At 62.0% G+C, this 54,119-nt stretch carries 48 protein-coding genes and 1 pseudogene (1 of these 49 cut by a window edge); 24 read left to right on the forward strand and 25 right to left on the reverse strand.

What is annotated here, in order from left to right; all coding sequences use genetic code 11:
* The 4 genes from M2400_RS22270 to M2400_RS22285 all read left to right on the forward strand — a co-directional run.
* Positions 1-277, forward strand: partial view of a hypothetical protein gene (locus tag M2400_RS22270; protein WP_177042582.1) — the 3' portion only. Its footprint begins 71 nt before the window's first position; only the last 277 of its 348 coding nucleotides appear in the window; its start codon lies beyond the left edge, outside the window; the stop codon is at positions 275-277.
* A 96-nt stretch (positions 278-373) separates the two neighbouring features.
* The gene (locus M2400_RS22275; protein ID WP_259198981.1) at positions 374-1,612 is read left to right on the forward strand and encodes a TolC family protein; all 1,239 of its coding nucleotides are present in this window, start codon (positions 374-376) and stop codon (positions 1,610-1,612) included.
* Positions 1,605-2,873 (forward strand): efflux RND transporter periplasmic adaptor subunit, encoded by a 1,269-nt coding sequence (locus M2400_RS22280; RefSeq protein ID WP_259198980.1) that lies wholly within the window; start codon positions 1,605-1,607, stop codon positions 2,871-2,873. Before M2400_RS22275 ends, M2400_RS22280 begins: the two co-directional genes overlap by 8 nt.
* Positions 2,870-5,983: an efflux RND transporter permease subunit gene (locus tag M2400_RS22285; RefSeq protein WP_259198979.1), complete on the forward strand. Its 3,114-nt coding sequence runs from the start codon at positions 2,870-2,872 to the stop codon at positions 5,981-5,983. The genes M2400_RS22280 and M2400_RS22285 overlap by 4 nt, the downstream gene beginning before the upstream one ends.
* Before the next feature lie 136 nt (positions 5,984-6,119).
* Here M2400_RS22285 and M2400_RS22290 read toward each other — a convergent pair whose 3' ends face one another.
* A complete protein-coding gene (locus tag M2400_RS22290) occupies positions 6,120-7,235 on the reverse strand; it encodes a Gfo/Idh/MocA family protein (protein ID WP_259198978.1) in 1,116 nt (371 codons plus the stop codon).
* 429 nt (positions 7,236-7,664) lie between these two features.
* Here M2400_RS22290 and M2400_RS22295 point away from each other — a divergent pair, with 429 nt between their 5' ends.
* The 5 genes from M2400_RS22295 to M2400_RS22315 all read left to right on the forward strand — a co-directional run bounded on the left by M2400_RS22295 (position 7,665) and on the right by M2400_RS22315 (position 13,009).
* Entirely contained in the window at positions 7,665-8,705 is a 1,041-nt protein-coding gene (locus M2400_RS22295) for a YCF48-related protein (RefSeq protein WP_256352032.1), read from the forward strand.
* Positions 8,706-8,720: 15 nt separating this feature from the next.
* Positions 8,721-11,096 (forward strand): RND family transporter, encoded by a 2,376-nt coding sequence (locus M2400_RS22300; RefSeq protein WP_259198889.1) that lies wholly within the window; start codon positions 8,721-8,723, stop codon positions 11,094-11,096.
* 118 nt (positions 11,097-11,214) lie between these two features.
* Positions 11,215-11,511: a DUF5629 family protein gene (locus tag M2400_RS22305; RefSeq protein WP_010172342.1), complete on the forward strand. Its 297-nt coding sequence runs from the start codon at positions 11,215-11,217 to the stop codon at positions 11,509-11,511.
* Positions 11,498-12,673, forward strand: a complete 1,176-nt coding sequence (locus M2400_RS22310) for a lactonase family protein (protein WP_177042574.1) — start codon at positions 11,498-11,500, stop codon at positions 12,671-12,673. Before M2400_RS22305 ends, M2400_RS22310 begins: the two co-directional genes overlap by 14 nt.
* A 156-nt stretch (positions 12,674-12,829) precedes the next feature.
* A complete protein-coding gene (locus M2400_RS22315) occupies positions 12,830-13,009 on the forward strand; it encodes a hypothetical protein (protein ID WP_259198890.1) in 180 nt (59 codons plus the stop codon).
* A 136-nt stretch (positions 13,010-13,145) separates the two neighbouring features.
* Here M2400_RS22315 and M2400_RS22320 read toward each other — a convergent pair whose 3' ends face one another.
* The 4 genes from M2400_RS22320 to yegQ form a co-directional block, all read right to left on the reverse strand.
* On the reverse strand, positions 13,146-13,739 hold the full coding sequence (locus M2400_RS22320) for a glutathione S-transferase (protein ID WP_259198891.1): 594 nt from the start codon (positions 13,737-13,739) through the stop codon (positions 13,146-13,148).
* Complete coding sequence (locus tag M2400_RS22325; RefSeq protein WP_259198892.1) at positions 13,736-17,374, reverse strand: AAA family ATPase; 3,639 nt, start codon at positions 17,372-17,374, stop codon at positions 13,736-13,738. The genes M2400_RS22320 and M2400_RS22325 overlap by 4 nt, the downstream gene beginning before the upstream one ends.
* The gene (locus M2400_RS22330) at positions 17,371-18,612 is read right to left on the reverse strand and encodes an exonuclease SbcCD subunit D C-terminal domain-containing protein (RefSeq protein WP_259198893.1); all 1,242 of its coding nucleotides are present in this window, start codon (positions 18,610-18,612) and stop codon (positions 17,371-17,373) included. Before M2400_RS22330 ends, M2400_RS22325 begins: the two co-directional genes overlap by 4 nt.
* A 380-nt stretch (positions 18,613-18,992) precedes the next feature.
* Entirely contained in the window at positions 18,993-20,312 is a 1,320-nt protein-coding gene (gene yegQ, locus M2400_RS22335; RefSeq protein ID WP_259198894.1) for a tRNA 5-hydroxyuridine modification protein YegQ, read from the reverse strand.
* A 149-nt stretch (positions 20,313-20,461) separates the two neighbouring features.
* Between yegQ and M2400_RS22340 the strand changes: the two genes are divergently transcribed.
* Positions 20,462-21,523 carry an AI-2E family transporter gene (locus M2400_RS22340; RefSeq protein ID WP_259198895.1) on the forward strand — a complete coding sequence of 354 codons (1,062 nt, stop codon included), beginning with the start codon at positions 20,462-20,464 and terminating at the stop codon, positions 21,521-21,523.
* Here the strand turns inward: M2400_RS22340 and M2400_RS22345 are convergent.
* The 3 genes from M2400_RS22345 to M2400_RS22355 all read right to left on the reverse strand — a co-directional run bounded on the left by M2400_RS22345 (position 21,520) and on the right by M2400_RS22355 (position 22,580).
* A complete protein-coding gene (locus M2400_RS22345) occupies positions 21,520-21,699 on the reverse strand; it encodes a hypothetical protein (protein WP_134868689.1) in 180 nt (59 codons plus the stop codon). The genes M2400_RS22340 and M2400_RS22345 overlap by 4 nt on opposite strands.
* Positions 21,700-21,799: 100 nt before the next feature.
* Positions 21,800-21,994 (reverse strand): hypothetical protein, encoded by a 195-nt coding sequence (locus M2400_RS22350; RefSeq protein ID WP_003211226.1) that lies wholly within the window; start codon positions 21,992-21,994, stop codon positions 21,800-21,802.
* 232 nt (positions 21,995-22,226) lie between these two features.
* Positions 22,227-22,580, reverse strand: a complete 354-nt coding sequence (locus M2400_RS22355; RefSeq protein WP_010172321.1) for a hypothetical protein — start codon at positions 22,578-22,580, stop codon at positions 22,227-22,229.
* Positions 22,581-22,821: 241 nt separating this feature from the next.
* Between M2400_RS22355 and M2400_RS22360 the strand changes: the two genes are divergently transcribed.
* Positions 22,822-23,640: a shikimate 5-dehydrogenase gene (locus M2400_RS22360; protein WP_259198896.1), complete on the forward strand. Its 819-nt coding sequence runs from the start codon at positions 22,822-22,824 to the stop codon at positions 23,638-23,640.
* Positions 23,641-23,862: 222 nt separating this feature from the next.
* Here M2400_RS22360 and M2400_RS22365 read toward each other — a convergent pair whose 3' ends face one another.
* Complete coding sequence (locus tag M2400_RS22365) at positions 23,863-24,510, reverse strand: YceH family protein (protein ID WP_259198897.1); 648 nt, start codon at positions 24,508-24,510, stop codon at positions 23,863-23,865.
* A 126-nt stretch (positions 24,511-24,636) separates the two neighbouring features.
* On the opposite strand from M2400_RS22365, the gene M2400_RS22370 reads away from it, so the two are divergent.
* On the forward strand, positions 24,637-25,146 hold the full coding sequence (locus M2400_RS22370; RefSeq protein ID WP_088423220.1) for a DUF1993 family protein: 510 nt from the start codon (positions 24,637-24,639) through the stop codon (positions 25,144-25,146).
* A 72-nt stretch (positions 25,147-25,218) separates the two neighbouring features.
* On the opposite strand, the gene sstT is transcribed toward M2400_RS22370, so the two are convergent.
* On the reverse strand, positions 25,219-26,439 hold the full coding sequence (gene sstT, locus M2400_RS22375; RefSeq protein ID WP_259198898.1) for a serine/threonine transporter SstT: 1,221 nt from the start codon (positions 26,437-26,439) through the stop codon (positions 25,219-25,221).
* A gap of 217 nt (positions 26,440-26,656) precedes the next feature.
* On the opposite strand from sstT, the gene M2400_RS22380 reads away from it, so the two are divergent.
* A complete protein-coding gene (locus M2400_RS22380; protein WP_259198899.1) occupies positions 26,657-27,811 on the forward strand; it encodes an MFS transporter in 1,155 nt (384 codons plus the stop codon).
* Positions 27,812-27,815: 4 nt separating this feature from the next.
* Here the strand turns inward: M2400_RS22380 and nhaR are convergent, their stop codons facing one another.
* Positions 27,816-28,718: a transcriptional activator NhaR gene (nhaR, locus tag M2400_RS22385; RefSeq protein ID WP_177042563.1), complete on the reverse strand. Its 903-nt coding sequence runs from the start codon at positions 28,716-28,718 to the stop codon at positions 27,816-27,818.
* A gap of 134 nt (positions 28,719-28,852) precedes the next feature.
* Between nhaR and M2400_RS22390 the strand changes: the two genes are divergently transcribed.
* From M2400_RS22390 to mnmH, 4 genes are all read left to right on the forward strand, one after another.
* The gene (locus tag M2400_RS22390; protein ID WP_259198900.1) at positions 28,853-29,116 is read left to right on the forward strand and encodes a hypothetical protein; all 264 of its coding nucleotides are present in this window, start codon (positions 28,853-28,855) and stop codon (positions 29,114-29,116) included.
* A 28-nt stretch (positions 29,117-29,144) separates the two neighbouring features.
* Positions 29,145-29,891 carry a TerC family protein gene (locus M2400_RS22395; RefSeq protein WP_010172304.1) on the forward strand — a complete coding sequence of 249 codons (747 nt, stop codon included), beginning with the start codon at positions 29,145-29,147 and terminating at the stop codon, positions 29,889-29,891.
* An 84-nt stretch (positions 29,892-29,975) separates the two neighbouring features.
* Positions 29,976-31,010, forward strand: coding sequence for a selenide, water dikinase SelD (selD, locus tag M2400_RS22400; RefSeq protein ID WP_177076891.1), 1,035 nt, complete (start codon positions 29,976-29,978; stop codon positions 31,008-31,010).
* Entirely contained in the window at positions 31,010-32,113 is a 1,104-nt protein-coding gene (mnmH, locus tag M2400_RS22405) for a tRNA 2-selenouridine(34) synthase MnmH (protein WP_259198901.1), read from the forward strand. The genes selD and mnmH overlap by 1 nt, the downstream gene beginning before the upstream one ends.
* A gap of 120 nt (positions 32,114-32,233) precedes the next feature.
* Here mnmH and M2400_RS22410 read toward each other — a convergent pair whose 3' ends face one another.
* The gene (locus tag M2400_RS22410) at positions 32,234-33,289 is read right to left on the reverse strand and encodes a permease (RefSeq protein WP_177042559.1); all 1,056 of its coding nucleotides are present in this window, start codon (positions 33,287-33,289) and stop codon (positions 32,234-32,236) included.
* 50 nt (positions 33,290-33,339) lie between these two features.
* Positions 33,340-34,041 (reverse strand): histidine phosphatase family protein, encoded by a 702-nt coding sequence (locus M2400_RS22415; protein ID WP_177120198.1) that lies wholly within the window; start codon positions 34,039-34,041, stop codon positions 33,340-33,342.
* Positions 34,042-34,269: 228 nt separating this feature from the next.
* On the opposite strand from M2400_RS22415, the gene M2400_RS22420 reads away from it, so the two are divergent.
* Both M2400_RS22420 and M2400_RS22425 read left to right on the forward strand, forming a co-directional pair.
* Entirely contained in the window at positions 34,270-34,968 is a 699-nt protein-coding gene (locus M2400_RS22420) for a glutathione S-transferase N-terminal domain-containing protein (protein WP_010172284.1), read from the forward strand.
* 8 nt (positions 34,969-34,976) lie between these two features.
* On the forward strand, positions 34,977-35,819 hold the full coding sequence (locus tag M2400_RS22425) for a PhzF family phenazine biosynthesis protein (RefSeq protein WP_177076897.1): 843 nt from the start codon (positions 34,977-34,979) through the stop codon (positions 35,817-35,819).
* Here M2400_RS22425 and M2400_RS22430 read toward each other — a convergent pair.
* On the reverse strand, positions 35,816-36,436 hold the full coding sequence (locus M2400_RS22430) for a LysE family translocator (RefSeq protein ID WP_177076899.1): 621 nt from the start codon (positions 36,434-36,436) through the stop codon (positions 35,816-35,818). The two genes, M2400_RS22425 and M2400_RS22430, sit on opposite strands and share 4 nt — an antisense overlap.
* A gap of 163 nt (positions 36,437-36,599) precedes the next feature.
* Here M2400_RS22430 and hemB point away from each other — a divergent pair, with 163 nt between their 5' ends.
* Positions 36,600-37,574, forward strand: a complete 975-nt coding sequence (gene hemB / locus M2400_RS22435) for a porphobilinogen synthase (RefSeq protein ID WP_177042555.1) — start codon at positions 36,600-36,602, stop codon at positions 37,572-37,574.
* A gap of 128 nt (positions 37,575-37,702) precedes the next feature.
* Here hemB and M2400_RS22440 read toward each other — a convergent pair.
* Positions 37,703-38,179 (reverse strand): annotated as a pseudogene (locus M2400_RS22440) (LysE family translocator); the annotation flags it as partial.
* A gap of 136 nt (positions 38,180-38,315) precedes the next feature.
* On the opposite strand from M2400_RS22440, the gene M2400_RS22445 reads away from it, so the two are divergent.
* Both M2400_RS22445 and M2400_RS22450 read left to right on the forward strand, forming a co-directional pair.
* Positions 38,316-39,401 (forward strand): DUF1615 domain-containing protein, encoded by a 1,086-nt coding sequence (locus tag M2400_RS22445; RefSeq protein ID WP_259198902.1) that lies wholly within the window; start codon positions 38,316-38,318, stop codon positions 39,399-39,401.
* Between the two features lie 92 nt (positions 39,402-39,493).
* Positions 39,494-39,913: a PaaI family thioesterase gene (locus M2400_RS22450; protein ID WP_177076906.1), complete on the forward strand. Its 420-nt coding sequence runs from the start codon at positions 39,494-39,496 to the stop codon at positions 39,911-39,913.
* Positions 39,914-39,973: 60 nt separating this feature from the next.
* Here M2400_RS22450 and M2400_RS22455 read toward each other — a convergent pair whose 3' ends face one another.
* The 3 genes from M2400_RS22455 to M2400_RS22465 are packed head-to-tail and all read right to left on the reverse strand — an operon-like array spanning position 39,974 to position 42,556.
* On the reverse strand, positions 39,974-41,155 hold the full coding sequence (locus M2400_RS22455; RefSeq protein ID WP_177120201.1) for an acetyl-CoA C-acetyltransferase: 1,182 nt from the start codon (positions 41,153-41,155) through the stop codon (positions 39,974-39,976).
* An 11-nt stretch (positions 41,156-41,166) separates the two neighbouring features.
* On the reverse strand, positions 41,167-41,826 hold the full coding sequence (locus M2400_RS22460; protein ID WP_003211625.1) for a CoA transferase subunit B: 660 nt from the start codon (positions 41,824-41,826) through the stop codon (positions 41,167-41,169).
* A 31-nt stretch (positions 41,827-41,857) separates the two neighbouring features.
* Entirely contained in the window at positions 41,858-42,556 is a 699-nt protein-coding gene (locus M2400_RS22465) for a CoA transferase subunit A (RefSeq protein ID WP_063031241.1), read from the reverse strand.
* Positions 42,557-42,689: 133 nt separating this feature from the next.
* Between M2400_RS22465 and M2400_RS22470 the strand changes: the two genes are divergently transcribed.
* A complete protein-coding gene (locus M2400_RS22470; RefSeq protein WP_177042550.1) occupies positions 42,690-43,598 on the forward strand; it encodes a LysR family transcriptional regulator in 909 nt (302 codons plus the stop codon).
* A 63-nt stretch (positions 43,599-43,661) separates the two neighbouring features.
* On the opposite strand, the gene M2400_RS22475 is transcribed toward M2400_RS22470, so the two are convergent.
* The 6 genes from M2400_RS22475 to M2400_RS22500 all read right to left on the reverse strand — a co-directional run bounded on the left by M2400_RS22475 (position 43,662) and on the right by M2400_RS22500 (position 51,663).
* Positions 43,662-43,991 carry a hypothetical protein gene (locus M2400_RS22475; RefSeq protein ID WP_102369380.1) on the reverse strand — a complete coding sequence of 110 codons (330 nt, stop codon included), beginning with the start codon at positions 43,989-43,991 and terminating at the stop codon, positions 43,662-43,664.
* Positions 43,992-44,619: 628 nt separating this feature from the next.
* Complete coding sequence (locus M2400_RS22480) at positions 44,620-45,468, reverse strand: NAD-dependent protein deacetylase (RefSeq protein ID WP_259198903.1); 849 nt, start codon at positions 45,466-45,468, stop codon at positions 44,620-44,622.
* Between the two features lie 14 nt (positions 45,469-45,482).
* On the reverse strand, positions 45,483-45,923 hold the full coding sequence (locus tag M2400_RS22485) for a CBS domain-containing protein (RefSeq protein ID WP_177042548.1): 441 nt from the start codon (positions 45,921-45,923) through the stop codon (positions 45,483-45,485).
* A 134-nt stretch (positions 45,924-46,057) separates the two neighbouring features.
* Positions 46,058-48,007 (reverse strand): DNA topoisomerase III, encoded by a 1,950-nt coding sequence (locus M2400_RS22490; RefSeq protein ID WP_259198904.1) that lies wholly within the window; start codon positions 48,005-48,007, stop codon positions 46,058-46,060.
* A 232-nt stretch (positions 48,008-48,239) separates the two neighbouring features.
* On the reverse strand, positions 48,240-49,862 hold the full coding sequence (locus M2400_RS22495; protein WP_177042546.1) for an MFS transporter: 1,623 nt from the start codon (positions 49,860-49,862) through the stop codon (positions 48,240-48,242).
* A gap of 157 nt (positions 49,863-50,019) precedes the next feature.
* Positions 50,020-51,663 carry a GMC family oxidoreductase gene (locus M2400_RS22500; protein WP_259198905.1) on the reverse strand — a complete coding sequence of 548 codons (1,644 nt, stop codon included), beginning with the start codon at positions 51,661-51,663 and terminating at the stop codon, positions 50,020-50,022.
* A gap of 130 nt (positions 51,664-51,793) precedes the next feature.
* Here M2400_RS22500 and M2400_RS22505 point away from each other — a divergent pair, with 130 nt between their 5' ends.
* On the forward strand, positions 51,794-52,684 hold the full coding sequence (locus M2400_RS22505) for a LysR family transcriptional regulator (RefSeq protein ID WP_177120203.1): 891 nt from the start codon (positions 51,794-51,796) through the stop codon (positions 52,682-52,684).
* Positions 52,685-52,823: 139 nt separating this feature from the next.
* Here the strand turns inward: M2400_RS22505 and M2400_RS22510 are convergent, their stop codons facing one another.
* Positions 52,824-53,921: a DNA alkylation repair protein gene (locus M2400_RS22510; RefSeq protein WP_259198906.1), complete on the reverse strand. Its 1,098-nt coding sequence runs from the start codon at positions 53,919-53,921 to the stop codon at positions 52,824-52,826.
* Between the last annotated feature and the right edge of the window lie 198 nt (positions 53,922-54,119).

Genomic DNA, 54,119 nt, shown 5'->3' on the forward strand with positions numbered 1-54,119 from the left:
CGTGCCGTCGAGCAGCGAGCCGTGCCCGATGCAGATGTCCGATATGCAGATGATGAGCGACATGTCTGCGGACTGTTGCGCGGACGGTGCGGGCCACGCCGATCACGGCAAGAGCTGCAAGCCCGGACAGGAATGCAAGACTGGCGGCATGCTGCAGCTGTCGATGCCCGTGCTCAAGTCACCCGTTGCTGGCTCCCATCCGGTGGTTGCCGGCCTGGGGTCTGATTTCATCCCCGACCGCACGCCGTCCGGCGTCTGGCGTCCGCCCCGTACCTGAATCCTGTTGCACCTGAAGACTCGTCCCCGACCCGGGATGGCCTTGCTGTGGGCCGCGTAAAGCGGAGTGCAGCGCAACAGAACAGGAAACTTCAAGATGAATTCCCTATGCGTGCGTGCCCTGGTGGTGGGCGTGCTGGCGTGGCCGACGCTGGCGTCTGCGCTGACCCTGGATGAGGCCCTGCGCCTGGCGCAAAACAACGCGCCGTCGCTGGCGGCCGAATCCGCTAAATTGCAGGCTGCTGGCCAGGCGGCGATACCGGCAGGTGAGTTGCCGGACCCGAAACTGGTGGTGGGCCTGCAGAACTTCCCCATTGGCGGGCCCAATCGCGGCACGCTGTATGGCGATGACATGACCGAGCAGATGATCGGCATCCAGCAGCAAGTGCCCAGCCGCGACAAGCGCAAGGCGCGCGTGGAGTTGGCCTCGGCCAGCGTGGACACGGCGGCCGCCGAAGGCCGCATCGAGCGCCTGAACGTGCGCCAGGCCACCGCCCAGGCGTGGATTCGCGCCTATGCGGTGGAGCGCAAAGAGGCCCTGTTCAAGGACTTCTATCAGCAGAATCGCCTGCTGCAAGACACCGTGCGTGCGCAGTTGGCCGGTGGGCGTGGGCAGCCTTCCGACACGGTGATCCCCAAACAGGAAGCCGCCGACCTTGCTGGGCGCGAGGACGAACTGATCCAGCAACGCGCCCAGGCCCGCGCTGCCCTCAAGCGCTGGATCGGCCCGGCCGCCAGCGAAGCCCCCAGCGGCCAGTTGCCGAACTGGACAATCGACACCCATGGCTTCACCCACAACCTGCACCAGCACCCGGAACTGCAAGCCTTTGTGCCGCGTACCCGCGAGGCCGAAGCCCGGCTGAACGAGGCCAGGGCGCAGAAGACTTCGGACTGGAGTTGGGAGGTGGACTATCAGCACCGTGGCCGTGAATACGGTGACATGGTCAGCCTGCAATTGACCTTCGATCTGCCGATCTTCCCCGGTCGCCGGCAGAACCCCGGCATCGCCGCCAAGCAGGCTCAACTCGACCAGCTGGACGCCGAGCGCGAAGCCAAGACCCGCGAACACACCCAGGAACTTGAAGACGACCTGGCTACCTACCAGCGCCTGGACCGCGCCGTGCAGCGCAGCCAGGACAGCCTTGTGCCGCTGGCCGAGGAGAAGGTTGCCCTGAGCCTGGCGGGTTACCGCGCGGGCAAGGGCGACCTGATGAACGTGGTCAGCGCCCGCCGTGAGTGGGTCGAGGCGCGCTTCAAACAGATTGATGCCATTGAGCAGCGCGCCCTGACCGGCGCCCAGCTGTATTTCGCTTACGGGGAACCCGCCAATGAATAACCGAATCGTGAACATGGCGCTGTTGGGCGGCGTCCTGCTGCTGGGCCTGGGGGGCGGCTACTGGCTGGCGCAGAAACCGGCCATGGCCGGGGCGATGCAGGCGCCGCAGGAGAAAAAGGCGTTGTACTGGTACGACCCGATGTACCCGCAGCAGAAATTCGACAAGCCGGGCAAGTCGCCCTTTATGGACATGCAACTGGTGCCGCGATATGGCGGCGAGCAGGGCGCAGCGGCGGACACTGCGGCGATTCGCATCGATTCGAGCCTGACCCAGAACATCGGCGTACGCCTGGCGAGTGTCAGCCGCGGCGTGTTGGCGTCGAGTCTTGAACTGTCGGGAATCCTCGCCTTCAACGACCGCGATGTGGCGGTGGTGCAGGCCCGGGCTGCGGGTTTTGTCGAGCGGGTTTACGCCCGTGCGCCGGGTGATGTGCTCAAGGCCGATGCGCCCCTGGCCGACATTCTGGTGCCGGAATGGGCCGCCGCTCAGGAAGAATTCCTTGCCCTGCGCCACAGCGACGCCGGCCTGTTGGCCGCCGCCCGCCAGCGCCTGCGCCTGAGCGGCATGCCCGCCGGGGTGATCGCGCAAATGGAGCGCAGCGGCCGGGTGCAATCGGTGATGACCATTACCAGCCCGCTGGCCGGCGCGTTGCAAACGCTGGACGTGCGCGAGGGCATGACCGTCGCGCCGGGCCAGACCCTGGCGCGGGTCAATGGCCTGGGCAGCGTGTGGCTGCAAGTCGCCGTGCCTGAAGCCCAGGGCGCTGCGTTGGCGGTTGGGCAAACCGTCGAGAGCCGGTTTGTTGGTTTGCCGGGGCAGGCATTCAGCGGCACCGTCAGCGCGATTCTGCCGGCCACCGCCATGGACAGCCGCACCGTGCAGGTCCGGGTCGAGCTGCCCAACCCTGATGGCCGGTTGCGGCCCGGCATGACCGCTCAGGTGCGCCTGGCCCAATCCACCGGCCAGTCGGTGCTGTTGTTGCCGAGCGAAGCGCTGATTCGCACCGGCAAACGCGTGCTGGTGATGGTGGCCGAGGTGGGCGGACGTTATCGCCCGGTAGAAGTGCAGGTGGGTGCGGAAAACCAGGACCAGACCGTGATCGTCGCAGGCTTGCAGGAAGGCCAGCAGGTGGTCGCCTCGGGTCAATTTCTGCTGGACTCTGAAGCAAGTTTGAAGGGAATCACCACTCAATCGTCCGACGGTTTTTCAAATGAGGGGGCCATGGACGGCATGAGCATGCAACCGGGAGCCCGACCATGATCGCCCTGTTGATTCGTTGGTCGGTGGCCAACCGCTTTTTGGTTTTGCTGGCGACTTTATTCGTCACCGCATGGGGCTTGTGGTCGATCCAGAACACGCCGGTGGACGCCCTGCCGGACCTGTCGGATGTGCAGGTGATCATCCGCACGCCGTACCCGGGCCAGGCGCCGCAGATTGTCGAGAACCAGGTCACGTACCCGATGACCACCACCATGCTCTCGGTGCCGGGGGCGAAGACCGTACGCGGCTTTTCGTTCTTCGGCGACAGCTACGTCTACGTGCTGTTTGACGAAGGCACCGACCTGTATTGGGCACGCTCGCGGGTGCTGGAATACCTGAGCCAGCTGCAGGCGCGCTTGCCGGCGTCGGCCAAGCCGGCGCTGGGCCCGGACGCCACCGGTGTCGGCTGGATCTACCAGTACGCCCTGGTGGACCGCACCGGCAAACATGACCTGGCGCAGTTGCGCTCGTTGCAGGACTGGTTCCTCAAGTTCGAACTCAAGACCCTGCCCAACGTCGCCGAAGTGGCGACCATTGGCGGCCAGGTCAAGCAATACCAGGTGCAGATCGATCCCCTGGCCCTGGCCAGTCGCGGTATCACCCAGGCGCAAGTGGTGGAGGCCATCGGCAAGGCCAACCAGGAAGCCGGCGGCTCGGTGCTGAACATGGGCGAGTCGGAATACATGGTGCGCGCCTCCGGCTACCTGAAGACCCTGGAGGACTTTCGCGCGATCCCCCTGCGGCTCGACGCCAACAACGTGCCGGTGACCCTCGGTGATGTGGCGACAATCCAGCTGGGCCCGGACATGCGCCGGGGCATCAGCGAGCTGGATGGCGAAGGCGAGGCGGTGGGCGGGGTGGTGATCCTGCGCAGCGGCAAGAACGCCCGCGAGGCCATCGCGGCGGTGAAGAGCAAGCTGGAACAACTGAAAACCAGCCTGCCGCCCGGCGTGGAAATCGTCACCACCTACGATCGCAGCAAACTGATCGACCGCGCCGTGGACAACCTCAGCCACAAGCTGCTGGAGGAGTTCCTGGTGGTGGCACTGGTGTGCGGGATCTTCCTGTGGCACCTGCGCTCGTCCCTGGTGGCGATCATCTCGTTGCCGGTGGGGGTGTTGATTGCCTTTATCGTGATGCGCTTCCAGGGCATCAACGCCAACATCATGTCCCTGGGCGGGATTGCGATTGCCATCGGCGCGATGGTGGATGGCGCGGTAGTAATGATCGAGAACGCCCACAAGAAAATCGAAGCCTGGCACCACGCGCACCCGAACCAGGAATTGAAGGGGGAGGAACACTGGAAGGTCATCACCGACGCGGCGGTGGAGGTGGGGCCGGCGCTGTTTTTCTGCCTGCTGATCATCACCTTGTCGTTTATCCCGGTGTTCACCCTGCAAGCCCAGGAAGGCCGCTTGTTCGGGCCGCTGGCCTACACCAAGACCTACGCCATGGCCGCGGCGGCGGGGTTGTCGGTGACCTTGATCCCGGTGCTGATGGGGTACTGGATTCGCGGGCGCATCCCCGACGAGCAACGCAACCCGCTCAATCGCGGCCTGATCAAGCTCTATCAGCCGGCGCTCGAGTCCGTGCTGCGCTGGCCGCGCATGACCTTGCTGGTGGCGCTGTTGATGGTCGCCAGTGCACTGTGGCCGGTGTCGCACCTGGGGGGTGAATTCCTGCCGCCGCTGGATGAAGGCGACCTGCTGTACATGCCTTCGGCGCTGCCGGGGTTGTCAACGCAAACCGCGGGCGCGTTGTTGCAGCGTACCGACCGCTTGATCAAGAGCGTGCCGGAAGTTGCCCATGTGTTCGGCAAGGCCGGCCGCGCGGAAACCGCCACCGACCCGGCGCCGCTGGAAATGTTCGAAACCACCATCGAGTTCAAGCCGCGAGACCAATGGCGCCCGGGCATGACCCCGGAAAAACTGGTGAAGGAACTCGACCGGGTGGTGCAGGTGCCGGGCTTGACCAACATCTGGATCCCGCCGATCCGCAACCGCATCGACATGCTCGCCACCGGCGTCAAAAGCCCGATAGGCGTGAAGGTGGCGGGCACCAGCCTGATGCAGATCGACGCCGTGACCCAGGCCGTGGAAAAGGTCGCCAAAACGGTGCCCGGCGTCAGCTCGGCCTTGGCCGAACGCCTGACCGGCGGGCGCTACATCGACGTGGACATCGACCGCCCGGCGGCTGCACGCTATGGCCTGAACATCACCGATGTGCAGTCCATCGTTTCCGGGGCGATTGGCGGTGAAAACATTGGCGAGACCGTCGAAGGCCTGGCGCGGTTTCCCATCAACCTGCGCTACCCGAAAGAATGGCGCGACTCGGTGAGCGCCTTGGGCAACCTGCCGATCTACACGCCTTCGGGCAGCCAGATCACCCTGGGTACCGTGGCCAAAATAAAGGTCACTGAAGGCCCGCCGATGCTCAAGAGCGAAAACGCCCGACCTTCCGGCTGGGTGTACATCGACGTGCGCGACCGCGACCTGGCGTCGGTCGTGAAGGATCTGCGTGAGGCAATCAACCGGAACGTGCAACTTCAGCCGGGCATGAGCCTCAGCTATTCGGGGCAGTTCGAGTTCCTGGAGCGGGCCAATGAACGCCTGAAACTGGTCGTGCCGGCGACCCTGCTGATCATTTTCGTGCTGCTGTACCTGACGTTCCGCCGGGTGGATGAGGCGCTGCTGATCCTCGCCACGTTGCCGTTCGCGCTGACCGGCGGGGTCTGGTTGTTGTACTGGCTGGGCTTCAACCTGTCGGTGGCTACGGGCGTGGGCTTTATTGCGTTGGCGGGGGTATCGGCCGAGTTCGGCGTCATCATGCTGCTGTATTTGAAAAACGCCTGGGCCGAGCGCCAGGGAGGAGGGGACCAGGCCTTGCTGGAAGCCATCACCGAAGGCGCCGTATTGCGCGTACGCCCCAAGGCGATGACCGTGGCCGTGATCATCGCCGGCTTGTTGCCGATCCTGCTGGGCGGCGGCACCGGCAGCGAAGTCATGAGCCGGATTGCCGCGCCCATGATCGGTGGCATGCTCACCGCACCGCTGCTCTCCCTGTTCGTCATCCCGGCGGCGTACCGCCTGATGCGCAAACCTCAAAGCTGACAAAAATCAAATGTAGTAGCTGGCTTCTGTGGGAGCTGGCTTGCCTGCGATAGCGGTGTAACAGTCAGCGAATATGCTGGCTGACACACCGCTATCGCGGGCAAGCCCGGCTCCCACATTTGATCTCCTCTATCCTTTAAACCTCACTCAGCCTGACCCACCGCTCCTCCCGAGCCGCCACCCGAATTGCCGCCGCCAACCGCTCCACCTCCCAAGCCGCCGCAAAATCCGTCCCATCACTGCCTTTGCCAGCCAACGCCATCACCAGCTCATGCACCTCCAGCGTCTTCAACTCGTTGTACCCCAACTGATGCCCCGGCGCCGGACTGAACGCCGCATACCCCGCAAGCGCAGGCCCCGCCAGCAACCGTTGAAACCCCTCCTGCCCGACCCGGAACAGCTGCAATTCATTCAACCGCTCCTGATCAAACAACAACGTGCCCCGCGTGCCACTGATCTCAAAGCTCAGGTGATTCTTATACCCATGCTTCAGCCAACTGCTGCTCACCGTCCCCCGCGCACCGTTGGCAAACCGCAACAACGCATGCACCTGATCATCCACCGCAATCTCCCGCAGCGTCTCACTCCCGGCAGTGGCAGGCCGCTGCCCGTGCACCGTCTGCGTATCGGCACACACACTTACGACATCCCCCACCAAATAGCGCGCCATGGACAGCAAATGACTGCCCAGGTCCGCCAAGGCCCCACCGGCATGCCCCACCTCACAGCGCCACGACCAGGGCGACGCTGCATCCGCCATGAAATCCTCGCTGAATTCCCCTTGGAAACTGATGATCTCTCCCAACTCACCGCTGTCGATCAACTGCTGGGCCAGGCCAATCATCGGGTTGTGCTGATAGTTGTAACCCACCCGGGTCACCACCCCGGCCTTGCTCGCCGCATCGCGCATGGCCGCCGCCTGTTCCAGGCTCACCGCCAGCGGCTTCTCGCAATACACCGCCTTGCCTGCCGCCAGCGCAGCCATGGCCATCGGATAGTGCAAATGGTTGGGTGTGGTGATGGCGACGACATCCACCTTGGGGTCGTCGATCAACTGCTGCCAGTCGCCATGTGCCTGGGCAAATCCCCAGTCGCTGGCGCAGCGCTTGGCGCGTTCGGTATCGGCATCGGCCAGGGCGGCCAGGGTAAGCTTCACCGGCAGCTCGAACACCGCCCGCGCGTTATTGAACGCCAGGGCGTGGGCACGCCCCATAAAGCCTGTGCCAATCAGGCCGATTCCGAGTTCGCGCATAGCCAGGTACCTTCGAATTATTGTTGTGAGAAAGCTATTTATGGAATAAATATTCTCAACATTCAATAGATAGAATAAAAATTCATTCTCGGGACGAACAATGCACCCCGTGGCGAGGGAGCTTGCTCCCGCTGGAGTGCGAAGCGCTCCCAGGATTTTGGGGCCGCTGCGCAGCCCAGCGGGAGCAAGCTCCCTCGCCACAGCAAGCTCCCTCGCCACGATCACCGCTACTGATAGCATTACATTCAGCACCGGCTTAACCCCTTCCAGTTAACAAAACATAACGTAGCGCCGATTGTCAGACGATTCCAAAGCCCGCTAGGATGGCCCAGCTTGCCCAAGGCGCTCTAGATTGCAGGTTTCAGGGCTCCTCACGGCAAGACGACCTAACAATAATAAATGGGAGAAAGGTCTATGAGTGAGCCTGTCATGGGTGTGGTGTTTTTCCGCCCGAAGGCCACGCGCAGGGTCGCATTGCTGGCCACAGCGCTCTCGTTGCTGGGGGCTGTCGCGTTGTCGACAGCGGCCCACGCCGCCACTGAAACCCCCGCCGCAGCGGTGTTTGCCATTGATTCCCCCAAGGCCGCCAAAAGCCTGATGATCGACGTGGTGCACGCAGGCAAACGCCTGGTCGCCGTCGGTGATCGCGGGCACATTCTCTATTCCGACGACCAGGGCGCCACCTGGACCCAGGCCAAAGTCCCCACCCGGCAACTGCTGACGGCCGTGTTTTTCGCCGACGACCAACACGGCTGGGCCGTGGGCCATGACGCACAGATCCTCGCCAGCACCGATGGCGGCGTGACCTGGACCCAGCAATTCCAGGACCTCAAGCGCGAAGCGCCGCTGCTCGACGTCTGGTTCAAGGACGCCAGCACCGGCTTTGCCGTGGGCGCCTACGGTGCGCTGGTCGAAACCACCGACGGCGGCAAGACCTGGGACGACGTCAGCGACCGTCTCGACAACGAAGACCAATACCACCTCAACGCCATTGCCCAGGTCAAAGACGCCGGGCTGTTTATCGTCGGCGAGCAGGGCAGCATGTTCCGCTCCCATGACGAGGGGCAAACCTGGGAAAAACTCGAAGGCCCCTACGAGGGCTCGCTGTTCGGCGTGATCGGCACTGCCCAGGCGCAAACCCTGTTGGCCTACGGCTTGCGCGGCAACCTGTTTCGCTCCACGGATTTTGGCAGCACCTGGGAGCCGGTGGAATTGAACGCCACCCGTGGCGCGCTGGAGTTCGGCCTGTCGGGGGCGACCCTGCTGGACGACGGCTCCATCGTGGTGGTGGGCAACGGCGGCAGCGTGGTGGTCAGCCACGACGACGGCCTGACCTTCAGCGTATTCAATCGCCCGGACCGCATCTCGCTGTCGGCGGTCACGGCGGCGGGCAACGGCAACTTGATTCTGGCGGGGCAGGGCGGCGTTCGCGTGGCCAGTCCAACCGGCGCCGAGCCGACAAAACAATAAGAAGGCGGGGACACAATGAGCAGTCATCACAACGACAAGGCCACGTTTCTCGAGCGCCTGATTTTCAATAACCGCCCGGCAGTGATCACGATCTGCCTGTTGGTGAGTATTTTCCTGTTCTGGCAGGCGACGTTGATTCGCCCGTCCACCAGCTTCGAAAAAATGATCCCCTTAAAGCACCCCTTCATCGAGAAGATGATGGAGCACCGCAACGACCTGGCGAACCTGGGCAACACCGTGCGCATTTCGGTGGAAGCCAAGGACGGTGACATCTTCACCAAGGAATACATGGAGACCCTGCGCCAGATCAACGACGAGGTGTTCTACATCTCCGGCGTCGACCGCTCCGGGCTCAAGTCCCTGTGGAGCCCCAGCGTGCGCTGGACCGAAGTTACCGAGGAAGGTTTTGCCGGCGGCGAAGTGATCCCGCAGAGCTACAACGGCTCGCCGGAAAGCCTCGACCAGCTGCGCAACAACGTGCTCAAGTCCGGGCAGGTGGGGCGGCTGGTGGCCAACGATTTCAAGTCGAGCATCGTCGACATTCCGCTGCTGGAGTCCTATCCCGACCCGCAAGACCAGGGCAAGTTGCTGGCCCTGGACTACCGCAAGTTCTCCCATGAACTCGAAGACAAGATCCGCGACAAGTTCGAAGCGCAGAACCCCAACGTCAAGATCCACATCGTCGGGTTTGCCAAGAAGGTCGGCGACCTGATCGACGGCCTGGTGATGGTGGTGCTGTTCTTCGGGATCGCTTTCGTCATCACTCTGGTGCTGCTGCTGTGGTTCACCAACTGCCTGCGCAGTACCGTCGCGGTGTTGAGCACCACGCTGGTGGCGGTGATCTGGCAGCTTGGGCTGATGCATGCCCTGGGTTTCGGGCTGGATCCCTACTCGATGCTGGTGCCGTTCCTGATCTTCGCCATCGGCATTTCCCACGGCGTGCAGAAGATCAACGGGATCGCCCTGCAGTCCAGTGATGCCGACAACGCCCTGACCGCAGCCCGGCGTACTTTCCGCCAGCTGTTCCTGCCGGGCATGATCGCGATCCTCGCCGATGCGGTGGGCTTTATCACCCTGCTGATCATCGACATCGGCGTGATCCGCGAACTGGCCATCGGCGCCTCGGTGGGGGTGGCGGTCATCGTGTTCACCAACCTGATCCTGCTGCCGGTGGCGATCTCCTATGTGGGCATCAGCAAGCGCGCGATCGCCAAGAGCAAGAAGGATGCGCACCGCGAACACCCGTTCTGGCGCCTGCTGTCGAAGTTCGCCAGCCCCAAAGTTGCCCCGGTGTCGATCGCCCTGGCGCTGGTCGCCTTCGGTGGCGGCCTCTGGTACAGCCAGAACCTGAAAATCGGCGACCTCGACCAGGGCGCCCCGGAGCTGCGCCCGGACTCGCGCTACAACAAAGACAACAACTTCATCATCAGCAACTACTCCACCAGCTCCGACGTACTGGTGGTGATGGTCAAGACACCGCCGGAAGGCTGCTCGCGCTATGAAGCCATGGCGCCCATCGACCAGTTGATGTGGAAGATGCAGAACACCGAGGGTGTGCAGTCGGCCATCTCGCTGGTGACCGTGTCCAAGCAGATGATCAAGGGCATGAACGAGGGCAACCTGAAATGGGAAACCCTGTCGCGCAACCCCGACGTGCTGAACAACTCCATCGCCCGTGCCGATGGCCTGTACAACAACAATTGTTCCCTGGCGCCGGTACTGGTGTTCCTCAACGACCACAAGGCCGAGACCCTCGACCGCGCGGTGCATGCGGTGCAGGACTTCGCCAAGGAGAACAACAAGGACGGCCTGGAATTCATCCTCGCCGCCGGTAACGCCGGGATCGAGGCCGCCACCAACGAGGTGATCAAGGAATCCGAGCTGATCATCCTGATCCTGGTGTACCTGTGCGTCGCCACCATGTGCATGATCACCTTCCGTTCCTGGGCGGCGACCCTGTGCATCGTGCTGCCGCTGGTGCTGACCTCGGTGCTGGGCAACGCGCTGATGGCGTTCATGGGCATCGGCGTCAAGGTCGCGACCTTGCCGGTGGTGGCGCTGGGCGTGGGGATTGGCGTGGACTACGGCATCTACATCTACAGCCGCCTGGAGAGTTTCCTGCGGGCCGGCCTGCCGTTGCAGGAAGCCTATTACCAGACCCTCAAGTCCACCGGTAAAGCCGTGCTGTTCACCGGCCTGTGCCTGGCCATCGGCGTGTGCACCTGGATCTTCTCGGCGATCAAGTTCCAGGCCGACATGGGCCTGATGCTGACCTTCATGCTGCTGTGGAACATGTTCGGCGCGCTGTGGCTGTTGCCGGCGCTGGCACGCTTCCTGATCAAGCCCGAGAAGCTGGCGGGGCAGAAGGGCAATTCGCTGTTCGCTCACTGATCCAACGCTGTTCGCCAAAACGCCGTGGCCTGTGCCACGGCGTTTTGCATTGCGCGGGCTTAGGCCGATGCAACGATTTGACCTATCATGAGGTCTTTCCCCTTGATGATTGATGGTTATGACTGCCGACACCGCTACCTTGCTCAACGCTTTTGAAGACTGCCAGATGGTCGAGATCGATGGCCTGCATACCTTCGATTTCAGCCTGGATGACCAGAAGTTGCTGATCATCTGCATGGACGGTCGTGCCGAGAAGCGCTGGAGTTTCAGCCTGGAGCAGGTCAAGGCGGCGACCTTTGATCAGACCTTGCAAAGCTGGACCCTTACCGGTGACTCGGGCGAACACCGCCTGGTCTGCATGAGCGGCGTTACCGGCAACAATAATGACGAGGATGAAGCGGATGATGATGCGTAAATTCTGGCCCCTGCTGATGGCCGGCAGCGTAGGCGCGATGTCGGTCCAGGCTGCGCCGGTGGACACCTTTGAATTGCTGGTGGGCAGCTACACCGCCGGCACCAGCGAAGGCATCTACCGCCTGCAGTTCGACAGCCGCACCGGGCAGTTCAGCGGCCAGCCGGTGCTCGCCGCCAAGGCAGCCAACCCGTCGTGGCTGACCTTGTCCAAAGACCAGAAACACCTGTTTGTGGTCAATGAAAACGGCCCGGGCCAGAAAGACCCGGTAGGGCGCGTGAGCAGTTACAGCATCGACCCGAAGAACCATCAACTGACCCTGATCAACCAGGTGCAGAGCCTGGGCAACGAGCCGACCCATTCCAGCCTGGCCAGTGACGGGCGTTACCTGTTCGTGGCCAACTATTCGGTGCTGGAAGATCCAGGCGGCAGCCTCGCGGTATTGCCGGTAGACGCCGAAGGCAAGCTGTCACCGCCGGTGCAACTGAGCGGGCACCCGGCCAGCCGGGTCAACCCTGAACGCCAGGCGTCCAACCACGTGCACTCGGTGGTGTCTTCGCCGGACGGCAAATACGTGTTTGTCCAGGACCTCGGTGCGGACAAGATCTTTGCCTACCGCTACGACCCCAAGGCCAACCATGAACTGCCGCTGACCCCGGCCGACCCTGCGTTTGTGCAACTGCCTCCGGGCAGCGGCCCGCGTCACCTGCTGTTCACCGCGGATGGCAAGCACGCCTGGCTGACCACCGAGATGAGCGCGCAGGTTGCGGTGTTCGACTACAACGATGGCAAGCTGACCCAGAAGCAGTTGGTCAACTTCGCTGACGGCCAGCCGGTGTCCGACAAGGCCGGCGCTGCGCTGCACACCTCAAGCGACGGCAAGTTCCTCTACGTGAGCAACCGTGGCACCGCCAACCAGATGCTGGTATTTGCCATCGACCCCGCCACCGCGCAGTTGAAAGAGATCCAGCGCCGCTCGGTGGAAGGTGATCACCCCCGGGAGTTCGCCCTGGACCCCAGCGGCAAGTTCCTGCTGATTGCCAACCAGAAGAGCAACCAGATTGTGGTCGTCGAGCGCGATCCCAAGACCGGTCTTTTAGGCAAAACCACGCAGAAACTGGCGATTGATGCCCCCAGCGACCTCAAGTTCCTGGTGCGACACTAAGCCACAGGCCCCGCAGTGCGGGGCCTGACCCCTTGTATTAATCGTATTGATAGCGGCTAGTGTTTCAATGAATTTCTAAGGCTAACCCCTCGGGCGTAAGTTTGGTTCCAAGGCCAACACAGGCCACCAAGCCAACCGAACACAAGGGTTACCGACATGAACTTCAATCTCTTCTCGATCATCGCCGCTTCCGCTGTTTCTGCCACCGTAGCGTTGCCAGCCAGCGCCAGCGTTGAGATCAGCAGCAAAAAATCCAGCACCAGCGCCTACACCCAGAAATACCTGCAACAAAGCGCCAACTTCTACGCAGCCCTGGACCAAAAAATCCAGAACTGAGCGCAATACTCTTTAAGAGCAGGTTTGTTGTGGCGAGGGAGCTTGCTCCCGCTGGACTGCGCAGCAGTCCCATTTTTGGGGTCGCTTCGCAACCCAGCGGGAGCAAGCTCCCTCGCCACAAAAGCTGGCTCTGACCTCAAGGTTTTGCCATCACCGCGACAAACAGCGGCGACTCCAGAAACCGCCGCAACCACCCCTGCAACCGCGGATAAGGCGCCCGGGCAAACCATTCCCGATCCACGTGGGCAAACTGCCTTATAAACGGCACCAGTGCCACATCCGCCAGGCTCAAATGCCCGGCCAGCAAATACTCCCGCCCGGCCAGCAATCCCTCCAGCTTCAACAAAAACACCTCACCTTGCGCCCGATAAACCTCCATCGGCTGCTCCGGATAACGCTCGGCATACTTGTATCGATTCAATTGATGTTTGAAGCCCTGATCATTCTCGTCAATCAGCGCCTGCGTCGCCGCCTCATCCGCCAGCAACCAACGCTCGGGATCGTTCTGTGCCAGCGCCCAGCGCATAATCGCAAGGCTCTCATCGATCACCCGGCCATCCACACTCAGCACCGGCACCGTGCCCTTGGGCGACAGCGCAAGCATTTCAGCCGGCTTGGCCTTGAGGCTCACCTCGACAATCTGCACCGCTACCCCGCAATACCGCAGGGCCATCCGCGCCCGCATCGCATACGGGCAACGGCGGAACGAATACAACACCGCCTGGCTCACTTGACCTCCAGGGTGCTCAAGCCATTGCCCTGGCGCTTGACCTGAATCTGCACCGGAATCCGCTCGTGCATTTCCTGCACGTGGGAAATCACCGCCACCTTGCGGCCCTGAGCCTGCAAGCCGTCGAGGGCGTCCATCGCCAGTTGCAGCGATTCGGGATCGAGGCTGCCAAAGCCTTCGTCGATAAACAGCGATTCGATCTTCAACGTACTGGAGGCCATTGACGCCAGGCCCAACGCCAGCGCCAGCGAGACCAGGAACGTCTCGCCACCGGACAACGAGTGCACCGAGCGCAGTTCGTCGCCCATTTCCGTGTCGAGCACCAGCAGGCCCAGCATGCTGCCACCGCGTTTCAGGCGGTAGCGGCGCACCAGTTGGCGCAGTTGCACGTTGGCGTGGTGCACCAGCAGGTCGAGGTTGTAGGCCTGGGCGATCTTGCGGAAGGTATCGCCGGTGGCCGAGCCGATCAGCGCATTCAGGCGTGCCCAGCGTTGCCATTCTTCGTAAGCCTTGGCGATTTCGGCCGCCAGCGCCTGGTTGGCGTCCTGGCGACGCTGGTCATCGGCTTGTTGCGCGCGCAGTTCGGCGCAGTGTTTTTCGCCAATGGCCAACGCAGCGTTGAGTTCGGCCAGGGCGCTGTCCAGTTGCTCGGCGTCGAGGTTGCCGTTGTGCAGTGCCTGGTGATCCTTGAGCCGCTGTTCGCGCTCCTGCAGCAGTACCTTGGCCTGTTCGACGGCTTTTTCGCTGTGTTGCAGTTGCTGGCGCAGTTCGGCCACCTGCGGCTCATCGAAGGCCACCAGGCGCGCCAGACCTTGGTCATCGAGTTCCGGGTGCAAGGCACGCCAGTCACCGAGGCGCGTAGTGAGGGCCTGTTGCTCGGTGTCCAGAGCCTGTTGGCGCTCCTGCAGTGACTTGAGGTCGGCGGCCAGTTGGATCAACTGGTTGCGGGTGTCCTGCAACTGTTGGTTGGCCTCGGTCTCATGCTGCCGCGCCTGCTCGACGGCCTGGTCCAGTTGCTGTTGCCAGTGTTCGGCGCTGGAGTTTTCCCCCAGCAGCCCGGCGAGTTTTGCCTCGGCAGCCTGTTGCAGGGTGCTCTGTTCGGCGAGCTGTTTCTGCAAGGTCTCCAGTTGCTGCTGGCGATGTTGCTGGCGGTCCGTTTCCTTGTCGATGGCCTGCTGGCGCTGGAGCTGTTCGGCCAGTTGTTCTTTCTGGTTATCCAGCTGCTCCAGGCGCTGGCTGACTTGTTGGTCGAGCAACATGAAGGTCGCCGCCGGCTCGCTGCGCAGGCCATCGAGGGTCTCGGTGGGCAACAGGCTGGCGAAGGCGTTGAGTTCTTCGTCCAGGCGTTCGCGGTCGTTGGCCAGTTCCCGCTGCTGGTCGATCAGCAATTGGCGCGCCTGTTGGCTGGCGTCCTGGGCGGCTTGCAGTTGCTGCTGCATGCGCCCGGCATTTTGTTGCAGGTTGAGCAGGGCGCCCTGGCGTTGTTCATCCTGGCTGAGGCTCTGGCTGAGCTGGCTCAGTTGCTGGGCAAGCCAGGCATCTCGTTTGGCTGCATCCTGGTTGAACAGCGAGGCTGACAACGGATGGGCTTCAAGGCTCGGAGCCAGGGCCTGTTGTTCTGTCGCGACATCTTGTTGTTGGCGCAAAAGCTCTTTTTGCTGGGCAATCAGCTCCCCCAGCTCCGTGCGCAGCCCGTCCATCTTTTCTTTTAGTGCATCAACGGCTTTGCGGGCATTGGTCACTTCATCCTCATCGTGGCGCTCAAGGCTGCTGAGCAATACTTCGGATGAGTGATAAGGGTGTTCGATGCTTCCACACACGGGGCAGGGTTGCTCGGACTCTAATTGTTCGCGCAACGTTTGAACGTTGATATCACGGGCCAGTCGCTGACGTTCCAGCAACTGCTGAATAACCGAAAGGGTTTGTTCGGCTACCGCAAGGTCCGCCTTGGCTTGAACGCCGACTCGGTTGAACTCTTCACGTTGTTGCTTGGCGGCCTGCTGCTTGGCAATAAGGTCATTGGCGCGCACGTCCAGCTTTTGACTGGTTTCCCACAGCCGCGCCAGGTCTTCAAACGCGCGATGTTGCTTGCGATTGTCCTGCAGCAGGCTGCCCAGCAATTGAATCTGCTCGGCCACCGCATGAGGCTCGGCGCCGGCTTCGTGGTACAGCAGGTCCAGGGCTTCACGTTGCTCGGTCCACTTTTCACCGAGGCGGGTGGCGCGCTCTTCCAGTTGCGGCAGTTCAGCCTGACCTTTATTCAGGCGGTTGCCGATCAGCATCAACTGTTGCAAGCGGTCGCGGTACGCGCTCCAGGCGTCGCTCAAAGGCGCAAGCGCGGCGCTGCGCTCAAGCTCCGCGGCCAGCCGGTTCAGGCGTTCGGCGACGAGTTTTTGCTTGTCGAGCAAGCCGGTCAATGTCGCCTGGCCTTCCACACAGGCGGCTTCGCCCAGCTGTTTTTCTTCACTGCGCCTGGCCAGCTCGCGGGTCAGGTGGGCGAGGGTGGTTTGCTCCTCGAACGCCTGGCGCAGCAAGGGCACGGCGTCAGCTTGTTGTTTCAGGGCCTGGGCGAGGGCCGCGTGCACGTCGGTCTGCTGCTGTTGCAGTTGCGTCTGGCGGGTGTGCAGCGCGGCTTGCTGCTCAAGGTGCTGCTGGATCTGTGCGGCGAGGGGCTGCAACTGTGTGGTCAGTTCGGCCTGGCGGGCGAAGTGGTGACGTTGCGGCGCCAGTTGTTCCAGGCGGCTGAGGTCCAGGCGTTGCGGGCCCTGGCTTTCCCAGTGTTGCTGGGCCTGTTGCAGCTGTTCGGCTGCGCCTTGCTGGCGCTCCTGCCATTCCCGCAGTTCCTTGAGCCAGGTGTGCTGCAGCTCAAGCTGCTTGAGTTGCGCCTGTTGGGTCTTGAGTTGCTGCTGGGCGGCGGCCAGTTGTGCGTCAAGTTCGGCGCGGGCTTCGGGGGCCAGTGGGGTAAAGCCGGTGGCCTGGTCTTGCAGGTGTTTGTGGGCGTCCCGGGCGTCTTTGGCCTTGTCGAAGGCGCGGCGGCCAAGCTGGGTGTAGAGCGCGGTGTCGGTGAGCTTTTCCAGCAGTTCGCTGCGCTCGTTGTCGTTGGCCTTGAGGAACGCGCTGAACTCACTTTGGGCCAGCAACACGGCGCGGGTGAACTGCTCGAAGTTCAGGCCCAGGGCCAGTTCCAGCTGGGTTTTGTATTCGGTCTTCTGGCTGGCCAGCAGTTGCTCGCTGTCCAGGTCGATCAGGCTTTGCCGGCTGTTTTGCAGCTTGCCGCTGGCCTTGTCCCGGGCGCGGTTGGCTTCCCAGCGGGCGCGGTAGCGGCGGCCGCTGACGCCGACAAAATCAACCTCGGCGTAACCACCACCGGTGCCCCGGCGAATCAGGGTGCGCGGGTCGCCGATGGAAATGTCGGTATCGGCATCCGGCATTTTTGCCTGGCCGGTATCGCCCAGGCGCGGCACGGCGCCAAACAGCGCCAGGCACAGGGCATCGAGCAAGGTACTTTTACCGGCGCCGGTGGGCCCGGTAATCGCGAACAACCCGGCGCTGGCCAGGGGCTCGGCGGTGAAGTCGATTTCAAACGGGCCCGCCAACGAGGCGAGGTTTTTCAGGCGAATGGCGAGGATCTTCATGGCTGTTCGCCCTCCTGTTGCACTTCCTGGAGCAGCACGGCGAAGTCCTTCAAGGTTTGTTCGTCCACTTCACTGCCGTAGCTTTCCTGCCAGGCGCGGCTGAACAATTCCTGGGGCGTGAGCTGGTCGAGCTCGATCAGGCGGTCTTCCTGGCTGTCTTCGCGGCTGCCGCTGCCGGCGTATTCGGCGGCGATGCGCACCAGGCGCACGGCTTTGCCTTGCAGGGCATTTTCCACTTGCTGGCGCAGGTCGGGTTGCGGCTCGTCGAGGCGCACCCGCACTTCCAGCCAGGGCTGGCGCTGGGTTTCGGCCAGCAGGTCGATGTCGGGCAAGTCGGCCAGTTGCTTGAGGATATCGGCCAGGGGTGCGGCTTCCAGGCGTTGCAGGTTGACCGAACGGGGGATCAGCCGTGATTCGACGCTGACCAGGGTTTCGCCGTCCAGCTGCACGTCGAGGATCTGATGCTGGTAGCCGATTTCCGAAAATGACAGCGGGATCGGCGAGCCGCAGTAGCGAATCCGCTCCTCCCCATTCACCCGCTGGGGTTTGTGCAAATGACCGAGGGCCACGTAACTGACGCTGGCATCGAACAGGCTGGCGGGCAGCGCCTCGGCATTGCCGATGATCAGGCTGCGCTCGGAGTCTTCCGACACCGAGCCGCCGGCCATGTGCGCATGGCTGATGGCAACCAGCGCCTGGCCTGGCTGGCGCTTGGCGTTGGCGGCGGCGATCAGCCATTCGTGAACCTGGCCGATGCCCCGCAGGTAATCGTCCCCCAGTTGCGCGCCGGTCACTTCGGCCGGGCGCAGGAAGGGCAGGGCCAGGCACCAGCCGGCGATTTCACCGTCGGCGCCGGGCAATGGAATCAGCAGGCGTTCGACATCCAGTTGCCCGTCATCCAGCCACAGCACCCGGCCCAGGGCGTGGGTGCGCAGACGGCGCATCAGCGGCGCTGGCAGTTCGATGCGTGAACCGGAATCGTGGTTGCCGGCGATCATCACGATGGTCAGCGCGGGGTTTTGCTCGTGGGCGCTGATGATGAAGTCATACAGGCGCTCCTGGGCCTTGAGCGGCGGGTTGACCGTGTCGAAGATATCGCCGGCGATCAGCAGCACATCAGGGCGGTGCAGGCCCAACTGGCCCAGCAGCCAGTCGAGGAAGCAGGCGTGTTCGAAGTCGCGTTCCTGGCCGTGGAGGTTTTGCCCAAGGTGCCAGTCGGAGGTGTGAAACAGACGCAAGGCGATCTCCGTAAAAAAGAGGGTGACCGCTCAAGACAGGATGGCGGTACGCAGAACCGCCAATTCTACTGTGCTAATGAACCTATTGCGCGCACACCCTGCTTTTTGTGGCGAGGGAGCTTGCTGTGGTGGGGAGACTACTGTGGTGGGGAGCTTGCTGTGGTAGGGAGCTTGCTGTGGCGAGGGAGCTTGCTCCCGCTGGGGCGCGAAGCGGCCCTGATCCGGCTGATGCGGTTTTCCAGGAAGAAGCGCATTTGCCTGTTTTGGGGCCGCTTCGCAGCCCAGCGGGAGCAAGCTCCCTCGCCACAGCAAGCTCCTCGCCACAGCAAACTTCCTCTCCACAGCAAGCTGTCTCAACCTCATTAAGGTGTTTGGCGAAATTAAACGTCGCGCATTAGAAGGCCAAAGCGCAGGTCCATTTCCGCCGGGATCGGCAGATACACCGTATGCCCGTCGCCCGGCGCCACCTCGATCGCCTCGCCCTTGGCGTTGTGCAGCGTGGCCAGGTCAAAGTGGAAATTCCCCGCCGGGGTCATGAGTTCCAGGTGATTGCCCACGGCAAACCGGTTCTTTACCTTGACCTCGGCCAACTCGCCGCGCCGCTCACCGGTCAGCTCGCCGACGAACTGCTGGCGTTCGGAAATCGAGCTGCCGTTCTGGTAGTTCTGGTATTCATCGTGCACGTGCCGGCGCAGGAAACCTTCGGTGTAGCCGCGCTGGGCCAGGGATTCGAGGTTGGTCATCAGGCCGCGGTCGAAGTCACGCCCGGCCACAGCATCGTCGATGGCCTGCCGGTACACCTGGGTGGTGCGGGCGCAATAGAAGTGGGATTTGGTGCGGCCTTCGATCTTCAGCGAATGCACGCCCATGCGCGTCAGCCGCTCGACGTGCTGCACCGCCCGCAGGTCCTTGGCGTTCATGATGTAGGTGCCGTGCTCGTCTTCGAAGGCGGGCATCTGTTCATCAGGGCGGTTGGCCTCCTGCAACAGGAACACCTGGTCGGTGGGGGCGCCGAGGCCCAGGGTCGGTTCGGGCGCGTACTGCTGCACGATGTCGCCCGTGGCATTTTCCACGGCGGGAGTGGCCTGGTATTTCCAGCGGCAGGCGTTGGTGCAGGTGCCCTGGTTGGCATCGCGCTTGTTCATGTAGCCCGACAGCAGGCAGCGCCCGGAATAGGCCATGCACAGCGCGCCGTGCACAAACACTTCCAGCTCCATGGCGGGGACGTGCTGGCGAATTTCCTCGATCTCTTCCAGCGACAGCTCCCGCGACAGGATGATCCGGCAAATGCCCTGGGCCTGCCAGAACTCGACGCTGGCCCAGTTCACGGTATTGGCCTGCACCGACAGGTGGATCGGCATGTGCGGGAAGTGCCGGCGCACCAGCATGATCAGGCCCGGGTCGGACATGATCAGCGCGTCCGGGCCCATGGCGATCACCGGGGCGAGGTCCTTGAGGAAGGTTTTCAGCTTGGCGTTGTGCGGCGCGATATTCACCACCACGTAGAAACGCTTGCCCTGGGCCTGGGCTTCCTGGATGCCGAGGGCGAGGTTGGCGTGGTCGAACTCGTTATTGCGTACCCGCAGGCTGTAGCGCGGTTGCCCGGCGTAGACGGCATCGGCGCCGTAGGCAAAGGCATACCGCATGTTTTTCAGGGTGCCGGCGGGGGCGAGCAGTTCGGGGGCGATAACGGGGGGCATGGGTTCGGGTCGCAAAAGGGCGGCAGGGTAGCCGGGCCTGCAGCACGGTTTATTGATCCAGGTCTAATAAATAGGGCACTCGCAGGATTTGTGGCGGACTAAGCATCAAGGTGCACATGAGTGTCCTGTGTTTTTGAGATGGATCGGCCATGAATCAAACCAACCTGCAATTCAAAACCCTGTTGTTGCTGCTCGCTCTGGTGACCATCGCGTTTATCTGGATTCTGCTGCCGTTCTACGGCGCGGTGTTCTGGGCGGTAATCCTGGGGATCATCTTTGCGCCGATGCAACGGCGCTTCCAGCAACGTTTTGGCTGGAACCGCAACTTCACCTCGCTGGCGACCCTGACGGTGTGCCTGGTGATCGCGATTTTGCCGGTGATCATCACCAGCGCTTTGCTGGTGCAGGAGGGCGCCACGCTGTACAAGAACGTCGAGAGCGGCAAGCTCGACGTCGCCGGGTATATCGAACAGTTCAAGAATTTCCTGCCGCCGTACTTCCAGCACCTGCTGGACCGCTTTGGCATGGGCAACCTGGAAGGCCTGCGGGAGAAGATCGTCAAGAGCGCGATGCAGGGCAGCCAGTTTTTCGCGACCCAGGCCTTCAGCTTCGGCCAGGGCACGTTTGATTTTCTGGTGAGCTTTTTCATCATGCTGTACTTGCTGTTCTTCCTGCTGCGGGACGGTCCGGAGCTGGTGCGCAAGGTACGTACCGCGGTGCCGCTGGCCGAACCGCAAAAACGTCGCCTGCAACTGAAATTCAACCGGGTGGTGCGGGCCACGGTGAAGGGCAACGTGCTGGTAGCGGTCACGCAAGGCGCGTTGGGTGGTTTGATTTTCTGGTTCCTGGACATTCCCAGTGCCCTGCTCTGGGCGGTGTTGATGGCGTTTCTGTCGCTGCTGCCGGCGGTGGGCGCGGGGATTGTGTGGGCCCCGGTGGCGGCGTATTTCCTGCTCAGCGGGTCGATCTGGCAAGGCGTGGTGCTGGGGCTGTTCGGGGTGTTTGTGATCGGGCTGGTGGACAACGTGTTGCGGCCGATCCTGGTGGGCAAGGACACCCGGATGCCGGATTACCTGATCCTGATCTCAACCCTGGGCGGGTTGTCGATCTTTGGCCTGAACGGTTTTGTCATCGGGCCGCTGATCGCTGCCTTGTTCATGTCCAGTTGGGCGCTGTTTGTCGAAACCAAACCGCGGGTGCAACTGCCTTAGGCATGAAAGCAATCAGCCATCTTGACCGACAGGGCCTGGGCGGCCGGTAACGAGGTGAGCGGGCCACTGATGGCTTCGCCATCGCGTACCAGGTACCAGCAGGCGAGCAAACCCAACTCCCGGAGTGGGGCGGGAACGGCACTGCCGATAACGGACATGATTTGGATAGTGGGCATGACGACCTCCGATAAGCTATGGAGGTGACATTACGGTGCGCGGGCCTTAAGGGAAAATTAACCTGCTCGATAGTCGACATCACTGTTATCGAGCGATCGGTCAGTCGACAACCTGGTCGAGCATGTGCACCACTTCCTGCTCACTGAGCAGGCCCTTGCGCACCAGGTTTTCCGTCAGCAAGGACAGGAACTTGGCGTTGCGATGGCCTTCCAGGGCCTTGAGCTCGGTCAGCACGCTATAGACCTTGCTCGACGTGCAGAGGCCAGCGGTGCGATGGGGGTTTTGCGTGGGCATGGTCGGTCGTCCTTGTTGTTATTGACTGGACAATGGTGATAGTGGAAGCCGTTCAAGACACAAACATGACAGCGCGAGCCCTGTTCGGGCAAGTGCCTATTGAGATCAATGATGTGGGATTTGGCCACAGCCATTGTCCTTATAACGACCTTGGCGAGATTTATTCAGACTAACAGGCCAAAAAAAGGCCCCGCTTTTAGGGCGGAGCCTGTTCAGGTGTGTCAGTTCATGCTTACCAGCCGCGGCCGTAGTAACCGTGTGGAGGGCCGTAGTAGCCGCGCGGTGGGCCGTAGTAGACCGGCGCCGGGCGGTAATAAACCTGTTGTTGCACATACACAGGCGGTGGCGGCGCGTAGTAGACCGGCGGCGGAGCGGCATACACCGGCTGCGGCTGGACATACACCGGCTGTTGCACGTAGACCGGCTGCTGCTGGCTGGCAACGATCGAGCCGCCTACCACTGCACCGACAACGGCACCCAGTGCAAGTGGAGCACCCCAACCACCACCGTGGGCGGAGGCTTGTCCTGCTATAGCGAGTGCGCCGATAAGCAAGGCGATCTTGGGGATTTTACGAATCATGGTCATTCCTCGGTTAGCCCCTGCGCTTGTGGTCTGCAATCAATAGACTCAAGGATTGTCGCGGGGATACTTTTAAGACAGCGTATTTCTGAAAAACAGCACAGCCGATAGGTAAAGGTTGTGTAAGGTCTGTATCGGCGCGCTTACACAAGCGGCCGGGCACAATGCGTATGATCCATGGCAACCCGCCGGCGCGGGTAATCCGTCTATCCGAAACCGCCTCTGGAAGGGCTTCAAGGAGTTACCGATGCAGATGAACCCCAACAAGGACACCCAACTGTGCATGTCACTGTCGGCGCGCCCCGGGAATTTTGGCCTGCGTTTTCATAACCACCTGTACGAACAGCTGGGGCTGAATTTCTACTACAAGGCCTTCAGCAGCCAGGACTTGCCGGGCGCCGTCGGTGGCATTCGTGCCTTGGGTATTCGTGGGTGTGGCGTGTCGATGCCGTTCAAGGAGGCCTGCATTGCCCTGGTGGATGAGCTGGACGATTCGGCGCGGGCCATTGCGTCGATCAATACCATCGTCAACACCAACGGGCATTTGAAGGCCTACAACACTGACTACATCGCCATCGAGCAACTGCTGAAGAAGCATGAAGTGCCCAAGGATTCGACCTTCGCCCTGCGCGGCAGCGGCGGCATGGCCAAGGCCGTGGCCAGCGCCTTGCGTGATGGTGGCTACGCCAATGGCGTGATCGTGGCGCGCAATGAAGCGGCGGGCCGGGCACTGGCCCAGAGCCTGGGGTATGAGTGGCAGGCGGAGCTGGGGGCTTTGCGCCCGCAGATGCTGGTCAACGTGACGCCGATTGGCATGACTGGAGGGGCGGAAGCGGATCAGTTGGCGTTTGATGCTGACGCCATTGATACGGCCGAGACGGTATTTGACGTGGTGGCGATTCCCTCGGAAACCCCACTGATTTTGCGTGGTCGCGCCCAGGGCAAGCGGGTGATTACCGGTCTGGAAGTGATCGCCATCCAGGCGCTGGAGCAGTTTGTGCTGTACACCGGCGTGCGGCCGACGGATGCGCAGTTTCAGGCTGCGGTAGCGTTTGCCCGAAGCTGAGCCTCACCGCTGATTTAGTGGCGAGGGAGCTTGCTGTGGCAGGGAGCTTGCTGTGGTGAGGGGGGCTTGCTGTGGCGAGGGAGCTTGCTGTGGTGAGGGAGCTTGCTCCCGCTGGAGTGCGTAGCGCTCCCAGTTTTTTGGGGCTGCTTCGCAACCCAGCGGGAGCAAGCTCCCTCGCCACAGCAAGCTCCCCCTCCACAGCAAGCTCCCCCACCACAATGGTTATTCCAACCTGGAAAGGCGCTCTTCCAGCGCCGCAATCCGCGCTTCCAGTTCTTCAATACGCTCCAGCGAAACGCCACTTCCCACACCACGCTCCACCGGATTCCCACGCGCCGCCAGGATCGCCTCGATATCCGCCGGGTCCCCAAGGGCATGCACGTACCGATCCTCCCGCTGCCCCGACTGACGCGGCACCAGCAGCGCCAGCCCACGGGCAATCAGGCGTTCCAGTTGATGCACCACCTGCTCGGCGTCTTCAAAGTCATGCATGCGCCCGCTGCGGGTCAGCAGTTCGTTGACCGTCTGCGGCCCCCGCAGGAACAGCAAGCCACTGAGGATCACCTGGGCCGGCACCAACTCCAGCGCCTTGTCCACCCGATGCTCCCAGCGATCGGCGCGGCTGCCCATCACCAGCCGGGTAAAACCGCGACCTTCCAAGGCCCGCAGGCTCTGGCCCACCTGGCCCTGGCTCAGGTTCATCACCGGCTCGCGGCTGGTTTTCTGGTTGCAGGCGATCACCAGCGCGTTGAGGGTCAACGGGTAGGTTTCGGGGCTGGTGGCCTGTTTTTCGATCAGGCAGCCCAGGATGCGGATTTCCGTGCTGTTCAGGCGCGGTTCTTCAGAAGTCGTGTCGTGCTCGGTGGTCATCGCGCTTTCCCTAATGCAGTGAGCCCACTAGCCTAATCCTGAAAAAATAAAAGACAAGCGGCGCCGGCTGCCGGCATGTCTATAATCGCCGCTGTTTCAAACCCTGCCACAACTGTCGAGACTGTCATGACTATTTCCCTGTACGCCGCTTCCCTCCCGGTCTTCAAGCAAATGCTCAACGCCCTGAGCGATGTGCTGAACAAGGCCGAAGCCCACGCCACCGCCAAGAACATCGACCCGAACGCTTTCCTGCAAGCACGCCTGTACCCGGATATGTTCCCGCTGGTGCGCCAGGTGCAGATCGCCGTCGACTTCGCCAAAGGCGTTTCTGCCCGCCTGGCTGAAATCGAAGTCCCGAAATACGACGACACAGAAGTCACCTTCGCCGACCTGCAAGCGCTGATCGCCAAGGTCCTGGCGTTTATCGACACCATCACCCCGGCCCAGGTCGACGGTAAAGAAGGCATCGAAATCGTCACCCGCCCTGGCACCCCGAAAGAGAAGCGCTTCAGTGGCCAGTCGTACCTGCTGAGCTACGGCCTGCCGCAGTTCTTCTTCCACGTCACCACTGCTTACGCCTTGCTGCGTCACAACGGTGTGGAAGTGGGCAAGCGCGACTACATGGGCGCGTTCTAAGCCTTAAGGCGTAAAAAAAGCCCGGGGCGGTTCATTCACGAACCGCCCCGGGCTTTTTTGTGCGCGTAAGGTTTACGCGGCTTGCTCTTCCTTGCCCAGGCACGCGGCAGCGGTGAACAACACGTCGGTGGACGAATTCAGCGCGGTTTCCGCCGAGTCCTGCAACACCCCGATGATGAAGCCCACGGCCACCACCTGCATGGCGATTTCACTGGGAATGCCGAACAGGCTGCACGCCAGCGGAATCAACAGCAGCGAACCACCGGCCACACCCGACGCGCCACAGGCACACACCGCCGCGACCACGCTGAGCAGTACGGCGGTGGGGATGTCCACGGCGATGCCCAGGGTGTGCACGGCGGCCAGGGTCAGCACGGTGATGGTGATGGCTGCGCCGGCCATATTGATGGTGGCGCCCAGGGGGATCGACACCGAGTAGGTGTCTTCATGCAGGCCCAGGCGCTTGCTCAATGCCAGGTTGACCGGGATGTTGGCCGCCGAACTGCGGGTGAAAAACGCGGTGATGCCGCTTTCCCGCAGGCACATCAGCACCAGCGGGTAAGGGTTGCGGCGCAGTTTCCAGTACACGATGGCCGGGTTGATCACCAGCGCCACGAACAGCATGCAGCCGATCAACACCAGCAGCAGGTGCGCGTAGCCCAGCAAGGCGCCGAAGCCGGAGGTGGCGAGGGTCGAAGCCACCAGGCCGAAGATCCCCAGGGGTGCGAAGCGGATCACCATGCGCACGATCAGCGTGACGCCGTTGGACAGGTCGCCCAGTACCGTGCGGGTGGTGTCGCTGGCATGGCGAATCGCTATGCCCATGCCGATGGCCCAGGCCAGGATGCCGATGAAATTGGCATTCATCAGCGCGCTGACCGGGTTGTCCACCACACTGAGCAACAGGCTTTGCATCACTTCACCGATGCCGCCGGGGGCGCTGACGGCCACATCGTGGGTGGCCAGCACCAGCGAGGAGGGGAACAGCGTGCTGGCGATCACTGCGACCACGGCGGCGGCAAAGGTGCCCAGCAGGTACAGGAACAGGATCGGCCGGATATGGGTTTCCTGGCCGTGCTTGTGGTTGGCAATCGAGGCCATCACCAGCACAAACACCAGGATCGGCGCGACGGCCTTGAGCGCCGAGACGAAGACCTTGCCGATAAAACCGGTGGCTTGTGCGACGTCGGGTAACAGAAGGGCCAATAGAATGCCGGCGACCAGGCCGATGACAATTTGGGTGACCAGGGTGACCGACATCAGTCGTTGAAAGAGGGAAGGGGCAGCAGTCATAAAAGGGTTGTCTCTGGTTTTTTCTAATTAGATGCAGCTAAGGCAGCGTGAATCTGGCAGGGGCGGAGTCTAGCATCTGTAGGAAATGTCTAATCCGGGTGCGGCGTTCCGTCGCCACGCTGCGACACATTCTGTTAACATTGCCCATCCTCTTATTTCTTCTTTATCAGCGGGCCTTCCGGGCTTTCGTTGATGTTGCTGTTTTCTGGAGTTTTTAATGTTGTTTCCGATCCTGCTGCTGTCAGCCGCCGGTTTTACCGTGCTGACCACAGAATTCATCATCGTCGGCCTGTTGCCTTCCATCGCCCGGGACCTCGACGTAAGCGTGTCCCAGGCCGGGTTGCTGGTGACGTTGTTCGCCTTCACGGTGGCGGCGTTCGGCCCATTCCTGACCGCGTATTTCGCGCGGTTCGAGCGCAAGCGGCTGTTCATCACGATCCTGATCATGTTCGGCCTGGCCAACACCTTGGCGGCACTGGCGCCGAACATCTGGGTCATGTCCCTGGCCCGCCTGATCCCGGCGCTGGGCTTGCCGGTGTTCTGGGCCTTGGCCAGCGAGACCGCGGTGGACATTGTCGGACCGGACTTCGCCGGCCGCGCGATTGAAAAGATCGGTTTCGGCATCGTGTGTGCCACGGTTTTCGGCATCCCGGTGGGCACGCTGATTTCCGATATGTTCGGCTGGCGCACCGCGTTTGGCATTCTCGCGGTGGTGGCGTTTGCCAAGGCCCTGCTGCTGTTTATCTACCTGCCGAAGACCCGCGCGAAGAACGACCAGGTCAGCCTGCGCTCGCAGTTCAAGATTTTGCGCAGTCCGCTGATGCAAGGGCATATCCTGCTGTCGATCTTGGTGTTCAGCGGCATGTTCACCGCCTACACCTACCTGGCCGATATCCTCGAACGCCTGGCGGGTTTTGACGGGACGGTGGTGGGCTGGTGCCTGATGGGCTTTGGCGCCGTGGGCCTGATCGGCAATTCATTGGGCGGGCGCATGGTCGACCGTCATCCGCTGATCGCCTCGATGCTGTTCTGCGGGTTCATGATCGCCGGCATGGTGGCGCTGGTCCCGGCCATTCACTCCACCGTCGGGCTGGCGGCGGCAATGGCCGTTTGGGGCGTGACCCAGGCGGCGCTGTTCCTGGTCAGCCATGTGCGGCTGATGAAAGCTGCGCCCCATGCGCCTGCGTTTGCCGCCTCGCTGAACATCGCCGGGGCCAACCTGGGGATTGGCCTGGGGGCGCTGGTGGGTGGGCATGTGATCGACACTCTGGGCCTGGGCAGCCTCGGGTTTGCCGCCGCCGGTTTTATCCTGCTGTCGATCCTGCTGGCGCTGTGGCTGATGACTGCCAAGACCCGCGCCGTCTGCGCCTGAGTTATCAGGGCAGGGAAGTGAACAGCTCCCGTCTTGCACCTTCGGTAATCGCCACGATGCCGGGGTGCTTGACCTTGCGCTCCACCGAAATCGCATAAAACGACTCGGTCACCGCGTCCGTCTGGCCGATCAGTGCCACGCCATACTGGCGTTCCACCTCGTCGGCAATCACGCTGGGCGCGATAAAAATCCCGCTGCCGGATTGGCCGAAGGCCTGCATCAAGGCGCTGTCGTCAAACTCGCCGACAATCCGTGGCTGGATCTGCTGCTCGGCAAACCAGCGCAGCAAACGGCTGCGCACCACTGTCTCTGCCCCGGGAATCAACAGCGGCGCGCCCTGCAAACACTGTGGGAAATCGCCGCGATGCTGGTCCGCCAATGCCTGGGTCGCGAAAAAACTGATCCCGCATTCCCCCAGCTTCTGGCTGTAGCCCTTGATGTCCAGGTGTGTGGGCATCGGGCTGTCGGAGATCACCAGGTCGAGGCGCTGGATCGCCAGGTCTGCCAGCAAACGCTCGAGTTTGTCTTCACGGCAGGTGATGCGGATCGGCTCGCTCAATTCCATGGTCGGCGCAATCAGCCGGTAGACGATGGACTTGGGCACCACGTCCGCCACGCCGACCCGGAACAGGATCTGCTGCTCGTTGGGTTGGGTGCGCAACATGGCTTCAAGCTCATTGCCCAGCTGGAACATTTGCTCGGCATAGGGCAGCGCCTGGCGCCCGGCTTCGGTCAACTCCAACTGGCGGCCGACCTTTTGAAACAACGCCACGCCGAAGGTTTGCTCCAGCAGGCTGATCTGCCCGCTGATGGTCTGCGGCGTGAGGTTCAACTGCTCGCAGGCGCGCACGATGCTGCCGGTCTTGGCGACGACCCAGAAGTAGTGCAGTTGTCGATAATTGAGCATGGCGGCCAACACTTCGTGAAAACCGAAGTATAAACGAAAAAAATACGAATTTTCCTGAAGTGTTCACCTGCATAGAATGCGTCGCTATCGAGGGGCCACTACTTGGACCCGAAGGTTCTAACGAGGAACGCATCATGAAACTCAATTCCCTGGGCGCAACCGCGTTGCTTGCGCTTTCATTAGTCATGCTCGGTGGTTGTGACCAAGCCGAGAAAAGTGCACAACAACTGCTGGGTAAAGCCACCGAATCGGCCAAGCAAGTGATCGACGACACCCACCAGGCTGCGGAGCAGGCATTGAGCGATGCGACAAAGGGCTTGATCGCACCCCCGCAAGGCAAGCAGGACAAGGAGGACCAGGAAGACAGGAAGCCTGAGTCCACTTCCCAAGAAACCTAATACCCGCACCTCACACCAGGACTGACCTATGGATTACCTTTTACAACTGGCCGCCAGCCCAACGGCGTGGATCGCACTGGCCACCCTGATCGTCATGGAGATCGTGCTGGGGATCGACAATCTGATCTTTATCTCGATTCTCACCAACAAGTTGCCGCTGAAGCACCGGGCCAAGGCCCGTCGCATTGGTATCAGCATGGCATTGATCCTGCGTCTGGGCCTGTTGAGCACCATCGCCTTCATCGTGCAGTTGACCGAGCCGGTCATCGACATCCTGGGGCAGTCGTTCTCCTGGAAGGACATGATCCTGATCGCCGGTGGCCTGTTCCTGGTGTGGAAGGCAACCACTGAAATCCATCACAGCATGGACCCTGAAAAGGAGCATGTGGACACCGGTGCGCCGAGCGTGACCCTGGGCTTCGCTTCGGCGATTGGCCAGATCCTGCTGCTGGACATGGTGTTTTCCATCGACAGCATCATCACCGCCGTGGGCATGACCGAGCACTTGCCGATCATGATCATTGCCGTGGTGGTCTCGGTGATCGTGATGCTGGTGGCGGCCGAGCCGTTGGCCAAGTTCATCAACGACAACCCGACGATTGTGATGTTGGCCCTGGGCTTCCTCATCATGATCGGTATGACGCTGATCGCCGAAGGTTTCGGCGCCCATGTGCCAAAAGGCTATGTGTATGCGGCCATGGCGTTCTCGGCGGCCATCGAGTGCCTGAACATGATGCGACGCAACCGGCATAAACGGCTTGCTGCCAAACACTAAGGGCTGAACATAAAGGCCGACTGCATGCAGTCGGCCTTTTGCTGTCTGTTAGAATCCGGCCACTTGACGCCTTGAGGGATACCCATGAACGAGCCGATTCGCCTGACCCAGTACAGCCACGGTGCTGGTTGCGGTTGCAAGATCTCACCTCAGGTACTGGAAGTGATACTCGCCGGCAGCGGCGCACAGAACCTCGACCCCAAGCTGTGGGTAGGCAACGCTTCGCGCGACGACGCGGCGGTGTATGCCATCGACGAGGAGCGCGGCGTGGTCTCCACCACCGACTTTTTCATGCCGATTGTCGATGACCCCTTCGACTTCGGCCGCATTGCTGCCACCAACGCCATCAGCGATATCTACGCCATGGGCGGCGATCCGTTGATGGCCATCGCGATTCTCGGCTGGCCGGTCAACGTGCTGGCCCCGGAGATTGCCCGGGAAGTGATTCGCGGCGGTCGCTCGGTGTGTGACGCGGCCGGGATTCCCCTGGCCGGCGGCCACTCCATCGACGCCCCCGAGCCGATCTTCGGCCTGGCCGTTACCGGGCTGGTAGAAAAACGCCACATGAAGCGCAACGACACCGCCACCGCCGGGTGCCAGCTGTACCTGACCAAACCCCTGGGCATCGGCATCCTCACCACTGCCGAAAAGAAGGGCAAGCTGCGGGAGGCGGATGTGGGCCTGGCCCGTGACTGGATGTGCACCCTCAACAAACCCGGCAGCCGTTTTGGCAAGCTGGCCGGTGTCACGGCCATGACCGATGTCACTGGTTTCGGTCTGTTGGGTCACCTGGTGGAAATGGCCGACGGCAGCAACCTGACGGCCCGCATCGAATACGAAAAAGTCCCACGCCTGCCCGGGGTCGAGTACTACCTGGACCAAGGCTGCGTGCCCGGCGGTACCTTGCGCAATTTCGACAGCTACGCCAGCAAACTGGGGCGCCTGAACGAACTGCACAAGCGCGTGCTGTGCGACCCGCAAACCAGCGGCGGCCTGCTGGTGGCGGTCACCCCCGAAGGCAATGCCGAATTCCTCGCCGTGGCGGCGGAACTGGGCCTGAACCTTGAGCCGATCGGCGAACTGGTTGAGCGACAGACCAACGCGGTAGAGGTGTTCTGATGCCCATCGACATCACCGATTACCGCGACATCTTTCTCAACGACCGGCCGATGATGGATACCCGTGCGCCGATCGAGTTCATCAAGGGCGCGTTTCCCGGGGTGATCAACCTGCCGTTGATGACCGACGACGAGCGCCAACGGGTGGGCACCTGTTACAAGCAGCAGGGCCAGCAGGCGGCCATCGTCCTTGGCCACGAGTTGGTGTCCGGGGCGATCAAGGCCGAACGTATCGAGCACTGGGCACGTTTTGCCCAGGCCAATCCTGATGGCGTGCTGTACTGCTTTCGCGGCGGCCTGCGTTCGCAGATCGTGCAGCAATGGCTGAAAACCGAGGCGGGTATCGACTACCCACGGGTCGGCGGCGGCTACAAGGCCATGCGAACCTTCCTGCTGGACACGGTGGAACAGGCCACGGCGCAATGCGATTTCGTGTTGCTGGGCGGCATGACCGGCACCGGCAAGACCGAAGTGCTCGCCCAATTAAGCAACGCCCTGGACCTGGAAGGCCACGCCAACCATCGCGGCTCCAGCTTCGGCAAGCGCGCGACCGCGCAACCCTCCAACATCGACTTCGAAAACCGCCTGGCGGTGGACCTGCTGAAGAAGCGTACCGCCGGTATCGAGCAGTTCGTGGTCGAGGATGAGAGCCGCATGATCGGCAGTTGTGCGTTGCCGTTGCCCTTGCACAAGGGCATGCAGGGCTTCCCGATGGTCTGGCTGGAAGACAGTGTTGAAGGCCGGGTGGAGCGCATCCTGAAGGATTACGTGGTCGACCTCTGCGCCGAGTTTGTCGCCGTGTTTGGCGACACCGGGCAAGCCCTGTTTGCCGAGCGCCTGACCCAGAGCCTGGGCAACATCCACAAGCGCCTGGGCGGCGAGCGGTTTGCGCGGCTCCACGCCATCATGCAGGACGCCTTGGCTGAGCAGGCCCGCAACGGCGCGGTGGACTTGCACCGGGGCTGGATTGAAGGGTTGTTGCGGGAGTATTACGACCCGATGTACGCGTTCCAGCGCGAAAGCAAAGGCGCACGTATCGAGTTTTCTGGAGAACAAAGAGCGGTGGTGGAGTATTTGCGGGAGAGGGCTGTTCGGCGGGAATAATGGGTTGAACCCATCGCGGGCAAGCCCGCTCCCACATTTTGAGCGCGGTCCCGCACAATAAACGCGGTCACCTGTGGGAGCGGGCTTGCCCGCGATGGGGCCCTCAAATTCACCCAACAACTAAAGGATAAACGCCCCGATCAACCCGCACACCACGCCCATCAGCATGGTCAGCCCGGCCACGGTCACCAGCACCCGCGCATCGAAATCCTTGCGCAGCATCAGCAGCGACGGCAGGCTCACGCTCGGCAGGGTCATCAGCAAGGCCACGGCCGGGCCTGTGCCCATGCCGAGGGTCATCATGGTCTGCACGATGGGGATTTCGGCGGCGGTCGGAATCACGAACAACGTACCGACAATCGCCAGCGGCACCAGCCACACCAGGCTGTTGGCCATGGCGCCGTCCACGTGGGGAAACAGCCAGACCCGCGCCGCGCCGAGGATCAGCACCGCCAGGATGTACACCGGGATGGTGCTCCAGAACAGCTGCCACAAGGTGCGCAGCCAGCGGGCAAGGAACGGTTCGGTCTCGGTAAGGCTGGCCTGGGCCACGGCGTCCAGCGCGGCTTCGGGCACCTGTTCCGGGCGTGCGATGCGCTGCGCCACCAGTGACACGCCCACCACCAGCACGATCCCGGCCACCAGCCGCAACGCGGTAAAGCCCCAGCCGAGCACAAAGCCCATGAACACCAGCGTCGCCGGGTTCAGCACCGGGTTGGCGATCCAGAACGCCAGCGCCGCGCCTACCGACACCTTTTGCCGACGCATGCCGGCGGCTACTGGCGCCGCGCAGCAACTGCACATCATCCCCGGCAAGGCGAACAAGCCACCACGCAGGGTAGAACCCAGCCCGGCGCGGCCGAACAGGCGCAACAGCCAGTCCCGCGGAATCAGTACTTGCAGCAATGAACCGAGAATGACCGCCAACACCGCAGCCTTCCAGATCGCCAGGAAATACACCTGGGCATAGGCCAGTGCGGCGGCCAGTGGTGAGCTTTGCTGGTCGTTGAGAATCGAGGCGCCGATGCTGTGGTTGTCCGCTGCGATAAACGCCTTGGCGTAGTACGGCGACCATTTCACGTAGTAGAGGCCGATGCAGGCCACCAGCAGGAACAGCGCTGGTTTCCACCAGAAGGACCAGCCCCGGGCGGGCTGGGTGGAGGAGAGGTTGGACATGTAGGTGATCCGCAGGTGAGTCAATAGCACAGCATCATACGCTGTGGAACTCAGATCTCCGCACTCACCTGTGTTGCAGCAGGGCAGGTCTGCTCGCCATTATCCAGCCCTTGCTTGTAATTGCGGCTGAGCAGGCTGGCCTTGCCGTTGTGCCAGGTCAGGGTCAGCACATACAAGGTATCGAAATCGCTGCCGGACCAATCGTCGGTAATCACGTGTTTTTCACCCACGGCTTCACTCGCCACCTTGTTGATCAGGTCCGGCAGGTAGCCGTGGGACCAGGCGGTGTAGATCACGGCATTGTGGTACTTGTCTTCCACCAGTTCGTCCGCGAGGGCGCTGGTGTCATTGGCCGAGAACTTGATGTTCACCGGCAACCCGAGCTTGATGGCACTGGGGCTGATGGTCATCAAGGGGCGGATGTAGCTGTAGGAGTTGTCTTTCTCGCCTTCCTCGACATTGCGGGTCGGGTTGGGCGCGAATACGAAGTTGGCCTTGCCGAATTTTTCCGGCAGGACGGTGGCCAGGTTCATGGCGCGGTTCAGGCCCTGGCAGTTGAGCTGGCCGAGGCCTCCGGCGGGTTTCTCACCGTGGCGCAGGAAGACCAGCGTCTGTACGCCGTCTACCGGCTGGGCACGGCTGATTCTGGACTCGAGGGTAAGGTCGATTGCGGTGCCTGCCAGTAATACGGGCAGCAGGATGTAGGAATAGCGTTTAAGGCGTTTCGCAAGGCACAGAGGCTTGATGGTCATGATGGTTCTAAGTCTCGGTGCAAGGAATCAGGGCGAACGGGCCCAGCCATCGGGCGCTCTTTGAGAGTGCGCCCAGGCAGTTTGGTTCGTTTCGCGGGGGAAATGGGGCGGCATCCTTGCCGTTTGCAGGAGGTTAACTCGCCGATGTTGCTGAATTAAGACGGGTGCGCGATGGGCTCCGAACCACTACTCTCCTACTTTTTCAGGGCCTTTATCAGGAGTCGCACGATGAACTCACTTTCAGACTTCCCCATCACCGCCAAATGGCCGGCCCGGCATCCCGAGCGCCTGCAGCTCTACTCGTTGCCAACGCCCAACGGGGTCAAGGTGTCGATCATGCTGGAGGAACTGGGGCTGCCTTACGAGGCGCACAAGGTCAGCTTCGAGACCCAGGACCAGCTCAGCGCCGAATTCCTTTCGCTGAACCCCAACAACAAGATCCCGGCGATCATCGACCCAAATGGGCCGGGCGGCCAGGCGCTGGGCTTGTTCGAGTCGGGCGCGATCCTGATCTACCTTGCCGAGAAGAGTGGCGAATTGCTGCCCGAAGACCCGGCGATGCGCTACGAGACGATCCAGTGGCTGATGTTCCAGATGGCCGGTATCGGGCCGATGTTCGGCCAGGTGGGGTTCTTCAACAAATTTGCCGGCGCCGCCTACGAGGATAAACGCCCCCGTGACCGCTACGTCGCCGAATCCCGTCGCCTGCTGGAGGTGCTGGAAAAACGCCTGCTGGGCCGCACCTGGATCATGGGTGACGAGTACAGCATCGCCGACATCGCCACCTTCCCATGGGTGCGCAACCTGATTGGCTTCTATGAGTCCGGCGACCTGGTGGGCATTACCGATTTCCCGAACGTACTGCGGGCGCTGGACGGGTTCGTCGCCCGGCCGGCAGTGATCCGTGGCTTGAACATCCCGGCATAAGGACCAACATGCCTTCTTTCGACTTCAAACAACTGGACGTTTTCAGCAGCGTGGCCCTCAAGGGCAATCCGCTGGCCGTGGTGCTGGGCGCCGATAGCCTGAGCGACCAGCAAATGGCGGATTTCGCCAACTGGACCAACCTCAGTGAAACCACGTTTCTGCTCAAGCCTCGTGATCCACGGGCCGACTACCGCGTAAGAATCTTCACCACCCTGCAGGAATTGCCGTTTGCCGGCCATCCGACCCTGGGCAGTTGCCATGCCTGGCTGCAGGCCGGTGGCCAACCGGCTGGCGAGGAGATTATCCAGGAATGTGAAATCGGCCTGGTGCGCATCCGTCGCCAAGGCCATGCGCTGGCATTTATTGCGCCACCGCTGTTGCGCTCCGGCCCGCTGGAGGCCGAGTTGCTGGAGCGTGTACGGCGTGGATTGGGCCTTGAGCCTGGGGCAATCTTGCGCAGCCAGTGGGTGGACAACGGTGCGGGCTGGCTGGCAGTGATGCTGGCGGATCGTGAGCAGGTACTGGCGCTGCGTCCGGACTATTCGCAGTTGCAGGGGTTGGCCGTGGGCGTGATCGCCCCCTGGAGCCCTGGGCGGGATGGAGACGAGGCGCAATTTGAAGTGCGTGCCTTTATCGCAGGCGACGGCGCTCCGGAAGACCCGGCCACCGGCAGCCTGAACGCTGGGGTCGCCCAGTGGTTGCTGGGCGAAGGCCTGGCGCCGAGCCGCTATGTAGTCAGCCAGGGCACCGCCATCGGCCGCGCCGGGCGAATCCACGTCGAGCACAGCGGCGAGGAAATCTGGATCGGCGGCGCGGTGGCGCTGTGCATCGAAGGGCGGCTGAGCCTTTAACGATTGTTGGCGGCCAGCTTGATCCCGAAACCGATCAATGCCAGGCCCGCCACGCGGGTCGCGATTTTACGGGCCAGCGCAAAGGTACGCAGGCGAATCACCAGCGCGTTGCCCACCAGCACCAGCAACGCCTGGTACAAAAAGCCGATCAGCGTCACATGCACCATCATTGCCACCAGGGTACTGCCGGGCGAATCGGGGCGAATGAACAGCGGGAAAAACGCCACGAAAAACAGGATCACCTTGGGATTGGTCAGGCTGACGGCCACGGCTTTGCGAAAGTAGATCCAGCCGGAGCGTTTCGGCTCCTGCCCGGCCGCATCACGGTTGACCGGGGTGAGCAGCAGTTGCAGGCCCATCCAGCACAGGTACGCAGCACCCACCCATTGCAGGGCCATGAACAGCATCGGGTTGGCCTTCATCAGCGCGGCGAGGCCCGCGGAGGCGGCCAGCATGAAGATCATATCGCCCAGTACGGTGCCGAACACCGCCCCAAATCCGGCGCGGATGCCATTGCGGGCGGTGGCGTGCAGGATGGCAAACGTGCCCGGCCCAGGGATCAACTGGAAGATCAGGATGGCGGCGATAAAGCTGCCGTAGTTCTGGATATCAAACATGCCAAGCGCTCCTTTGCTGTTTTGCCGAGAATAGCGGCAAACATCATTGTTACGGAATACGAAAAGCACTGTTATGCAACCGATGTTTGTGCTCCCGGTCAATCCGGGCATAAGCTTTCGCCCTTAAGCTATGTGCCTCGGCCCGTTTTTTTCAGGAGCATCAATGTCCAGCCAGTTCCCCGAAGCCCGTCCACGCCGCCTGCGCCGCTCCCCGGAGTTGCGTGGCCTGTTCCAGGAAACCGAATTCACCCTCAATGACCTGGTGCTGCCGATCTTCGTTGAGGAAGAAATCGACGACTTCGTGCCGATCACCAGCATGCCCGGGGTGCAGCGCATTCCCGAGTCGAAATTGGCCGGCGAGATCGAGCGCTATGCCCGCGCCGGGATCAAGTCGGTGATGACCTTCGGCGTGTCCCATCACCTGGATGCATCGGGCAGCGACACCTGGCAGGAGCGTGGCCTGGTTTCGCGCATGTCCTCGATCATCAAGGACGCGGTGCCGGAAATGATCGTGATGTCCGACACCTGCTTCTGCGAATACACCGACCACGGTCATTGCGGCGTGATGCACGGCGCCGAGGTCGACAACGACCGCACCCTGGTCAACCTCGGCAAGCAAGCCGTGGCCGCCGCCCGCGCCGGTGCCGATGTGATTGCGCCGTCCGCTGCGATGGACGGGCAAGTCCAGGCCATCCGCCGGGCCCTGGATGAAGCGGGCTTCAGCCATATCCCGATCATGGCCTATTCCACCAAGTTCGCCTCGGCCCTTTACGGCCCGTTCCGCGAAGCCGGCGGCAGCGCGCTCAAGGGCGACCGCAAGAGCTACCAGATGAACCCGATGAACCGCCGCGAAGCCGTGCGTGAATCGTTGCTGGATGAGCAGGAAGGCGCGGACGCGCTGATGGTCAAGCCGGCTGGCGCGTACCTGGACATCATCCGCGACATCCGCGAAGCCTCGCGCTTGCCGGTGGCGGCGTACCAGGTCAGCGGCGAGTACGCGATGATCAAGTTCGGGGCCCAGGCGGGCGCCATCGATGAGGCCCGCGTGGTGCGGGAAACCCTGGGTTCGATCAAGCGCGCCGGCGCGGACTTGATCTTCACTTACTTCGCGATGGACCTGGCGCTGGCCGGGATCTAAGTGACCTGTGGCGAGGGAGCTTGCTCCCGCTGGACTGCGCAGCAGACCCCTTTTTCAGGGCCGCTGCGCGCCCCAGCGGGAGCAAGCTCCCTCGCCACAAAAAAAGCCGATATCTGCTGCCCGGTGACTTAGCGCTGGGCAAACGCCAGGTTCAGCCCCAGCCCCGCAAAGGTTGCCGCAAAACCGCGGCGCAGCCAGTTCTGTACGCGAGGCGATTCGATCACCGCGCGGCGGAACACGTTGGCCAGCAGGCCATAAATCACAAACATCCCGAACGTCATCGCCATGAACACACTGCTCAGCAACAGCATTTGCAGGGCCGGTGCGCTTGCGCCCGGGGTGACGAACTGCGGCAGGAACGCGAGGAAGAAGATCGTCAGCTTGGGGTTCAGGATATTCAGCAACAGGCCCCGTACCATCAGGCTGCGGGCGCTGGAAATTGTCGGTGTGTCGTTCATGGCAAAGGCCGAGCGGTCCCGCCAGGTGGCGTAGGCGAGGTACAGCAAATAGGCGGCGCCGGCATACTTCAGGGCTTCGAATGCCAAGGCGCTGGTGTGCAGCAGGGCCGACAGGCCAAGTACCGAGGCCAGCAAGTGCGGGACAATCTCCTTGTAGGAACGACGGGTGCCTGATCCTTTCATGTTCTGCATTTATTGGCGAGTGCAGCAGGTCGGCGAACCCCGGTTAGACTTACAGGTCGATATCTGCCAAGACTGGCCCATCGTCACCCAAGGAAGCCCCATGCACTCATCCCGCCTGATCCTGTGCCTCACCACATTGCTGGTGCTGGCCGGCTGCTCCAGCCAGCGCACCCAGCAATTGCCCGAGCGCAGCGAAGCCGAGGTGAAGGCGCAGATCGTGCGGCTGATGCCGGCCAGCGTGCCGGACCGCAACGGCTGGGCCCAGGACATCCACACCGCCTTCAATGCGCAGAAAATCTACCCCAGTACGGAAAACCTCTGCGCGGTGCTGGCCGTGACCGAACAGGAGTCCACCTATCAGGTCGACCCGCCGGTGCCGAACATGGGCAAGATCGCCCAGGACGAAATCCTGCGCCGAGCCGCCAAAGTCCATGTGCCAGCCGTGCTGGTGCGCACGGCGCTGCAACTGCGTTCCCCCACCGGCAAGTCCTACGCCGAGCGCTTGAGTGCTGCACGTACCGAGCGGGATTTGAGTGGAATCTTTGACGACTTCATCAGCGTCGTGCCTTTGGGCAACACGCTGTTTGGCGGCTTCAACCCGGTGCATACCGCAGGGCCGATGCAGGTCAGCATCGAGTTCGCGCAGAAGCAGGCCCGGGATTATCCCTACACCGTGGATGGCAGTATCCGGCGGGAGGTGTTCACCCGTCGTGGCGGCATGTACTTCGGCATCGCCCATCTGCTGGGCTACCCGGTGCACTACGACCAGATGCTGTACCGCTTTGCCGATTTCAATGCGGGTTGGTACGCCAGCCGCAATGCCGCGTTCCAGGCGGCGGTCAGCCGGGTCTCGGGTACCACGCTGGCGCTGGACGGTGACCTGATCAACTACGGCTCGATCCTGCCGGGCACCACCGAACTGGCGGTGCGCTCCCTGGGCAAGTCGCTGGACATGCGCAACCCGAGCATCCGCAGCCAGCTGGAGCAGGGCGAGCGCCTGGATTTTGAAGACACCACCCTGTACCAGCGTGTGTTCGCCCTGGCCGACAAGGCCGCCGGCAAACCACTGCCGCGGGCGATCCTGCCGGGCATCGTGTTGAAGAGCCCGAAGATCACCCGCAACCTCACCACCGCCTGGTTTGCCAAGCGCGTGGATGAGCGTTATCAGCGCTGCATGAAACGTTAGGCTTATCGCCGGGAATTTGCCGGGCTGATCTTGGTGGCCGAGGTCGCGGGTGTGGAGTACACATCAGGCCTGATCCCAAGGAAGAAGCCGCCATGACTGCCCATGCCACCCCCGAAGGTTTTGTCCCGCTGCCCCGCAGCAGCCCGCTCCTGGACCTGCTTGGTCCGGTGTATTGCCGTGGCGAAGGGTTGCAACTGGAGATCGGCCTGCGCGCCGACAACCGCCACGCCAACGGGCGCGGCACAGTGCATGGAGGCGTATTGGCCACCCTGGCGGATGTGGGCATGGGCTACGCGATGGCGTTTTCCAGTGAGCCGCCGCTGCCGTTGATCACGGCGAGCATGACCCTGGATTATCTCGGGGCGGTGCAGGTGGGGGAGTGGATCGAGGTCCGGCTGGAGCACCACAAGCGCGGTCGGCAGATGGCATTTGCCACGGTCAGCGTGCAGGTGGGAGAGAAGGTGGTGGTGCGGGCCAATGCGGTGTTTGCGGTGCCCCAGGCGCGGGACTGACAGATAAAGAAAAGGCCCGGTTTTCGTGGAACCGGGCCTTTTCCATGTTGCTCTTGCAAATCAGCCGCGTTCAAGCGCCAGCGCTACACCCTGACCGCCACCGATGCACAGGGTGGCCAAACCTTTCTTGGCATCCCGCTTGATCATTTCATGCAGCAGGGTCACCAGCACGCGGCAGCCTGACGCGCCAATCGGGTGGCCGATGGCAATCGCGCCGCCATTGACGTTGACCTTGGCCGCATCCCATTCCAGTTCTTTGCCTACGGCCAGTGACTGCGCGGCAAAGGCTTCGTTGGCTTCGATCAGGTCGAGGTCGCCCAGGCTCCAGCCGGCCTTGTCCAGGCAGCGGCGAGTGGCCGACACCGGGCCGATACCCATGATTGCAGGGTCGACACCGGCGTTGGCGTAGCTGGCAATGCGGGCCAGTACCGGCAGGCCCAGCGCCTTGGCTTTATCCGCGCTCATCAGCAGCACAGCAGCCGCGCCGTCGTTGAGGCTGGACGCATTGCCGGCGGTCACGGTGCCGTCTTTCTTGAAGGCCGGCTTGAGCTTGGCCAGGGCTTCGGCGGTGGTGCCGGCGCGTGGCTGTTCGTCCACGGCGAAGGCAACCGGGTCGCCCTTGCGCTGGGGAATCAGGATCGGCGTGATCTCATCGCTGAAACGCCCGGCTTCGATGGCGGCCGTGGCTTTTTGCTGGGAGGCGGCGGCGAAAGCATCCTGGGCTTCACGGCTGATGCCGTACTTGTCCACCAGGTTCTCGGCGGTGATGCCCATGTGATAGTCGTTGAACGCATCCCACAGGCCGTCGGTGATCATGCTGTCGATCATCTTCGCGTGGCCCATGCGCAGGCCGGTACGGGCGGCCGGCAACACGTACGGTGCCAGGCTCATGTTCTCCATGCCGCCGGCGATGATCACCTCGGCATCACCGCAACGGATCGCTTGTGCGCCAAGGTGCAGGGCCTTGAGGCCCGAGCCGCAAACCTTGTTCAAGGTCAGTGCCGGCACGGCGTGGGGCAGGCCGGCGAGGATCGACGCCTGGCGGGCCGGGTTCTGGCCGCTGCCGGCGGTGAGCACCTGGCCAAGGATTACTTCATCCACCAGTGCAGGGTCGATGCCGGTTTGCTCCAGCAGGCGGCGGATCACCGCAGCCCCCAGCTCCGGGGCCGGGATGCTTGCCAGCGAACCTTGAAAGCTGCCCACGGCGGTGCGGGTGGCAGCAACGATCACGACGTCTTGCATGGAATCTGTCCTCACTGGAAGTGCATTTCTGGAACGTGGTCCGGGACGATCAGTTTACCGGCTGTCTTGCTGACGATCTCTTCAACACTGACGCCAGGTGCGCGTTCCTTGAGGACAAAAGCGCCATTTTCGATTTCCAGGTAGGCCAGGTCCGTCAGCACACGCTTGATGCAGTTGGCCCCGGTCAGCGGCAGGCTGCATTGGCTAAGCAGCTTGGATTCACCGTCCTTTGAGGCGTGGGTCATGATCACGATGATGTTCTCGGCGCCGGCCACCAGGTCCATCGCGCCGCCCATGCCCTTGACGAGTTTGCCGGGGATCATCCACGAGGCGATGTTGCCCTGCACGTCGACTTCAAAGGCGCCGAGTACAGTCAGGTCAACGTGGCCGCCACGAATCATCGCGAAAGACTCGGCCGAGGAGAAAATCGATGCGCCAATGCGTGCGGTGACGGTCTGTTTGCCGGCGTTGATCATGTCGGCATCGATAGTTTCTTCAGTAGGAAACGGACCCATGCCCAGCAGGCCGTTTTCTGACTGCAGCATCACTTCCATGCCTTCGGGGATGTAGTTGGCCACCAGGGTCGGGATACCGATGCCGAGGTTGACGTAGAAACCGTCCTGCATTTCGCGGGCGACGCGTTGAGCCATTTGTTCGCGGGTAAGAGCCATTTTTTGTCTCCTTATTATTTGGGCTGGTGGATTATTTGCGGAGGGTGCGCTGTTCGATGCGCTTCTCGAAGGTGCCGCAAATGATCCGGTCGACGTAGATCCCTGGGGTATGGATATGCGCCGGGTCCAGCTCGCCCGGTTCGACGATTTCTTCCACTTCGACCACGGTGATCTTGCCGGCGGTGGCGGCCAGCGGGTTGAAGTTCTGGGCGGTGTGGCGGTAGATCACGTTGCCGAAGTGGTCGGCTTTCCAGCCTTTGACGATGGCGAAATCACCGGTGATGGATTCTTCCATCAGGTACGGGCGGCCGTTGAACTCACGGGTTTCCTTGCCTTCGGCCACGGGCGTGCCAACGCCGGTTGCGGTGAAGAAGGCCGGGATGCCGGCACCACCTGCGCGCAGTTTTTCGGCGAGGGTGCCTTGGGGTGTGAGGACTACTTCGATTTCGCCGCTGAGCAGTTGCTTCTCGAACAGCGCGTTCTCACCGACGTAGGAAGCGAAGACCTTGCTGATCTGCTTGCCTTCCAGCAGCAGGCCCAGGCCGAAGCCGTCGACGCCGCAGTTGTTGGAAACCACGGTCAGGTTGCGGGTGCCTTTGCGCTTGATTTCGGCAATGAGGTTTTCCGGGATGCCACACAAGCCAAAGCCACCGGCCAGAACCGTCATGCCGTCTTCCAGGCCTGCCAGCGCCTCTTCATAGGACGCTACGCGTTTATCGAAACCTGCCATATGCACCTCTTTTATTGTTTGTGGGCCAGCCATATGAGCCGAGTGTTGCGCCGACGGATTGATTTGTTAAGTTGTTTTTTAAGGTTGATTGATTTAAAAAACAGCACAGTCGCCAGCCGTTGGGAGAAGCTTCATGACAGTTAAACAGATGCGCGCCTTTCTTGCCGTGGCCCAGACCCTCAGTTTTGCGGCGGCCTGCGAGCGCCTGCATCTTTCCCAGTCTGCCTTGAGTTTGACCATCAAAGGCCTGGAGGAGGGCCTTGGCGGGCGCTTGTTCAGCCGCAATACGCGCAATGTGGCGCTGACGCCCGAAGGCGAATCCCTGTTGCCCCTGGCCCGGCGCCTGATCGCCGACTGGGACAACGCCGAGGATGAATTGCGCCAGCGTTTTACCTTGCAGCGCGGGCGGGTGACGGTGGCGGCGATGCCGTCGTTTGCAGGCAACTTGCTGCCACCGATCCTGAAGATTTTCCGGGCGCGCTACCCCCAGGTGAATGTCACGGTCAATGACGTGATCAACGAGCAGGTGCTGGAGATGGTCCGGGATCGCCAGGTGGAGTTGGGCGTGGCGTTTGAGCCTTCGGAAAGCTCATCGCTGATGTTCACGCCGCTGTATGTGGACCGCTTTGTGGCCGTGGTGCCCGGTGACTCGCCGTTGGCGCACAAGGCTGATATCGATTGGCAAACCCTGCTGCAACAACCCTTCATCACGTTGCAGCGGCCGTCCACGGTGCGGGTGATGCTTGAAGAACACCTGAAGGCACGGGACATGAAATTGCCTGTGGCACTGGAGAGTCATCAATTGGCGACGGTGGGCCAGATGGTCGCCAGTGGCCTGGGTGTGAGTGCGGTGCCTGCCCTGTGCGTGCGGCAAATGCAGGACGCGGGCGCCCACTGCATCACCTTGAGCGATCCGATCATTGAACGGCCGATTGGTGTATTGACCAAGCCCGGTCACGAACTCTCGGCGGCGGCCCAGGCGATGTTTGATATTTTTCGCGATGAAGCGGGGAAGGGGCGTTTTCCGGCCTTGTTGCAATAAGTACAGGCAATAAAAAAGCCTGCTCGTTTAAGCGAGCAGGCTTAAGTGATTAGTGCGTAGTTATCAGCAGTATCTGTCGATCACTTTAACGTGCGAATGGCCTTTAAGGTTCTGCCACTCGGTATTAAGTGTATGAAAGACCTGCTCGATAAAGTTGCGATCGGCGGCGGCTTTCTTGCCGACATAACCCTGGCCGCGGCGGTACATCTTCAGGCGCGCTGCCAGTTCACGGTTATTCCTGTCGAACTCTTCTTCCACGGTGTGGGGCGCCAGGCAGTCAATATGGACCTGGCCCGATTTACCAATCCAGAGGATATGGTCGTCGAGCGTGTCTTTCTGCGCTGCGAACATCTCAGCCAATTCATCGATAGTTGGTTGGTTGTTCAGATTCATGTGTAAGCCCCTTGACCAGTTGGCGATCTTTAGTTGATCCGTTAAAACTACTAAGTTGTCTCCGGTCGCAAAAAACCGGGCGTCAGAAACGGTCTGCCGAGTACGGGCAGGGTCTTGAACCTGATGCATGTAGTCTTGCTGATGAACTGCTACGCAATGGTTTCATAACGAAGACAAGCAGCGTTTGAGCTCCTTGTACCGATCCTTTCGGGCCGGTCAGCTTCATCAATCTGCCTTGTGGGCAGTGCACATCCGGAAAAAACAGCTCGGCGGTCAGACGAGCTTGTTCAAAACGCTTGTTACCAACGCTCCCGATCCGGGAGACGCTTGAATCATGCAATTACAAAATGGTTACGTCAACGGTTATGTAGTGATTATTTTCAAGCACTACATAAATCCTTGCAGGGCGGGGGTGAAGCCGGAAAGCGTGACTTGGGCGTCATTTTTCGTGCGGGTTGGTCTCGGGTTTGGCGGTTGTTCTGTGGTGAGGGAGCTTGCTCCCGCTGGGGTGCGAAGCGCCCCCATCAGGCTGACCGCGGTTCTTCAGGAATAATTCGGTTGCCGGTTTTGGGGCTGCTGCGCAGCCCAGCGGGAGCAAGCTCCCTCGCCACAGAAAAGCAGGATTGGGCTATCCCAGGCGTTCTACCAGCAGGGGCAACAAGCGCTCGCAGGACGCTTCGATCTTGAGCTGCAGCAACTCATCGCCCCGGGTCTTGCCCAGATTGATGGCTATCACCGGCTTACTCTGCTCGACCATCGCCTTGCACAGGCGAAACGCTGAATAAGCCATCAGCGACGATCCCACCACCAGCAGCCCTTCAGCGTCGTTCACGGCCTCCATCGCCTTGGCGGCGGTGCCCTGGGCGACGTTCTCGCCGAAAAACACTACATCCGGTTTCAATCGTTGCCCGCCGCAATGGGGGCAGTGGGGGACCTGGAAACGTCCTTCAAACGCCGGGTCGAGCAAGGTGTCACCGTCAGGCGCCTGGACGGCTTCCACACCGGCCAGGTACGGATTCTCGGCTTCCATCTGGCGCTGGATCAGATCCCGCTCGCTGGTCTGCTGGCAATCCAGGCAAAGCACTCGGTGCAGGCTGCCGTGGAGTTCGATCACGCCGTGGCTGCCGGCCTGGTCGTGCAGGGTGTCGACGTTCTGGGTGATCAGCCCGGTAATGCGCTGGCGTTGCTGCAAGGTCGCCAGCGCGATATGCGCCGGGTTCGGCTGGGCGATCCTCACCCTCGGCCAGCCGAGCATCGCCCGGGCCCAGTAGCGTCGGCGCGCCTCTGGGGTGGCCAAAAACTCCTGGTACATCATCGGTGCCTTGCCCCGGCGCACACCTTCGCTGTCCCGGTAGTCGGGAATCCCCGAGGAGGTGCTGATACCCGCACCGGTCAGCACCAGGAAGCGCCGTTCGGCCATGGCCCGGTGCAGGCTGTCGAGGTGGTCATCGACCTGATGTTGCAAGGTATCGAGCATGGGGTCCCCAATGGTTATTCGCCGCGAATGTACTGCTCCAGCTGCTTGATCAGGTCAGCCTGTTCGGCAATCGCTTCCTTGACCAGGTCGCCGATGGACAGCAGGCCCAGAAGCTCGCCGTTTTCTACCACCGGCAGGTGCCGCAGATGCCGGTCGGTCATGATATTCATGCAGGTCTCGACGGTCTGGTGAGTGTCGACGGTGATCACCGGTGAGTTCATGATTTCGTGGGCTTTGGTCGCCACCGAGGACAATCCATGGAGGATGACCTTACGCGCGTAGTCCCGTTCACTGATGATGCCCACCACCTTCCCATCCTGGAGCACCGGCAAGGCCCCGACGTTTTTCGACGCCATCACGATAAGTGCCTCGAACACCGTATGGTCGTGGGGGATGGTATGCACTTGCTGGTTTTGCTGGTCTTTGGACTTTAACACTTGGGCAACGGTTTTCATGGAGGCCACTCCGGTGTTGTTATTGTTGGGAGGTTAGCAGTCCCTACAGAATCCTAGACCGCTCACGGCAGGGCAAGGTCCAAAGCGGCGTATATCTGCTCGAAAAACGTCATTGTCGCGACTTTTGCTGCCTCTTAGCCCTTGTTTGCCGGTTTTGCCGCGCGTTTCGGGCTGGCGGCGGTCTTGCGTTTGGCCGGCTTGCGTTTGTTTTTCCAGGGTGTGGCGCCACGTCCCGCCGGGCTGGCCGGGCCGCTGATGGTCAGGCGCATGCCGGTGCAGCGCGTGACCTGCTTGCTCATCCACGCTGCCTGTTTGGCGACGAACTCTTCCAGGCTCATCTCACCGCTTTGCACCATGTCCAGCGCCTGTTCCCAGATGGCGGTGGTGCCGGGATCGGCGATTGCCCGGGGCACCGCATCGATCAGGCTGAACGCGGCAGGAGTGGCCGACAGTGCCTTGCCGTTTTTCACCAGGTAACCGCGATCCAGCAGGCCCTGGATGATCCCGGCGCGGGTGGCTTCGGTGCCAATCCCGGTGGTGTCCTTGAGTTTTTGCTTGAGCAGCGGGTCTTCCACCAGTTTGGCGACGTTCTTCATCGCCTTGATCAGGTCACCTTCGGTGAAAGGTTTGGGCGGCTGGGTCCACAGGTCCTTGAGGTTGACCTTGGCCACGGCGTAGTCCTGGCCCTGCACCAGTTTCGGCAAGGACTGCGGCGCGGGCGCTTCGCGGCCCTTGGCCGGTGCCAGCGCTTCCGGCAGGGCGCGTTTCCAGCCGGGTTCGACAATGACCTTGCCCACCGCCCGCAAGGCCTCGCCGGCGCAGTCGAAGTCGGCCTGGGTGCGGTCGTACTCGTGGTTGGGCAGGAACTGCGCCAGGTAGCGGGCACGAATCAGGGTGTAAACGGCGCGATGTTTGCCGGTCAGTTGCCCGACGTCCTTGCCGGCGCCGGTGGGGATGATGCCGTGGTGAGCGCTGACCTTGGCGTCGTTCCAGGCCCGGGAGCGACGCGTAGGGTCCATGTGCGGCATCAACGCGCTCACTGCCGGATCGGCCCGCCCCAGCGCCGCGAGGATTTTCGGCGCATCGCCGTGCTGGCTCATAGGCAGGTAGCCGCAATCGCTGCGGGGGTAAGTGATGACCTTGTGGGTTTCGTACAGCGACTGGGCGACATCCAGGGTTTCCTGAGCGCCGAGGCCGAGTTTTTTCGAGCAGATTTCCTGCAACGTACCCAGGTCGAAGGGCAGGGGCGCCACGTCGCGCATGCGTTCGGTGCGCAGCTTCACCAGCCGGGCACTGGCCGCGCTGTTCATGGCGTTGGCTGCGTCCCGGGCCAGTTGCGGGTTGAGGCAACGGCCCTGATCGTCACAGGCATCGTCGGTGGCGCGCCATTGCGCGGTAAAGGTGATGTTGTCGTGGAGCAGGTCCACATCGATGGCCCAATAAGCGACGGGCACGAAGTCGGCAATGCTGCGGTCCCGGTCAACCACCAGACGCAGGGTTGGGGTTTGCACCCGGCCGACCGGCAACACGCCCTGATAACCAGACTGTTGGCCCAGCAGGGTAAACAGGCGGCTCATGTTCATCCCGATCAGCCAGTCGGCACGGGAGCGACCGAGGGCCGAATGGTAGAGGCTGAAGGTTTCCGCGCCGGGCTTCAACGAGGCCAGGGCCTTGCGGATCGATGCGTCGTCGAGGGCAGAGAGCCACAGCCGCTGGATGGGACCGCGATAGCGGCAATGCTCCACCAGTTCACGGGCGATCATCTCGCCCTCACGGTCGGCATCGGTGGCGATCACCAGTTCCTGGGCTTCCCCCAGCAGGCGCTTGACCGCCTTGAACTGGCTGGCGGTCTTGGGCTTGACCAGCATTTTCCACTTTTCGGGGATGATCGGCAGGTCGGCCAGCACCCAGCGCTTGTACTTGGCGTCGTAGCTGTCGGGCGGGGCGGTTTCCAGCAGGTGGCCGATGCACCAGGTCACGGTGACGCCTGAACCCAGCCAACAACCGTCGCCACGCCGGGTCGCGCCGAGCACGGCGGCGATATCCTTGGCCTGGGACGGTTTTTCACAGAGGAACAGCCGCATGGTCACCACATTCGCTACGCAATTGAATGGGGAGCAGGATGGGCAATAAATCAGAATTGGGCAACTTTTATCTGGATGGATATACAGCAATTTGTGTGTCTGGCACTGAACCCAATGTGGGAGCGGGCTTGCCCGCGATAGCATCACCTCGGTGTAACTGAAACGCCGAGGTGTCCGCATCGCAGGCAAGCCAGCTCCCACACTGGATCTTCAGTGGCGACAAAGTGGAGGTTCAGTTCTTGTCGATATCCACGTTCTTGGTCTCTTTCAGGCAAATCAGCCCCACGATCAGGCTCACCCCGGTAATCACCACCGGGTACCACAGGCCATAGAAGATATCCCCGGTGTACACCACCAGTGCAAACGACACCGTCGGCAGGAACCCACCGAACCAGCCATTCCCGATGTGGTAAGGCAGCGACAACGAGGTGTAGCGGATGCGCGTCGGGAACAGTTCCACCATCAGCGCTGCCAGCGGGCCGTAGCACATGGCGGCGATCAGGATCAGTGCCACGATCAACACCACCACCATGGTTTTGTTGACTTGCGCCACGTCAGCCGATTGCGGGTAACCCGCCAGCGTCACCGCGCCTTTCAGGGCAGCTTCGTCGTAACCGTTGATTTGCACATCACCCACGCTCACCTGTACCGCACTGCCGGCCGGGGCGGCCGCGCTTTCGTACGGCAGGCCCTGTTTCACCAGGAAGGTCTTGACCTTGTCGCACGGGCTGTCAAAACGCGCCTTGCCCACCGGGTCGAACTGGAAGGTGCAGGTGGCCGGGTCGGCCAATACGGTGATCGGTGACTGGCGGCTCGCGTGGTCCATCGCCGGGTTGGTGTAGTGCGCCAGGCCCTTGAAGATCGGGAAGTACAGCGCGGTGGCCAGCAGCAGGCCGACCATCAACACCGGCTTGCGCCCCAGCTTGTCCGACAGCCAGCCGAAGAAGATAAAGAACGGCGCGCCAATCACCACGCTGATGATCAGCAGCATGTTGGCCAGTGCCGGGTCCATCTTCAAAAACTGTGTGAGGAAAAACAGCACATAAAACTGCGCGGCATAGAACGTCACCGCTTGCCCGGCGTTGATGCTGAACAGCGCAATCAGCACGATCTTGAGGTTTTCCCATTTGCCGAAGGATTCGCGGATCGGCGCCTTGCTGGCCTTGCCTTCCTCTTTCATTTTCAGGAACGCCGGCGACTCATGCAGGCTCATGCGGATCCAGGTGGAGATGCCCAGCAGCACGATCGACAGCAGGAACGGCAGGCGCCAGCCCCAGACTTCGAACTGGTCACCGGTGAAGTAACGGCAGGCCAGCACCACCAGCAGTGACAGCAGCAGGCCGAGGGTCGCGGTGGATTGAATCCAGCTGGTGTGGAAGCCGCGTTTGCCCGCTGGAGCGTGCTCGGCCACGTAGGTGGCTGCGCCGCCGTACTCACCGCCCAGCGCCAGGCCCTGGAGCATGCGCAGTGCCACGAGGATGATCGGTGCGGCGATGCCGATGCTTGAATAGGTCGGCAGCAGGCCCACGCAGAAGGTCGCCAGGCCCATCAGGATGATGGTGGCGAGGAACGTGTATTTGCGCCCGATCATGTCACCCAGCCGACCGAACACCAGCGCGCCGAACGGGCGCACGACAAAACCGGCGGCGAAGGCCATCAGGGCGAAGATAAACGCCGTGGTGTCGTTGACCCCGGCAAAGAACTGCTTGCTGATTACCGCCGCGAGGGCGCCGTAGAGGAAGAAGTCATACCATTCGAACACCGTCCCGAGGGAGGAAGCGAAGATGACTTTCTGTGTGTCGTTGCTCGAGCGTGCGCCGAGCGCCGGGTCCAGGGGTTGAGCGTGTTCTGACATTTGGGTAGCCCTCACAGTGATTATTTATTGTTGTTCCACTGTCGGCGCCGAATCGGCGCCGCTGTTCCCCTGTAGGAGCCGGCTTGCCGGCGATGGCGCTCTCAAGCCGTGCACAACACTTGAAAATGCCATCGCCGGCAAGCCGGGCTCCTACAGGTCAAGCCGGTAAAGTCAGTTCTTTCTCCGGGGCGAGGCTCCTTGTGTTCGGCGAAAGGATAAGCTGCGCGGCTTTTTCCGCGATCATCAGCGTGGGTGAGCAGGTGTTGCCTGAAGTAATGCGCGGCATCACCGACGCGTCGGCAATGCGCAGGCCGGGAACGCCGTGTACCCGCAGTTGTGCGTCAACCACCGCGTCTTTGTCGCTGCCCATGCGGCAGGTGCCCACCGGGTGGAAAATCGTGGTGCCGATGCGGGCGGCGGCCTCTTGCAGCTGTTCGTCTGTCTGCAGTTCTTCGCCGGGCAGGTATTCCACCGGGTTGAACTGCTTCAGGGCCGGCGCCGAGACGATGCGCCGGGTCAGGCGAATGGCGTCGGCGGCGACGCGCAGGTCTTCCGGATGGCTGAGGTAATTGGGGCGGATCAGCGGTGCGTCTGCCGGGTTGGCCGAGCGAATGTCGATGCGGCCACGGCTCTGCGGGCGCAGGTCACACACCGACGCGGTGAAGGCCGGGAACCCGTGCAGCGGCTCGCCAAAGCGCTCCAGGGACAGCGGTTGCACGTGGTATTCAAGGTTGGCCGACGTCTGTTCCGGCCCGGAGCGGGCAAACGCGCCCAGCTGGCTGGGGGCCATGGACAGCGGGCCGCTGCGGTCGTACAGATAACGCAGGCCCATGCCCATCTTGCCCCACACGGTGCCGGCGATCTGGTTCAGGGTGCGAGCGTTTTCCAGCTTGTAGATCAGGCGCAGTTGCAGGTGATCCTGCAGGTTGCCGCCGACGCCGGGCAACTCGTGCAGCACGTTGATGCCCAAGGGCTTGAGCACGCTGGAAGGGCCGATGCCGGAGCGTTGCAGGATGCCGGGGGAGCCCACGGAACCGGCGCACAGGATGATTTCCTTGCGGGCCCTCCATGTGACGGCCTGGCCTTGCTGGCGAGCAACCACCGAGGTGGCGCGGCCGTTCTCCAGCAGCACGCGGTCGACTTCAACTTCAGTCATCACTGTCAGGTTGGGCCGCTGGCGGATCGGCTTGAGGAACGCCTTGGCCGCATTCCAGCGCACCCCGGATTTCTGGTTGACCTGGAAATAGCCGCAGCCTTCGTTATCGCCCTGGTTGAAGTCGCTGATGCTCGCGATACCGCTCTGCTGCGCCGCATCGCGAAACGCATCGAGGATCGGCCAGTGCAGGCGCTGTTGCTCAACCCGCCACTCACCGCCATCGCTATGAAATTCCGAGGTCCCGGCAAAATGGTTTTCGCTTTGCTTGAACAGCGCCAGCACATCCTTCCAGGCCCAGCCGGGATTGTCTTCGGCCCAGCCGTCGTAATCCCGAGCCTGGCCGCGCATGTAGATCATGCCGTTGATCGACGAACAGCCGCCCAACACCTTGCCCCGCGGGTAGCTCAGGGCGCGGCCTTGCAGGCCTTCCTGGGCTTCGGTCTTGAAGCACCAGTCGGTGCGCGGGTTGCCGATGCAGAACAGGTAGCCGACGGGAATATGGATCCAGGGATAGTTATCACGACCGCCGGCTTCAAGCAGCAGCACGCGATGGGCCGGGTTGGCGGACAGTCGATTGGCCAGCAGGCAGCCTGCGGGGCCGGCGCCTACTACCACGTAATCGTATTCAGCAGCTGCAATGGGCATCTGAGGCCTCGCTTGTTTTTCTTATTGGCTCCATCCTAGTTGTTAGTTTTCGTCTTAAAAATGTTAGTTTTTACCCAGCTGCTGTGCGTTTTTAGACAGCGATGCTTTCAAGGTGGAGAGCGGAGGCGACATGTTCGACTGGAATGACCTGCGGTTCTTTCTCGAGTTACAGCGTAGCGGGCGCCTGCTCACGGCGGCGCAACGCCTGAAAACCACCCACGCCACCGTGGCCCGGCACATCGAGGCCATCGAAAAAAGCCTCGGCACCGCGCTGTTCGTGCAGCACGCCCAGGGCTACGAACTCACCCCTTCGGGCGAGGCGCTGCTCAAGCATGCCGAAGCCATGGAAAACGTGGCCCTGCTGGCCGAAGAAGAACTGACCCATTCCGCTGCGCCCCTGGGCAAGATTCGCCTGGGAGTGGCCGAAGGATTGGGCGTGATGTTTTTGGCCAGCCGCATGGGTGGCCTGTTCGAACGCTATCCGGGCCTGGAGGTTGAACTGCTGGCGGTGCCGCGTTTTGTCAGCATCCTCAACCGCGAAGCAGAGATCAGCATCCACCTGGAACGCCCCAGCGTCGACCAACTGGTGACCCGTAAACTCACCGACTACCGCCTGGCGCTCTACGCCAGCCGCAGCTACCTGGACCGTACGCCGCCGATTGAGAAACGCGAGGACCTGGCCGTCCACGCCTGGATCGATTACGTCGACGATTTGCTGTTCAGCCAGGAACTGAAATTCCTCAGCAGCTTCTGCCGCAACCCCAAGGTGGTGTTCCACAGCACCAGCGTGATCGCGCAGCATCAGGCGGCGCGCTCGGGATTGGGGATTGCCGTGTTGCCGTGCTTCATGGCCGCCAGCGACCCTGACCTGGTGCCGCTGCTGCCGGGGGAGAGCATCCAGCGCAGTTACTGGATCAGTTCCCGGCGCGAGTTGCACAAGTCGGTAAGGTTGCGGGTGTTGTGGGATTACCTGGTGGAGTTGTGCGCGCGGGAGCAGAAGCTGTTGCTGGGCGAGGCTTAACTGAGTAAACCGAATCAAAAATGTAGGAGCTGGCTTGCCTGCGATCGCGGTGTATCAGCTACATATTTATCGGCTGAAACTCCGCTATCGCAGGCAAGCCAGCTCCTACAGTTGATAGGTTTTGTTGTGGAGAAAATCTTCAGCTCAGCAACTCAAATTCAACACTGCCCAACCGCTCCCCATTCACCAGCACATGCACCGCGTGCTTGCCGGGATAGTGCTTGCGCGTGGTCAGTTCACGAATATGTTGGCCACGACTAATCGCGTGATGTTCCCTGGCAGCGAGGGTAAACGCCTTGAGCTTGAACACTTTCGACGCGCTGTGACCGGCGCTTTTCACGTAGTCGATGGCGTAGTCCACCACCAGCTTTTGCGGCGTGTCGGCCATGGATTCCAGGCTGAAGGACAGGTTGATCCGGTCGCCCAGGTTGATCACCGCCGGCTCGACCTTGAGCTGATGGATCTTCACCTCAGCCCTGGCCCCTGCACCCATGATCGTCAGCGCCCGGGCGTTGCCTTGCTTGATCAAACTGCGCAGCGCGTGGCGGGCGATCCAGGCCGTGTGGGGGTTCTCCAGCGACCAGCCTTCGATCAAGCCCAGCACCCAATCCGGATGATCCTTGGTGATGTCGTTGAGGTGATTGGCCACCGACTTGCGCACGTACAGGCTGCTGTCGGCCTTGAGGTTGTCGAGGATCGAGGCGCACAGGCTCGGGTCGGCCTGCACATTGGCCAGGCGAAAGGACCAGGGCAACCGTGGCCGCGAACCTTCGCTGGCGAGGCGGCGCACGTGTTCGTTTTCGTCCAGCGACCACCCTTGCATCACTGCCAGGGTGCGCTTGAAATCACTCAGCAGGAAATGCCGTACGGCAAACTCGGCGGAGCCGAAGGTGGTGAAGTACTTGAGCGCGGCCATGGAGCGCTTGAAGTCTTCACCGCCGTAACTGGCGACGTAATGGGGCAGGAACAGGCTGACAAAGGTGCTGTTCAGGCGGGGTGCCAGGGCATACAGCAACTTCAGCGTTTGGGGATAATCCAGCGGGATCACGGCGTGCAGGCTTTCGCTGACCCGAGCCATGCGCTGCATCACCGACAGGTCCGCGAGCCCGGCCTTGGCGTGCTTGAGGAAACCCTTGGCATCGAACGCCGGGTACACCGCCGTCATTTCGGTGGCGATGTGCTGCAGGCGTTCGGCGTTGAAGATTTCCTTCAGGGCCGGGGCGCTTTGTTCGGTCATGGGCAAGTCCGCAGATGAAGTTGGCCATCAGATTACATGCAAAACCCGATATCGCACGCCCCGCGTCGTAGCAGCTGTCGAGGCCGGGGGGGGGGGGGGGGGGGGGGGTTAGGGAAAACACGGAAGCGCCCCCGCCCGCCGGGCGGCCCCCGGGTCGGGGCAGGGGGGGGGGGGGGTTTGTTTTTGCAACCCTATAGC

This window comes from Pseudomonas sp. BIGb0558, from assembly GCF_024807515.1.
GTDB classification, from domain to species: Bacteria; Pseudomonadota; Gammaproteobacteria; order Pseudomonadales; family Pseudomonadaceae; genus Aquipseudomonas; species Aquipseudomonas yamanorum_A.

Bases quoted from the DNA above. Each gene is read 5' to 3' on its own strand.
- M2400_RS22380 (WP_259198899.1), top strand. From the start codon at position 26,657: ATGTTGTTTCCGATCCTGCTGCTGTCAGCCGCCGGTTTTACCGTGCTG.
- M2400_RS22455 (WP_177120201.1), bottom strand. From the start codon at position 41,155: ATGCAAGACGTCGTGATCGTTGCTGCCACCCGCACCGCCGTGGGCAGC.
- M2400_RS22280 (WP_259198980.1), top strand. From the start codon at position 1,605: ATGAATAACCGAATCGTGAACATGGCGCTGTTGGGCGGCGTCCTGCTG.
- M2400_RS22305 (WP_010172342.1), top strand. From the start codon at position 11,215: ATGACTGCCGACACCGCTACCTTGCTCAACGCTTTTGAAGACTGCCAG.
- M2400_RS22475 (WP_102369380.1), bottom strand. From the start codon at position 43,991: ATGAATCTGAACAACCAACCAACTATCGATGAATTGGCTGAGATGTTC.
- M2400_RS22445 (WP_259198902.1), top strand. From the start codon at position 38,316: ATGCACTCATCCCGCCTGATCCTGTGCCTCACCACATTGCTGGTGCTG.
- M2400_RS22450 (WP_177076906.1), top strand. From the start codon at position 39,494: ATGACTGCCCATGCCACCCCCGAAGGTTTTGTCCCGCTGCCCCGCAGC.
- hemB (WP_177042555.1), top strand. From the start codon at position 36,600: ATGTCCAGCCAGTTCCCCGAAGCCCGTCCACGCCGCCTGCGCCGCTCC.
- yegQ (WP_259198894.1), bottom strand. From the start codon at position 20,312: ATGCCCCCCGTTATCGCCCCCGAACTGCTCGCCCCCGCCGGCACCCTG.
- M2400_RS22415 (WP_177120198.1), bottom strand. From the start codon at position 34,041: ATGACCATCAAGCCTCTGTGCCTTGCGAAACGCCTTAAACGCTATTCC.
- sstT (WP_259198898.1), bottom strand. From the start codon at position 26,439: ATGACTGCTGCCCCTTCCCTCTTTCAACGACTGATGTCGGTCACCCTG.
- M2400_RS22420 (WP_010172284.1), top strand. From the start codon at position 34,270: ATGAACTCACTTTCAGACTTCCCCATCACCGCCAAATGGCCGGCCCGG.
- nhaR (WP_177042563.1), bottom strand. From the start codon at position 28,718: ATGCTCAATTATCGACAACTGCACTACTTCTGGGTCGTCGCCAAGACC.
- M2400_RS22285 (WP_259198979.1), top strand. From the start codon at position 2,870: ATGATCGCCCTGTTGATTCGTTGGTCGGTGGCCAACCGCTTTTTGGTT.
- M2400_RS22485 (WP_177042548.1), bottom strand. From the start codon at position 45,923: ATGAAAACCGTTGCCCAAGTGTTAAAGTCCAAAGACCAGCAAAACCAG.
- M2400_RS22360 (WP_259198896.1), top strand. From the start codon at position 22,822: ATGCAGATGAACCCCAACAAGGACACCCAACTGTGCATGTCACTGTCG.
- M2400_RS22495 (WP_177042546.1), bottom strand. From the start codon at position 49,862: ATGTCAGAACACGCTCAACCCCTGGACCCGGCGCTCGGCGCACGCTCG.
- M2400_RS22345 (WP_134868689.1), bottom strand. From the start codon at position 21,699: ATGCCCACTATCCAAATCATGTCCGTTATCGGCAGTGCCGTTCCCGCC.
- M2400_RS22425 (WP_177076897.1), top strand. From the start codon at position 34,977: ATGCCTTCTTTCGACTTCAAACAACTGGACGTTTTCAGCAGCGTGGCC.
- M2400_RS22505 (WP_177120203.1), top strand. From the start codon at position 51,794: ATGTTCGACTGGAATGACCTGCGGTTCTTTCTCGAGTTACAGCGTAGC.
- mnmH (WP_259198901.1), top strand. From the start codon at position 31,010: ATGCCCATCGACATCACCGATTACCGCGACATCTTTCTCAACGACCGG.
- M2400_RS22365 (WP_259198897.1), bottom strand. From the start codon at position 24,510: ATGACCACCGAGCACGACACGACTTCTGAAGAACCGCGCCTGAACAGC.
- M2400_RS22470 (WP_177042550.1), top strand. From the start codon at position 42,690: ATGACAGTTAAACAGATGCGCGCCTTTCTTGCCGTGGCCCAGACCCTC.
- M2400_RS22310 (WP_177042574.1), top strand. From the start codon at position 11,498: ATGATGATGCGTAAATTCTGGCCCCTGCTGATGGCCGGCAGCGTAGGC.
- M2400_RS22430 (WP_177076899.1), bottom strand. From the start codon at position 36,436: ATGTTTGATATCCAGAACTACGGCAGCTTTATCGCCGCCATCCTGATC.
- M2400_RS22340 (WP_259198895.1), top strand. From the start codon at position 20,462: ATGAATCAAACCAACCTGCAATTCAAAACCCTGTTGTTGCTGCTCGCT.
- M2400_RS22290 (WP_259198978.1), bottom strand. From the start codon at position 7,235: ATGCGCGAACTCGGAATCGGCCTGATTGGCACAGGCTTTATGGGGCGT.
- M2400_RS22410 (WP_177042559.1), bottom strand. From the start codon at position 33,289: ATGTCCAACCTCTCCTCCACCCAGCCCGCCCGGGGCTGGTCCTTCTGG.
- M2400_RS22350 (WP_003211226.1), bottom strand. From the start codon at position 21,994: ATGCCCACGCAAAACCCCCATCGCACCGCTGGCCTCTGCACGTCGAGC.
- M2400_RS22480 (WP_259198903.1), bottom strand. From the start codon at position 45,468: ATGCTCGATACCTTGCAACATCAGGTCGATGACCACCTCGACAGCCTG.
- M2400_RS22510 (WP_259198906.1), bottom strand. From the start codon at position 53,921: ATGACCGAACAAAGCGCCCCGGCCCTGAAGGAAATCTTCAACGCCGAA.
- M2400_RS22315 (WP_259198890.1), top strand. From the start codon at position 12,830: ATGAACTTCAATCTCTTCTCGATCATCGCCGCTTCCGCTGTTTCTGCC.
- M2400_RS22490 (WP_259198904.1), bottom strand. From the start codon at position 48,007: ATGCGGCTGTTCCTCTGTGAAAAACCGTCCCAGGCCAAGGATATCGCC.
- M2400_RS22500 (WP_259198905.1), bottom strand. From the start codon at position 51,663: ATGCCCATTGCAGCTGCTGAATACGATTACGTGGTAGTAGGCGCCGGC.
- M2400_RS22355 (WP_010172321.1), bottom strand. From the start codon at position 22,580: ATGACCATGATTCGTAAAATCCCCAAGATCGCCTTGCTTATCGGCGCA.
- M2400_RS22325 (WP_259198892.1), bottom strand. From the start codon at position 17,374: ATGAAGATCCTCGCCATTCGCCTGAAAAACCTCGCCTCGTTGGCGGGC.
- M2400_RS22370 (WP_088423220.1), top strand. From the start codon at position 24,637: ATGACTATTTCCCTGTACGCCGCTTCCCTCCCGGTCTTCAAGCAAATG.
- M2400_RS22395 (WP_010172304.1), top strand. From the start codon at position 29,145: ATGGATTACCTTTTACAACTGGCCGCCAGCCCAACGGCGTGGATCGCA.
- M2400_RS22275 (WP_259198981.1), top strand. From the start codon at position 374: ATGAATTCCCTATGCGTGCGTGCCCTGGTGGTGGGCGTGCTGGCGTGG.
- M2400_RS22460 (WP_003211625.1), bottom strand. From the start codon at position 41,826: ATGGCTCTTACCCGCGAACAAATGGCTCAACGCGTCGCCCGCGAAATG.
- selD (WP_177076891.1), top strand. From the start codon at position 29,976: ATGAACGAGCCGATTCGCCTGACCCAGTACAGCCACGGTGCTGGTTGC.
- M2400_RS22300 (WP_259198889.1), top strand. From the start codon at position 8,721: ATGAGCAGTCATCACAACGACAAGGCCACGTTTCTCGAGCGCCTGATT.
- M2400_RS22390 (WP_259198900.1), top strand. From the start codon at position 28,853: ATGAAACTCAATTCCCTGGGCGCAACCGCGTTGCTTGCGCTTTCATTA.
- M2400_RS22465 (WP_063031241.1), bottom strand. From the start codon at position 42,556: ATGGCAGGTTTCGATAAACGCGTAGCGTCCTATGAAGAGGCGCTGGCA.
- M2400_RS22295 (WP_256352032.1), top strand. From the start codon at position 7,665: ATGGGTGTGGTGTTTTTCCGCCCGAAGGCCACGCGCAGGGTCGCATTG.